This window comes from Pseudomonas sp. NPDC087814, assembly GCF_044742865.1.
Lineage (GTDB): Bacteria > Pseudomonadota > Gammaproteobacteria > Pseudomonadales > Pseudomonadaceae > Aquipseudomonas.
Window position 1 is genome coordinate 1 of record NZ_JBIUVK010000004.1, and the last position, 57,671, is coordinate 57,671.

52 protein-coding genes and 1 pseudogene (1 of these 53 running past the window's edge) are annotated in these 57,671 nt (G+C 54.2%); 33 read left to right on the plus strand and 20 right to left on the minus strand.

Features of this window, described 5'->3' with window-relative positions; genetic code table 11:
* Positions 1 to 628, minus strand: a 628-nt coding sequence (locus ACIOMR_RS04650; protein ID WP_401192509.1) for a ribonuclease E/G, incomplete at its 3' end; no start/stop codon positions are given.
* Between the two features lie 738 nt (positions 629 to 1,366).
* On the opposite strand from ACIOMR_RS04650, the gene rluC reads away from it, so the two are divergent.
* The 3 genes from rluC to ACIOMR_RS04665 are packed head-to-tail and all read left to right on the plus strand — an operon-like array spanning position 1,367 to position 3,989.
* Positions 1,367 to 2,326 (plus strand): 23S rRNA pseudouridine(955/2504/2580) synthase RluC, encoded by a 960-nt coding sequence (rluC, locus tag ACIOMR_RS04655; protein ID WP_004371325.1) that lies wholly within the window; start codon positions 1,367 to 1,369, stop codon positions 2,324 to 2,326.
* Positions 2,313 to 2,975 (plus strand): HAD-IA family hydrolase, encoded by a 663-nt coding sequence (locus tag ACIOMR_RS04660; protein ID WP_004371323.1) that lies wholly within the window; start codon positions 2,313 to 2,315, stop codon positions 2,973 to 2,975. Before rluC ends, ACIOMR_RS04660 begins: the two co-directional genes overlap by 14 nt.
* Before the next feature lie 21 nt (positions 2,976 to 2,996).
* Positions 2,997 to 3,989 (plus strand): S49 family peptidase, encoded by a 993-nt coding sequence (locus ACIOMR_RS04665; protein WP_177008416.1) that lies wholly within the window; start codon positions 2,997 to 2,999, stop codon positions 3,987 to 3,989.
* Positions 3,990 to 4,118: 129 nt separating this feature from the next.
* Here ACIOMR_RS04665 and ACIOMR_RS04670 read toward each other — a convergent pair whose 3' ends face one another.
* Positions 4,119 to 4,697: a nucleoside triphosphate pyrophosphatase gene (locus ACIOMR_RS04670; protein ID WP_177008415.1), complete on the minus strand. Its 579-nt coding sequence runs from the start codon at positions 4,695 to 4,697 to the stop codon at positions 4,119 to 4,121.
* Between the two features lie 105 nt (positions 4,698 to 4,802).
* On the opposite strand from ACIOMR_RS04670, the gene ACIOMR_RS04675 reads away from it, so the two are divergent.
* The 17 genes and pseudogenes from ACIOMR_RS04675 to ACIOMR_RS04755 all read left to right on the plus strand — a co-directional run bounded on the left by ACIOMR_RS04675 (position 4,803) and on the right by ACIOMR_RS04755 (position 20,115).
* Positions 4,803 to 5,330 carry a YceD family protein gene (locus tag ACIOMR_RS04675; RefSeq protein WP_004371317.1) on the plus strand — a complete coding sequence of 176 codons (528 nt, stop codon included), beginning with the start codon at positions 4,803 to 4,805 and terminating at the stop codon, positions 5,328 to 5,330.
* A 13-nt stretch (positions 5,331 to 5,343) separates the two neighbouring features.
* The gene (gene rpmF, locus ACIOMR_RS04680; protein ID WP_004371305.1) at positions 5,344 to 5,526 is read left to right on the plus strand and encodes a 50S ribosomal protein L32; all 183 of its coding nucleotides are present in this window, start codon (positions 5,344 to 5,346) and stop codon (positions 5,524 to 5,526) included.
* Between the two features lie 4 nt (positions 5,527 to 5,530).
* On the plus strand, positions 5,531 to 6,541 hold the full coding sequence (gene plsX / locus ACIOMR_RS04685) for a phosphate acyltransferase PlsX (RefSeq protein WP_080673274.1): 1,011 nt from the start codon (positions 5,531 to 5,533) through the stop codon (positions 6,539 to 6,541).
* 126 nt (positions 6,542 to 6,667) lie between these two features.
* Positions 6,668 to 7,606: an ACP S-malonyltransferase gene (fabD, locus tag ACIOMR_RS04690; RefSeq protein WP_023659248.1), complete on the plus strand. Its 939-nt coding sequence runs from the start codon at positions 6,668 to 6,670 to the stop codon at positions 7,604 to 7,606.
* A gap of 30 nt (positions 7,607 to 7,636) precedes the next feature.
* On the plus strand, positions 7,637 to 8,380 hold the full coding sequence (gene fabG, locus ACIOMR_RS04695; RefSeq protein WP_004371297.1) for a 3-oxoacyl-ACP reductase FabG: 744 nt from the start codon (positions 7,637 to 7,639) through the stop codon (positions 8,378 to 8,380).
* 192 nt (positions 8,381 to 8,572) lie between these two features.
* Positions 8,573 to 8,809 carry an acyl carrier protein gene (acpP, locus tag ACIOMR_RS04700; protein ID WP_004371293.1) on the plus strand — a complete coding sequence of 79 codons (237 nt, stop codon included), beginning with the start codon at positions 8,573 to 8,575 and terminating at the stop codon, positions 8,807 to 8,809.
* A gap of 110 nt (positions 8,810 to 8,919) precedes the next feature.
* Positions 8,920 to 10,164, plus strand: coding sequence for a beta-ketoacyl-ACP synthase II (gene fabF, locus ACIOMR_RS04705; RefSeq protein WP_004371291.1), 1,245 nt, complete (start codon positions 8,920 to 8,922; stop codon positions 10,162 to 10,164).
* Entirely contained in the window at positions 10,164 to 10,979 is an 816-nt protein-coding gene (pabC, locus tag ACIOMR_RS04710; protein WP_401192814.1) for an aminodeoxychorismate lyase, read from the plus strand. Before fabF ends, pabC begins: the two co-directional genes overlap by 1 nt.
* A gap of 1 nt (position 10,980) precedes the next feature.
* Positions 10,981 to 12,099, plus strand: coding sequence for an endolytic transglycosylase MltG (mltG, locus tag ACIOMR_RS04715; RefSeq protein ID WP_401192518.1), 1,119 nt, complete (start codon positions 10,981 to 10,983; stop codon positions 12,097 to 12,099).
* Between the two features lie 19 nt (positions 12,100 to 12,118).
* Positions 12,119 to 12,436 (plus strand): annotated as a pseudogene (gene tmk, locus ACIOMR_RS04720) (dTMP kinase); the annotation flags it as partial.
* A 463-nt stretch (positions 12,437 to 12,899) separates the two neighbouring features.
* On the plus strand, positions 12,900 to 13,208 hold the full coding sequence (locus tag ACIOMR_RS04725; RefSeq protein WP_401192521.1) for a hypothetical protein: 309 nt from the start codon (positions 12,900 to 12,902) through the stop codon (positions 13,206 to 13,208).
* 179 nt (positions 13,209 to 13,387) lie between these two features.
* Positions 13,388 to 14,224 (plus strand): hypothetical protein, encoded by an 837-nt coding sequence (locus tag ACIOMR_RS04730; RefSeq protein WP_181125437.1) that lies wholly within the window; start codon positions 13,388 to 13,390, stop codon positions 14,222 to 14,224.
* Between the two features lie 225 nt (positions 14,225 to 14,449).
* Positions 14,450 to 15,001, plus strand: coding sequence for a hypothetical protein (locus tag ACIOMR_RS04735; protein ID WP_401192524.1), 552 nt, complete (start codon positions 14,450 to 14,452; stop codon positions 14,999 to 15,001).
* Between the two features lie 180 nt (positions 15,002 to 15,181).
* Positions 15,182 to 17,053, plus strand: a complete 1,872-nt coding sequence (locus ACIOMR_RS04740) for a P-loop NTPase fold protein (RefSeq protein ID WP_401192527.1) — start codon at positions 15,182 to 15,184, stop codon at positions 17,051 to 17,053.
* A 277-nt stretch (positions 17,054 to 17,330) separates the two neighbouring features.
* Positions 17,331 to 17,936, plus strand: a complete 606-nt coding sequence (gene qatB, locus ACIOMR_RS04745; protein ID WP_401192530.1) for a Qat anti-phage system associated protein QatB — start codon at positions 17,331 to 17,333, stop codon at positions 17,934 to 17,936.
* Positions 17,933 to 19,201, plus strand: a complete 1,269-nt coding sequence (qatC, locus tag ACIOMR_RS04750; protein ID WP_401192533.1) for a Qat anti-phage system QueC-like protein QatC — start codon at positions 17,933 to 17,935, stop codon at positions 19,199 to 19,201. Before qatB ends, qatC begins: the two co-directional genes overlap by 4 nt.
* A 515-nt stretch (positions 19,202 to 19,716) precedes the next feature.
* Complete coding sequence (locus tag ACIOMR_RS04755) at positions 19,717 to 20,115, plus strand: hypothetical protein (RefSeq protein ID WP_401192536.1); 399 nt, start codon at positions 19,717 to 19,719, stop codon at positions 20,113 to 20,115.
* Between the two features lie 128 nt (positions 20,116 to 20,243).
* On the opposite strand, the gene ACIOMR_RS04760 is transcribed toward ACIOMR_RS04755, so the two are convergent.
* The 3 genes from ACIOMR_RS04760 to ACIOMR_RS04770 all read right to left on the minus strand — a co-directional run bounded on the left by ACIOMR_RS04760 (position 20,244) and on the right by ACIOMR_RS04770 (position 23,032).
* Complete coding sequence (locus ACIOMR_RS04760; protein ID WP_401192539.1) at positions 20,244 to 21,074, minus strand: hypothetical protein; 831 nt, start codon at positions 21,072 to 21,074, stop codon at positions 20,244 to 20,246.
* A gap of 192 nt (positions 21,075 to 21,266) precedes the next feature.
* A complete protein-coding gene (locus ACIOMR_RS04765; protein ID WP_233100582.1) occupies positions 21,267 to 22,421 on the minus strand; it encodes a hypothetical protein in 1,155 nt (384 codons plus the stop codon).
* Positions 22,422 to 22,558: 137 nt separating this feature from the next.
* Positions 22,559 to 23,032, minus strand: a complete 474-nt coding sequence (locus ACIOMR_RS04770) for a hypothetical protein (RefSeq protein ID WP_401192543.1) — start codon at positions 23,030 to 23,032, stop codon at positions 22,559 to 22,561.
* A 603-nt stretch (positions 23,033 to 23,635) separates the two neighbouring features.
* On the opposite strand from ACIOMR_RS04770, the gene ACIOMR_RS04775 reads away from it, so the two are divergent.
* Complete coding sequence (locus tag ACIOMR_RS04775; protein ID WP_401192546.1) at positions 23,636 to 24,352, plus strand: hypothetical protein; 717 nt, start codon at positions 23,636 to 23,638, stop codon at positions 24,350 to 24,352.
* A gap of 90 nt (positions 24,353 to 24,442) precedes the next feature.
* On the opposite strand, the gene ACIOMR_RS04780 is transcribed toward ACIOMR_RS04775, so the two are convergent.
* Positions 24,443 to 25,222, minus strand: coding sequence for a hypothetical protein (locus tag ACIOMR_RS04780; RefSeq protein WP_401192549.1), 780 nt, complete (start codon positions 25,220 to 25,222; stop codon positions 24,443 to 24,445).
* A gap of 235 nt (positions 25,223 to 25,457) precedes the next feature.
* On the opposite strand from ACIOMR_RS04780, the gene ACIOMR_RS04785 reads away from it, so the two are divergent.
* Positions 25,458 to 26,366, plus strand: coding sequence for a restriction endonuclease (locus tag ACIOMR_RS04785; RefSeq protein ID WP_401192552.1), 909 nt, complete (start codon positions 25,458 to 25,460; stop codon positions 26,364 to 26,366).
* 235 nt (positions 26,367 to 26,601) lie between these two features.
* On the opposite strand, the gene ACIOMR_RS04790 is transcribed toward ACIOMR_RS04785, so the two are convergent.
* Positions 26,602 to 26,805, minus strand: coding sequence for a hypothetical protein (locus ACIOMR_RS04790; protein WP_401192555.1), 204 nt, complete (start codon positions 26,803 to 26,805; stop codon positions 26,602 to 26,604).
* An 862-nt stretch (positions 26,806 to 27,667) separates the two neighbouring features.
* On the opposite strand from ACIOMR_RS04790, the gene ACIOMR_RS04795 reads away from it, so the two are divergent.
* On the plus strand, positions 27,668 to 28,771 hold the full coding sequence (locus ACIOMR_RS04795) for a hypothetical protein (RefSeq protein ID WP_401192558.1): 1,104 nt from the start codon (positions 27,668 to 27,670) through the stop codon (positions 28,769 to 28,771).
* A gap of 136 nt (positions 28,772 to 28,907) precedes the next feature.
* Here ACIOMR_RS04795 and ACIOMR_RS04800 read toward each other — a convergent pair whose 3' ends face one another.
* Entirely contained in the window at positions 28,908 to 32,873 is a 3,966-nt protein-coding gene (locus ACIOMR_RS04800; RefSeq protein ID WP_401192561.1) for a DUF4365 domain-containing protein, read from the minus strand.
* A gap of 343 nt (positions 32,874 to 33,216) precedes the next feature.
* A complete protein-coding gene (locus tag ACIOMR_RS04805; protein ID WP_401192564.1) occupies positions 33,217 to 33,735 on the minus strand; it encodes a hypothetical protein in 519 nt (172 codons plus the stop codon).
* 237 nt (positions 33,736 to 33,972) lie between these two features.
* Between ACIOMR_RS04805 and ACIOMR_RS04810 the strand changes: the two genes are divergently transcribed.
* Entirely contained in the window at positions 33,973 to 34,350 is a 378-nt protein-coding gene (locus ACIOMR_RS04810) for a type II toxin-antitoxin system CcdA family antitoxin (protein WP_401192567.1), read from the plus strand.
* A gap of 61 nt (positions 34,351 to 34,411) precedes the next feature.
* On the opposite strand, the gene ACIOMR_RS04815 is transcribed toward ACIOMR_RS04810, so the two are convergent.
* The gene (locus tag ACIOMR_RS04815; RefSeq protein ID WP_181125586.1) at positions 34,412 to 34,870 is read right to left on the minus strand and encodes a helix-turn-helix domain-containing protein; all 459 of its coding nucleotides are present in this window, start codon (positions 34,868 to 34,870) and stop codon (positions 34,412 to 34,414) included.
* 245 nt (positions 34,871 to 35,115) lie between these two features.
* Here ACIOMR_RS04815 and ACIOMR_RS04820 point away from each other — a divergent pair, with 245 nt between their 5' ends.
* The 4 genes from ACIOMR_RS04820 (at position 35,116) to ACIOMR_RS04835 (ending at position 38,916) form a co-directional block, all read left to right on the plus strand.
* Complete coding sequence (locus ACIOMR_RS04820) at positions 35,116 to 35,628, plus strand: hypothetical protein (protein ID WP_401192570.1); 513 nt, start codon at positions 35,116 to 35,118, stop codon at positions 35,626 to 35,628.
* 195 nt (positions 35,629 to 35,823) lie between these two features.
* Positions 35,824 to 36,552 (plus strand): metallophosphoesterase, encoded by a 729-nt coding sequence (locus ACIOMR_RS04825; protein WP_401192573.1) that lies wholly within the window; start codon positions 35,824 to 35,826, stop codon positions 36,550 to 36,552.
* A gap of 806 nt (positions 36,553 to 37,358) precedes the next feature.
* The gene (locus tag ACIOMR_RS04830; protein ID WP_401192576.1) at positions 37,359 to 37,997 is read left to right on the plus strand and encodes an HAD family hydrolase; all 639 of its coding nucleotides are present in this window, start codon (positions 37,359 to 37,361) and stop codon (positions 37,995 to 37,997) included.
* Positions 37,998 to 38,706: 709 nt separating this feature from the next.
* Complete coding sequence (locus tag ACIOMR_RS04835) at positions 38,707 to 38,916, plus strand: hypothetical protein (protein ID WP_401192579.1); 210 nt, start codon at positions 38,707 to 38,709, stop codon at positions 38,914 to 38,916.
* A gap of 153 nt (positions 38,917 to 39,069) precedes the next feature.
* On the opposite strand, the gene ACIOMR_RS04840 is transcribed toward ACIOMR_RS04835, so the two are convergent.
* From ACIOMR_RS04840 to ACIOMR_RS04850, 3 genes are all read right to left on the minus strand, one after another.
* Positions 39,070 to 39,963, minus strand: a complete 894-nt coding sequence (locus ACIOMR_RS04840; protein WP_181125493.1) for a hypothetical protein — start codon at positions 39,961 to 39,963, stop codon at positions 39,070 to 39,072.
* Positions 39,960 to 41,498 (minus strand): AAA family ATPase, encoded by a 1,539-nt coding sequence (locus ACIOMR_RS04845; protein WP_401192582.1) that lies wholly within the window; start codon positions 41,496 to 41,498, stop codon positions 39,960 to 39,962. Before ACIOMR_RS04845 ends, ACIOMR_RS04840 begins: the two co-directional genes overlap by 4 nt.
* A gap of 176 nt (positions 41,499 to 41,674) precedes the next feature.
* Positions 41,675 to 41,896, minus strand: coding sequence for a LysR substrate-binding domain-containing protein (locus tag ACIOMR_RS04850; protein ID WP_401192585.1), 222 nt, complete (start codon positions 41,894 to 41,896; stop codon positions 41,675 to 41,677).
* Between the two features lie 513 nt (positions 41,897 to 42,409).
* On the opposite strand from ACIOMR_RS04850, the gene ACIOMR_RS04855 reads away from it, so the two are divergent.
* From ACIOMR_RS04855 to ACIOMR_RS04870, 4 genes are all read left to right on the plus strand, one after another.
* The gene (locus ACIOMR_RS04855) at positions 42,410 to 44,794 is read left to right on the plus strand and encodes an ABC-three component system protein (RefSeq protein ID WP_401192588.1); all 2,385 of its coding nucleotides are present in this window, start codon (positions 42,410 to 42,412) and stop codon (positions 44,792 to 44,794) included.
* Positions 44,784 to 45,353, plus strand: a complete 570-nt coding sequence (locus ACIOMR_RS04860) for a hypothetical protein (protein ID WP_401192591.1) — start codon at positions 44,784 to 44,786, stop codon at positions 45,351 to 45,353. Before ACIOMR_RS04855 ends, ACIOMR_RS04860 begins: the two co-directional genes overlap by 11 nt.
* The gene (locus ACIOMR_RS04865; protein WP_401192593.1) at positions 45,346 to 48,132 is read left to right on the plus strand and encodes an AAA family ATPase; all 2,787 of its coding nucleotides are present in this window, start codon (positions 45,346 to 45,348) and stop codon (positions 48,130 to 48,132) included. Before ACIOMR_RS04860 ends, ACIOMR_RS04865 begins: the two co-directional genes overlap by 8 nt.
* Positions 48,133 to 48,298: 166 nt before the next feature.
* Positions 48,299 to 49,087, plus strand: a complete 789-nt coding sequence (locus tag ACIOMR_RS04870; protein ID WP_401192596.1) for a hypothetical protein — start codon at positions 48,299 to 48,301, stop codon at positions 49,085 to 49,087.
* Between the two features lie 64 nt (positions 49,088 to 49,151).
* Here ACIOMR_RS04870 and ACIOMR_RS04875 read toward each other — a convergent pair whose 3' ends face one another.
* On the minus strand, positions 49,152 to 50,045 hold the full coding sequence (locus ACIOMR_RS04875; RefSeq protein ID WP_401192599.1) for a viroplasmin family protein: 894 nt from the start codon (positions 50,043 to 50,045) through the stop codon (positions 49,152 to 49,154).
* A gap of 387 nt (positions 50,046 to 50,432) precedes the next feature.
* Between ACIOMR_RS04875 and ACIOMR_RS04880 the strand changes: the two genes are divergently transcribed.
* On the plus strand, positions 50,433 to 51,677 hold the full coding sequence (locus ACIOMR_RS04880) for a Shedu immune nuclease family protein (RefSeq protein WP_401192602.1): 1,245 nt from the start codon (positions 50,433 to 50,435) through the stop codon (positions 51,675 to 51,677).
* Between the two features lie 250 nt (positions 51,678 to 51,927).
* Here the strand turns inward: ACIOMR_RS04880 and ACIOMR_RS04885 are convergent, their stop codons facing one another.
* The 6 genes from ACIOMR_RS04885 to ACIOMR_RS04910 all read right to left on the minus strand — a co-directional run.
* Entirely contained in the window at positions 51,928 to 53,376 is a 1,449-nt protein-coding gene (locus ACIOMR_RS04885) for an alpha/beta hydrolase (RefSeq protein WP_401192605.1), read from the minus strand.
* 321 nt (positions 53,377 to 53,697) lie between these two features.
* A complete protein-coding gene (locus tag ACIOMR_RS04890; RefSeq protein WP_401192608.1) occupies positions 53,698 to 54,294 on the minus strand; it encodes a tetratricopeptide repeat protein in 597 nt (198 codons plus the stop codon).
* 59 nt (positions 54,295 to 54,353) lie between these two features.
* Positions 54,354 to 55,172, minus strand: a complete 819-nt coding sequence (locus ACIOMR_RS04895; RefSeq protein ID WP_401192610.1) for a tetratricopeptide repeat protein — start codon at positions 55,170 to 55,172, stop codon at positions 54,354 to 54,356.
* A complete protein-coding gene (locus ACIOMR_RS04900; RefSeq protein WP_401192613.1) occupies positions 55,169 to 55,510 on the minus strand; it encodes an SMEK domain-containing protein in 342 nt (113 codons plus the stop codon). The genes ACIOMR_RS04895 and ACIOMR_RS04900 overlap by 4 nt, the downstream gene beginning before the upstream one ends.
* Positions 55,511 to 56,045: 535 nt before the next feature.
* Complete coding sequence (locus ACIOMR_RS04905; RefSeq protein WP_401192616.1) at positions 56,046 to 57,419, minus strand: site-specific integrase; 1,374 nt, start codon at positions 57,417 to 57,419, stop codon at positions 56,046 to 56,048.
* A gap of 2 nt (positions 57,420 to 57,421) precedes the next feature.
* Positions 57,422 to 57,671: the 3' end of a hypothetical protein gene (locus ACIOMR_RS04910; RefSeq protein ID WP_401192619.1), read on the minus strand. The gene runs 824 nt beyond the window's last position; 250 of the gene's 1,074 nt are visible here — the last part of the coding sequence; its start codon lies off the right edge, out of view — the gene reads right to left on this strand; the stop codon is at positions 57,422 to 57,424.

Below are 57,671 nucleotides of genomic sequence, written 5' to 3' on the forward strand. Positions count from 1 at the left end.
TGCTATCCTGGTAGATCAGGAATGGCGCGGAACGATCCAGGGACGCTTCCTTGATAGCGGTCCACAGCTGCAGCAGGTAGTCGAGGTCCCACTGCATTTCTTCGCTGCTGCGGCCCAGGCCGGCAGTGCGCACGATCAGGCCCATGTCGGCCGGAGCGATCAAGCCGTTCAGCGCTTCACGCAGTTCGTTGCGCTCTTCGCCTTCGATGCGACGGGAGATACCGCCGGCACGCGGGTTGTTCGGCATCAGGACCAGATAGCGGCCAGCCAGGCTGATGAAGGTGGTCAGGGCGGCGCCCTTGTTGCCACGTTCTTCTTTTTCTACCTGAACAATGACTTCCTGACCTTCGCTCAGGACGTCCTTGATGTTCACGCGGCCTTCAGGGGATTTCTTGAAGTATTCGCGGGAGATTTCTTTGAGGGGCAGGAAGCCATGGCGCTCGGAGCCGAAATCGACAAAGGCAGCCTCAAGGCTTGGTTCGATGCGAGTAATCCGGCCTTTATAGATGTTGGCCTTCTTTTGCTCGCGTGCACCGGACTCGATGTCCAGGTCGTAGAGGCGTTGGCCGTCTACCAGTGCAACACGCAACTCTTCGGGTTGAGTTGCGTTAATCAGCATTCTTTTCATGTTGTACCGTCGGTTTCCGGGCTGCCGGAAACGGCGTTCGGCACACACGACTTCTCACGGTCGGTGTCAGGTGCGTCAAGAGTGGTTGGCCACTCCAGTGTCCAGCAATACCCGCCAAAATGGGCGGTATCGCGACGTACGCTTCCTGCTTGCTGTGGTGACTTAAGCACTCAGTCAGGAGGAGGAATCAACCGGCGACTGTGGACGAGATGAAGCGTCTAAATATAAGCCTAGTGCTACACAGTCCGACGGTTGTGCATCTCCACCCTACACGTATCCCTGATAATTCGGGTGCTGCCGCGCGCAGAATCCGCAGCGGGTTGGCATTTACCGTGTTCTCCAATGGGGAGTCCACGCTCATGGCTAAACAAGACCGGGTGTGGGCGATTGTGCTCTCACTCAGCTCGTAACAGGCGTTGTTTCCGAAGCATTCGCCGTGGTCTGGCTCCAGACTGACTGCACTTTGTGAACTGGCCGTAAATATCGGCGCAAAAGGCGAGTAATCACTCTGCTTTTTGCACTCGCTTCAGGCCTCATGTCACCTGCGCTTGTTACAATCTCGAGCCTTCCAGGGTGGCGAAAGCCCCGTAGGACGGCCTCGCGTCCTGATGAATTGCGATGGTCAGGGCCGGCAGTTTGCCGCTAGTCCTCTGTCCAGGCCGCTTTTGGCGGCGTTCGCGACTATAGCAGCAATCATTAAGTGCTTCTATTAAATAAAAAATTGTTATCATCGCCGCCATGACGACTACCGCCCCCCAGACCCCCAGCGTCCAGCTGCTCGAGGTCTCGCCGGAATATGCCGGCCAACGCATCGACAACTTTCTTCTTGCCAGGCTCAAAGGCGTGCCCAAGACCTTGATTTACCGCATTTTGCGTAAAGGCGAAGTGCGCGTGAACAAAGGCCGGATCAAGCCCGAGTACAAGCTGCAGGCGGGCGATATCGTCCGCGTGCCGCCGGTGCGGGTGCCTGAGCGGGACGAACCGGTTCCACTGGCCCAGGGCTTGTTGCAGCGCCTTGAAGCGTCGATTGTCTTCGAAGACAAGGCACTGATCGTGATCAACAAGCCGTGTGGCATCGCGGTTCACGGTGGCAGTGGCCTCAACTACGGGGTGATCGAAGCCTTTCGTCAGTTGCGCCCGGATGCCAAGGAGCTGGAGCTGGTCCACCGTCTGGACCGTGACACCTCCGGCCTGTTGATGATCGCCAAGAAACGCAGCATGTTGCGCCACCTGCATGCCGCCCTGCGCGGTGATGGCGTGGACAAGCGCTACATGGCGCTGGTGCGTGGCAACTGGGCCACCTCGATCAAGAGCGTGCGCGCGCCGTTGCAGAAGAGCAACCTGCGTTCCGGCGAGCGCATGGTCGAGGTGGACGAGGAGGGCAAGGAGGCGCTGACCCTGTTCAAGGTGCTGCGCCGCTTTGGTGACTTTGCCACCATGGTCGAGGCCAAGCCGGTCACTGGCCGTACCCACCAGATTCGTGTGCACACCCTGCATGCGGGGCACTGCATTGCCGGCGATACCAAATACGGCGATGAAGATTTCTCCAAGGAAATCCGCGACCTGGGTGGCAAACGCCTGTTCCTGCACGCCTACATGCTGACCGTGCCGCTGCCTGATGGTGGCGAATTGAAGCTGCAAGCGCCTGTCGATGAAATGTGGGCCAAGACCGTGGAGCGCCTGAGTGTCGCACCCTGACTACAAGCTGTTGATCTTTGACTGGGATGGCACGCTGTGTAATTCCATTGGTCGGATTGTCGAGTCGATGCACGCGGCGTCGACCCGTTCCGGTTATGCATTGTGCGACGACCTGGCGGTCAAGGGCATTATTGGCCTGGGCCTGCCGGAAGCGATCCGCACCCTGTACCCGGAGATTGGTGATGACGAGCTGATAGCGTTTCGTCAGCACTACGCCGATCACTACATGGCGCTCGACGCCCAGCCTTCGCCGCTGTTTGAAGGCGTGGCGCAGGCCATGGAAGCATTTCGCGCCGACGGTTATCACCTTGCGGTCGCGACCGGCAAGGCCCGTCGCGGCCTGGACCGGGTGCTCAAGGCTCATGGCTGGGAAGATTATTTCGACGCCACCCGTGCGGCGGATGAAACCGCCAGCAAGCCCCACCCTCTGATGCTCGAGCAGATCCTCGCTCAATGTGGCGTGTCGCCTCGGCAGGCGTTGATGGTGGGTGATGCGTCGTTCGACCTGATGATGGCGCGTAATGCTGGCATGGACTCCGTGGCGGTCAGCTACGGCGCCCAATCTGCCCAGGCGTTGCAGGCCTACGAGCCGCGCCTGACAATTGACCGTTTTTCTGAATTGCAGGCCTGGCTCAGCCGGGCCCATTAAGTCTTTGCTGGGGTAGATGGCATGACCGATGAGTGGAAAGCGCCTGAGAAGGCCAATGCCGATAACAATGGCGATGACAGAAGCTGGAAGTTGCTGGAGAAGACCTTGCTGGCCAGTGTTCAGGAGCAGCGCCGCTCCCGGCGTTGGGGGATCTTTTTCAAGCTTCTGACCTTTATTTATCTGTTGGGCATGCTGGTGCTGTTCAGTCCGCTGATGGACATGGAGAAGAGCGCCACCCGAAGCGGTCATTACACGGCGTTGATCGAAGTGCGCGGAGTGATTGCCGACAAGGAGTCTGCCAGTGCAGACAACATCGTCAGCAGTCTGCGGGCGGCCTTCGAGGACTCCAAGGTCAAGGCTGTGATCCTGCGCATCAACAGCCCGGGCGGCAGTCCGGTGCAGTCGGGTTATGTGTATGACGAGATTCGTCGCCTGCGCGCCTTGCACCCGGACATCAAGCTGTATGCAGTGATTTCCGACCTGGGTGCCTCGGGTGCCTATTACATCGCCAGTGCCGCCGACCAGATCTACGCCGACAAGGCCAGTCTGGTGGGTTCGATTGGTGTGACGGCGGCCGGTTATGGCTTTGTCGGCACCATGGAGAAGCTCGGGGTTGAGCGTCGTACCTACACGTCGGGTGAGCACAAGTCGTTCCTGGACCCGTTCCAGCCGCAAAAGGCGGATGAAACCCAGTTCTGGCAGGGTGTGCTGGATACCACTCATCGGCAGTTCATCGCCAGTGTGAAGCAGGGGCGCGGTGACCGGCTCAAGGATAAGGAGCATCCGGAGCTGTTCTCCGGTCTGGTCTGGTCTGGCGAGCAAGCGCTGCCATTGGGCTTGATCGATGGCCTGGGCAGTGCCAGTTCGGTGGCGCGGGACGTGATTGGCGAGAAAGAACTGGTGGACTTCACTGTTCAGGAATCGCCGTTTGATCGTTTCTCCAAGAAGCTGGGTGCCAGTGTGGCTGAGCAGTTGGCGATGTGGATGGGCTTTCAGGGTCCGACCCTGCGCTGAGATCTTGAGCGCGACAAGGCTCAAAGTGTGGGAGCTGGCTTGCCTGCGATAGCATCACCTCGGTGCAACTGATGTACCGAGGTGTCTGCATCGCAGGCAAGCCAGCTCCCACATTTGTTTGTGATGTTCTCAGGGAATCTGTGCGCCTTCGGCCAGTAGCATGTCCACCAGTCGGATCAGCGGCAGTCCGACCAGGCTGGTGGCGTCTGGCCCTTCGGTGCTTTGAAACAGGCTCACCCCCAGGCCTTCGGCCTTGAAGCTGCCAGCGCAGTCGTAGGGCTGCTCGATGCGCAGGTAGCGTTCGATGCGTGCGGCGTCCAGCGTGCGCATGTGTACGGTGAAGGGGATGCAGTCGACCTGGCAATGGCCGGTGGCGCTGTTCAGTACAGCCAGGCCGGTCAGGAAGCTGACGCGCTTGCCGCTGGCCGCCAGCAGTTGCTCACGGGCTTTCTCGAAGGTGTGGGGCTTGCCGATGATCTGGCCGTCGAGCGCGGCGACCTGGTCCGAGCCGATGATCAGGTGGCCCGGATGGCTGTCAGCCAGGGCGCGGGCCTTTTCCTCGGCCAGGCGCTTGACCAGCTCCACGGCGGACTCGTCCGGACGGTGGCTTTCGTCGATATCCGGCGAACTGCAGATGAACGGCAGGTGCAGGCGGTTCAGCAATTCCCGGCGATATACCGAGCTGGAAGCGAGTAATAAAGGCAGCATGGGCGTCTCCTCAAGGCAGTCGCGGATTCTAGCGGGGAGGCCCGGTGACGGACAGGGCTGAATTTCCTTTGACATGGCCGGGTGCATCCCTATAATGCTGCGCCTATGTTGAATGACCCGATTCCACCTCACGTTGACCCGCGCAAATTGGCTGATCGTGGCACCACCCTTCAAGGTGAGCTGCTCCTGGCCGATTTGGAGAGACTCTGCGACCCGCTTTCCGACACTGTCGGTACGGTGCAGGCTAAATTCGTTTTTGAACGAGATGAACGTAAGTCTGTGGTAATCCACAGCTTTATCGACACCGAAGTCAAAATGGTTTGCCAGCGTTGTCTTGAGCTGGTCACCCTGCCGATCCACAGCGAATGCAGTTATGCTGTGGTGAAAGAGGGTGCGAATACCCAGTCGTTGCCGAAAGGTTATGACGTGCTGGAACTGGGCGAAGATCCTTTGGATCTGCAGTCACTGATCGAGGAGGAGCTTTTGCTCGCCTTGCCCATTGTGCCTGCTCATCATCCGGAAGAATGCCAGCAGCCGGCGGGTCTCGATGAGCCCGAACCGAGCGAGGACGAGGTAACGCGGTCCAACCCGTTCAGTGTATTGGCGCAGTTAAAGCGTGACCCAAACGTTTAGGAGTTAATCAATTATGGCTGTTCAGCAGAACAAAAAATCCCGCTCTGCCCGTGACATGCGTCGTTCGCACGACGCCCTGACGGCAAGCACTCTGTCTGTAGAAAAAACCACCGGTGAAGTTCACCTGCGTCACCACGTATCGCCAGAAGGCGTATACCGTGGCCGTAAAGTGATCGACAAGGGCGCTGACGAGTAATCACTTGTCTGCTCAAGTCATCGCGATTGACGCAATGGGCGGGGACTTCGGTCCCCGCAGCATTGTTCAGGCCTGCATTGCTTGCCTGTCTGCCACGCCCTCGCTGCACCTGACCCTCGTCGGTCAACCCTCCTTACTTGAAGAACTGATTGCCAGCCATCCGGCGGTGGATCGCGCGCGCCTGACTATTACACCGGCCAGCGAAACCATCACCATGGATGAAAAGCCTGCGCAGGCCTTGCGCGGCAAGCCTGATTCTTCGATGCGGGTGGCGCTTGAGCTGGTACGCGACGGCAAGGCCCAGGCCTGTGTCAGTGCCGGCAATACCGGGGCGTTGATGGCGTTGTCCCGGCATGTGCTGAAAACCCTGCCGGGCATTGACCGGCCGGCGATGGTTGCGGCTATTCCGACCCAGCAGGGCTATTGCCAGTTGCTGGACCTGGGGGCGAACGTCGATTGCAGTGCCGAGCATCTGCTGCACTTTGCCCTGATGGGCTCGGTGGCGGCCGAAGCGCTGGGCGTGGCCCGGCCTCGGGTGGCGCTGCTGAATATCGGCACCGAAGACATCAAGGGCAACCAGCAGGTCAAGCTGGCGGCGACGCTGTTGCAAAGCGCGCGAGGCCTGAACTACATCGGCTTTGTCGAGGGTGACGGTCTGTACCGCGGCGAAGCCGACGTGGTGGTGTGCGACGGGTTTGTCGGCAATATCCTGCTCAAGTCCAGCGAGGGCCTGGCGACGATGATTGCTGCGCGCATCGAGGCCTTGTTCAAGCGCAACCTGGCGTCACGCCTGGTGGGCGCCCTGGCGCTGCCCTTGATGCGGCGCTTGCAGGCTGACCTGGCTCCGGCGCGGCACAATGGTGCGAGTTTCCTCGGGTTGCAGGGCATCGTGGTGAAAAGTCATGGTTCGGCGGGGGTGCAGGGTTTTCAAAGTGCCATCCAGCGCGCCTTGATCGAGATCCAGGAAAACCTGCCGCAACGCTTGCACGGCCGCCTTGAGGATCTGTTGCCTTAGGCGAATCGGGCCGGAAATGCTTAAATGTGACCGGCCAGTTCAATTGACCATCCAATCTGTCAGTTTCTTGCGCTCCCACGTGTGGGGCGCCAATTTCCGACGACCAGATCATTAGGGGCTTGTTACATGTCTACATCCCTCGCATTCGTCTTTCCAGGGCAGGGTTCGCAGTCCCTCGGCATGTTGGCCGAGCTGGGCGCGGAACATCAGTTGGTCCTGGACACTTTCAAGGAAGCCTCCGATGCCTTGGGTTACGACCTGTGGGCACTGACCCAGCAAGGGCCGGAAGAGCTGCTCAATCAAACCGACAAGACCCAACCCGCCATCCTCACCGCCTCCATCGCCCTGTGGCGCCTGTGGTTGGCTGAAGGTGGTGCACGTCCGGCCTACGTTGCCGGTCATAGCCTGGGCGAATACAGCGCCCTGGTGGCCGCTGGCAGCCTGACCCTCGGTGAAGCAGTCAAGCTGGTGGAGCGTCGTGGCCAGTTGATGCAGGAAGCGGTTCCTGCCGGGCAGGGCGGCATGGCTGCCATTCTCGGCCTGGAAGATGCTGACGTGATTGCCGCCTGCGCCGAAGCGGCCCAGGGCGAAGTGGTCAGCGCGGTGAACTTCAACTCCCCTGGCCAGGTGGTGATCGCCGGCGCCAAGGCGGCGGTAGAGCGCGCCATCGAAGGCTGCAAGGCCCGTGGCGCCAAGCGTGCGTTGCCGTTGCCGGTCAGCGTGCCGTCCCACTGCGAACTGATGCGCCCGGCTGCCGAGCGTTTCGCCGAGTCGATCGCTGCGATCAACTGGCAGGCGCCGCAGATTCCGTTGGTGCAGAACGTCAGTGCCGCCGTGGCCTCTGACCTGGAAACCCTCAAGCGCGATCTGCTGGAACAGCTGTACAAGCCGGTTCGCTGGGTTGAGTCGGTGCAGACCCTGGCCGCCAACGGCGCCACCCAATTGGTAGAGTGCGGCCCGGGCAAAGTCCTCGCCGGCCTGAACAAGCGTTGCGCCGAAGGCGTGTCGACTTCCAACCTCAATACCCCGGATGCCTTCGCTGCCGCTCGCGCAGCCCTGGCCTGACGTTAATTTCCGAACCTAGGAGAAGCCTGCATGAGTCTGCAAGGTAAAGTTGCACTGGTCACCGGCGCAAGCCGTGGCATTGGCCAGGCGATCGCCCTGGAGCTGGGCCGTCTGGGCGCTGTGGTCATCGGTACCGCAACCTCCGCCGCCGGCGCTGAACGTATTGCCGCGACGCTGAAGGAAAACGGCGTCCAGGGCACCGGTCTTGAGCTTAACGTGACCAGCGATGAGTCCGTGGCGGCCGTATTGGCTGAAATCACGGCGCAATTCGGTGCACCGGCTATTCTGGTGAACAATGCCGGTATTACCCGCGATAACCTGATGATGCGTATGAAAGACGACGAGTGGCATGACGTCGTTGATACCAACCTGAACAGTCTGTTTCGCCTGTCCAAGGGTGTTTTGCGCGGCATGACCAAGGCTCGTTGGGGTCGAATTATCAATATTGGCTCTGTTGTGGGTGCCATGGGCAACGCAGGCCAAGTAAACTACGCAGCCGCCAAGGCCGGTCTGGAAGGTTTCAGCCGTGCATTGGCGCGTGAAGTAGGCTCGCGGTCGATTACGGTCAACTCGGTGGCCCCAGGGTTCATCGACACCGATATGACCCGCGAATTGCCTGAAGCGCAGCGTGAAGCGTTGCTGACGCAGATTCCGCTGGGCCGTCTGGGCCAGGCTCAAGAGATCGCGAATGTGGTCGCTTTCCTGGCATCCGACGGTGCGGCATACGTGACTGGGGCTACAATCCCGGTGAACGGCGGGATGTACATGAGTTAAATTGTGACGGATCGCTTCAAAAAAATGTCATACGAGCTGTCTAAAATCCGTTATAAAGCTGCAATCTATTTATAGGCAGATGGCCAATAGGGTACGAGGGTGAAGCTTTCAGTTGAAAAGCTGAAAAGTCTTTCTATACACTTACCCACTGGCCAGCTGCCTGAATTTGTCCATTAGGAGTGAAAACAAGGTATGAGCACCATCGAAGAGCGCGTCAAGAAAATCGTTGCCGAGCAACTGGGCGTTAAAGAAGAAGAAGTGACCAACAGCGCTTCCTTCGTTGAAGACCTGGGTGCCGACTCCCTTGACACCGTTGAGCTGGTGATGGCTCTGGAAGAGGAATTCGAGACCGAAATCCCGGACGAAGAAGCTGAAAAAATCACTACCGTTCAAGCTGCTATCGACTACGTTACTAGCCACCAGGCGTAATAGTTTGTAATCGTCGCTTGCTGTGATGGAAAAACCGCACTGCCCTATGGCGTGCGGTTTTTTCCTTTAAGCCTGATGCAAAGTGTCGTCATTAGAAAAAGGAGAGTGCTGTGTCGCGTAGACGCGTCGTAGTCACCGGTATGGGTATGTTGTCGCCACTGGGTACGGATGTGCCGAGCAGTTGGCAGGGCATTCTGGCTGGCCGCAGTGGTATTGGTCTGATCGAACACACGGACCTTTCTGCCTATTCCACCCGTTTTGGCGGCTCGGTAAAGGACTTCAATGTCGAGGAATATCTCTCGGTCAAAGAGTCCCGCAAACTCGACCTGTTCATTCAATACGGCCTGGCAGCCGGTTTTCAGGCGGTGCGTAATGCCGGCCTGGAAGTCACCGACGCCAACCGTGAGCGCATCGGCGTGGCCATGGGTTCGGGTATTGGCGGTCTGACCAATATCGAAGAAACCAGCCGCACCCTGCATGAGTCCGGCCCTCGCAGAATTTCACCGTTCTTCGTGCCTGGCTCGATCATCAACATGATTTCCGGTTTCCTGTCCATCCACTTGGGTGCCCAGGGGCCTAACTACGCCATTTCCACGGCGTGCACCACGGGCACTCACTGCATCGGCATGGCGGCGCGCAATATCGCCTATGACGAGGCCGACGTGATGATCGCCGGCGGTGCCGAGATGGCCGCCTGCGGTTTGGGCATGGGCGGCTTCGGCGCGTCCCGTGCGTTGTCGACCCGCAATGACGAGCCGACCCGTGCCAGCCGTCCGTGGGACAAGGGCCGCGACGGTTTTGTTCTGGCCGACGGTGCCGGTGCGCTGGTACTCGAAGAGCTGGAGCACGCGAAGGCCCGTGGCGCCACCATCTACGCCGAGCTGATTGGTTTCGGCATGAGCGGTGATGCGTACCACATGACCTCGCCTCCGTCGGACGGCGCGGGTGCTGCACGCTGCATCACCAATGCGTTGCGTGATGCCAAGGTCAACGTTGACCAGGTGCAGTACATCAATGCCCATGGCACTTCGACCCCGACCGGCGACCTGGCGGAAGCCGAGGCCATCAAGTCGGTGTTCGGCGAGCATGCCTACAAGCTGGCGGTCAGTTCCACCAAGTCCATGACCGGGCACCTGTTGGGTGCGGCGGGCGCGGTCGAGGCAATCTTCAGCGTGCTGGCCATCAAGGATCAGGTCGCTCCGCCGACCATCAACCTCGATGAGCCGGATGAGGGCTGCGACCTGAACTTCGTGCCTCACGAGCCGCAGAAGATGCCGATCGACGTGGTGCTGTCCAACTCGTTCGGTTTTGGTGGTACCAACGGTTCCCTGGTGTTCCGCCGGTTCGCCGAGTGATGGAGAGCTGGGTCGACGGTCAGCCGGCGGGCGCAGTGCCCCTGAAAGACCGTGGCCTGGCATACGGTGATGGGCTGTTCGAGACCATTGCCGTCAAGGCCGGGCAGCCCGTGCTGCTTGACCGCCACCTGCAGCGCCTTGAAGAAGGTTGCAGGCGGCTGGCGATTGTTGCGGATCAACCCCTGATCCGCAGCGAATTGCTGGCCTACGCCTCTGCCCTCGGTGACGGTGTACTCAAGTTGATCCTGACCCGTGGCGACAGCCAGCGCGGTTATGGCATCAGTGCTGGCGCTCCGGCGCGGCGCATTCTGCAAGGCAGTCCACCTGCCACTTATCCCCCGGAACATGCAGCGTCAGGCATCCGCCTGTTTGCGTGTACCACGCGTTTGTCCGAGCAACCGTTGCTCGCCGGCCTCAAGCACCTCAATCGACTGGAACAGGTGTTCGCCCGTGCCGAATGGCAGGATGCCGAACACGCCGAAGGTTTGATGCTGGATATGTCCGGTCGAGTCATCGAAGGCGTCTTCAGCAACCTGTTTCTGGTGCGTAACGGCGTGTTGCTGACCGCTGATCTGAAACGCTGCGGCGTCGCCGGCGTCATGCGGGCCGAGGTGTTGGCCCAGGCGCAGGCGTTGGGCATTCCGACGAGCGTGGCCGATATCAGCCTTGAGCAGCTGCAACAGGCCGATGAAGTCTTGGTGTGCAACAGCGTATATGGCATTTGGCCGGTGCGCGGATGTGCTGCGATGAGCTGGCCGGTTGGGCCGCTCACCCGTAAACTGCAGGGCATTGTTCGCGCACTATTGGATATTTGATTTGAGACGTAAATTTGTATTGTTGCTGGAGATCGGTCTGGTCCTGGCGGGTTTGCTGCTGGGCGCTTCGGCCTGGAAGCTGAACTCGGCCCTTGAGCAGCCCTTGAATCTGACCCAGGAGCAATTGCTGGACGTACCGGCTGGCGCGACGCCCACCGGCACCTTCAATCGCCTGGAAAATGACGGCGTGCTCAAGGATGCGTTCTGGTTGCGTCTCTACTGGCGCTTCAACCTCGACGGCCAGCCGCTGCACAGCGGCGAATACCGCATGACCCCGGGCCTCACCGCCGAGGGCCTGATCGGCTTGTGGCAGCGTGGCGAAGTGGTGCAGTACAGCATTACGCTGGTGGAAGGCTGGAACTTCCGCCAGGTGCGCGCGGCCCTGGCCAAGCATGAAAAGATCGAGCAGACCCTGTCCGGCCTGAGTGACAGCGAGGTGATGGAAAAACTCGGCCACCCGGGCGTATTCCCTGAAGGGCGCTTCTTCCCGGACACCTACCGCTTCGTGCGCGGCATGAGCGACGTCGAACTGCTGAAAAAATCCTACAACCGTCTGGACGATGTCCTCGCCCAGGAGTGGAGCAAGCGCGCGGCCGATGCGCCGTACACCGACCCCTATCAAGCGCTGATCATGGCCTCGCTGGTGGAGAAAGAAACCGGCGTGCCGGAAGAGCGCGGCCAGATCGCCGGGGTATTCGTGCGGCGCATGCAGATCGGCATGCTGCTGCAAACCGACCCGACGGTGATCTACGGCCTCGGCGAGCGCTACACCGGCAAGCTGACCCGCGCGCACCTCAAGGAAGCCACGCCCTACAACACCTACGTGATCGCCGGCCTGCCGCCGACGCCGATCGCCATGGTCGGGCGGGAGGCGATTCATGCTGCGCTGAACCCGGTGGCGGGCAGCAGCCTGTATTTCGTTGCCCGAGGCGATGGCAGCCATATTTTCTCGGATAACCTGGATGCGCATAACGCAGCAGTGCGTGAGTTCCAGATGAGGCGTCGCGCCGATTACCGTTCCAGCCCGGCGCCGGCGGCAAAGCCTGCGGACGCGCCGCTGGATACGCCCGCCGAGCCGGCTCCGGCACCCGATGACGCCGCACCGCAAAGCCCGCAATGACTCTGACTAAGGACTGCCTGTGACTGGCTTGTTTATTACCCTGGAAGGCCCGGAAGGCGCCGGCAAGAGCACCAATCGTGAATACCTGGCCGAGCGCCTGCGCGCCGAAGGTATCGAGGTGCTGCTGACCCGTGAGCCTGGCGGCACGCCACTGGCCGAGCGTATCCGTGAAGTGCTGCTGACCCCGGGCGACGAACAGATGAACCCCGACACCGAGCTGTTGCTGGTGTTCGCCGCCCGCGCCCAGCACCTGGCCGAAGTCATTCGCCCGGCACTGGCCCGGGGCGCCGTGGTGATTTGTGACCGGTTTACCGATTCCTTATTTTCTGTTGGAGGAGAACGTCAACCCAAAATGGTTTGCCATCTCGACCTCCTCGAAAATACATTTCTTGCCTAGAAGCCCCGCTATGAAAGGGCTTCTGAATTCGGAAGGTTGCTGCTTAATTCCATTATAGCACTGGTGATTTCGAAAAAGTAAACCCCCTATGCCTTTGATAGTGCAAAAAAATCAAAGGTAAACCCAAAAGCCTCATTTTTCCCGCTTGCCGCGCGTTCATCCATCCTATGCTCCCCCGAAACCCAGCAAATTCAAGCCTTTTAGGGTTTACGTTTCCCTTCGCCTACGTAATTCCGATTCCTCACCTACAGCTGGACTTCACTGCTTGTGGCGCCTTTTGCTCCATCGCCATAATGAACAAAAGATCAGTTTGGTCACCAATGCCCGGCGCCGAAGCCGCATCGCCAAATGTCAGATTCATTTATCACATGCGAGCACGCCGGGAAGCGAGGATAGAAAGAACATGAACAGATCAGAGCTGAAAGCCCTGAACGACTTGCTGGAGGAGGAGTGCGGCTGGCTGGTCGAGGTCGGCGTTTCTCCAGCCAGCGGCGAGAAATTTTTCCGCGTCTATGAAACTCGACCCGACACCAATGCCAATGCCGAACGCACGCAAGCAAGCGCTAATAGGCTTCATTCGGAATCGACAAGGAGTGCCTTTGTGGGGGTGATGCCCATCTGTACAACGCTTGGAGCACTAGTCAGTAGCGGGGCCCTTTGCCAGTACTATTACCAGAAGGGCTTGAACGCGCGTTGCGACACACCTTCTTGACTCCACTCAATCCAACCCAACCTAGCACCTCAGAGCAGCCCTGCGTCCCCAGACGCCCAACTAAGCCCATAACCATCACTGCTTGATTTCCGACTGTCGCCATATGAAACTCAAAGCAACGCGTCTGGAATAAGGGTTTGAGAGTGAAGGTAGCGAGACATCCTGTAACACGTAGGCCTGTGACCATTCCCGAATACCGACGGGAATACGGCCCCTCATATCGTGGGGAGTCCAAACTGGATTTGCCTGCTACTACGTGCCCTGCTTGCCATCAGGAATTGCTCATTCGGGGGGCGCATGGCCCACAGGATCGCCAGACCTTCGCGCATTTCCCCGTTAGCCCGGATAGGCCGGACGTCTTCTGCACTATCAAGCTAGCGGGGAGGCACAAGTATTCAGTACTTTGCCCGGTTGACCATGACCCGGCCCTCGCCAAGAAGTTGAGGACGAGTTTCTTCAAGAACTGGAAGGTGCACTGGAGCCGCTTCAAGCAATACATCGGACATGTGGATGTTGATGATTTCATTGCTGTCTTGAAGGTTGCCGACAAGGCAAATGTGTGGGGCTATCGAGCGATGAAGGAGCACGAGGTGATCATTGCGCTCATGCTCATCAGTGACTTCAAGCCAGTGCTGGCACTAAGGCCGGCGCGCGTTCAATCGCAGCAGGTCGCAATATCTGAGAGCGTTGCCACCCCCACCACTGAAGCGGAGGCACGACCACAACCAAAACCGGAGCCATGGAGAAAGAACTGGATCAGGTTCTGGTTTGAATCGCGGGCCAGGAGCTTCGACGACTTTTGGAACCTTTCGCTTGAGAACAAGGTGATCATTCGGGTCGAGTACGCTGTTCCAGAGGGCGAGACCAAATTGGATCCGGACTATTTGGACTCTTTCAAGGTTATCGACGTGTCTTATGATTATTTGGCTCATCGCAAGCCCGGCGACGACACGGTCGCTAGCGTGGTAGAGAGTAGGATGAAGCGGGCCTTCAAGAAAGACATCGAAGATAAGTAGTCGCAGCGCCCGAAAGAAAAGTATGGAGGAGAGCGACTGTTTTTGCCGCGCCCTGCTGGGCCGGCTGTCGTGAACCAAGCCCGGCCCGTTGGTTGGTCTTGGCCCTTCGGGCTTTCATCTTCGTGGCTGTCCGTGCCGCACCTCGCCCTTTCAGTAAATCGCCAGACAGGCACAGGATATAACTTGGCCCTTGGCTTCTGCTGCTCGCAAATTTAAGGCCTCTATATGCTCCACACCGATGAAGTACAGCAAGCCCGGGACAATCGCGAGAACGAAGCGTCCCCTGAAGCCCTTCAACCGCTCAGTGCCTGGCAGCCCGGTCAACCGATCCCCATACCTGAGAGCGTGGTGTGCGACCAGTATGAGAATTATCTGGAGACGCCGCCCGAAGGCTTGGAGCTTGATGACGCAGAGGTGATCTGGTGGACGGTGGCCTCCAACTTCAACCGCGAGGAGCTACGGGACAAGCTCCTGCCGGTCATCGAAAAGCGACAAGACTGGGCCTGCTTCTTCTTTTCTCCAATTGCTGACCTGGATGGCAATGGTCGCTATCCATCCGGCCTTATCCAGCTTCTTCGGGACATTCTGCCTAAGGGGGCGCTCATCGCTGTTGAGCCCGCAGCAGCAGGGGAGGAGGTGTCCGAGCTCGCTGGTACCTTGGCCATCCAAAACCAGATTTGGCATGATCTTACCTGGGCTGCTTTTCGGCTCGCTCTGAATCAGAAGCTACCTGACTATCTTCGGGACATGTACTTTGCTGGTGACTTGGGGATCTAGCATGGCGCCCCCTTTCCTGACTAGCCGCCACGTAACGAAATATTTCATCATCCAAGCGCACCCGTAGGTGGTGGCCACTGGCCCAGCGCAAAGGCTACTATGGCGCGTCGTTGCCATTGCTTCACGCTGACAACTTTCATTCGGAAAGCTTTCATGCGGAAGATGTCCAGGGAGGGTGTCATGTGGGTAGATAACGAGACAGGAACAGACTTCCTCAATTTTTCTGGGGTCGCTGACACGGTCGCCGAGATCGTTTACCAGGCTGATGGTCGCCCGATTTCCATTGGTGTCTCTGGTGCGTGGGGCGCGGGCAAGTCGTCCATGATCAAGTTGATCCAGGCGTCCCTCAAAGATCCGCCCCAAGGCGAGGAGAAGCCAGCGAAGGACTTTGTGTTCGTCGAGTTTAACGCTTGGCTCTACCAAGGCTACGATGACGCCCGTGCCGCCCTGATGGACGTGATCGCCACGCGCCTGGAGACCGAGGCCAAGAAGCGCGCGAAAGGCCTAGATAAGGCGTCTGAGCTGCTTTCACGGGTGAATTGGCTCCGGGCTGCGAAGCTCGCTGGCAGCACCGCCTTATCTTTTGCGACGGGAGTACCCGCGCCGGGCCTGCTAGGCGAGATCATCGGCCTTGTTGACCGAGTTCGATCGGGGCAGGTTGATCAGGATGCCATCGAGGCATTGCACGACACCGCCGAAAAAGCCAAGGATGAGGCCGGTAAGCTATGGAATAGCGCACCTGCCAAAAAGTCTCCGCCGAAGGAAATTCAGGCACTCAGGGATAACTTCGAGGCCATCCTGGAAGAGCTGGGGGTCACCCTGGTCGTGTTGATCGACGACCTGGATCGCTGCCTGCCGGAGACCACGATCTCTACCTTGGAAGCCATTCGCCTATTCCTGTTCCTGCGCAACACGGCGTTCGTGATCGCTGCGGACAACGAGATGATCAAGCACGCGGTTCGCAAGCACTTTAGCGGCGTGCCCGATGATGTCTTGGTGACCAGCTATTTCGACAAACTGATTCAGGTGCCGATTCGTGTCCCTCCTCTGGGTACCCAGGAAGTCCGGGCGTACATGATGATGCTGTTCCTAGAGAACAGTAAGCTGCCCAAAGAGGTCGTCGAAGAAATTCGAGTCAAGGTGCGCGGACAGCTTCGGACAACCTGGCAGGGCAACCGGGTGGATCGCGCGTTCATGCAGACCTTGTACGACGACTACCCCACTGATCTGATCGGCAAGTTTGATACCGCTGAGCGCCTGGCTGCAGTCATGACGTCGGCTTCTGGTATCCAGGGAAACCCGCGACTCATCAAGCGATTTCTCAACGCCCTGTCGATCCGGATGAGCATCTCTCGGGCTCAAGGGGTGGGTGTCGACGAAGCGGTGCTACTCAAACTTATGCTGTTCGAGCGTAGCGGTAACCCCAAAGCATACGAAGAGCTGATGAAGGCTGTGGCCTCCCACAAGGACGGCAAGCCCGTGCTGCTTGGCGAGTGGGAAGCGGATGTGAAGTTGGGTAAGACCCTGACACTTCAGCAGCCCTGGGATCTTCCTTTCGTCAAAGAGTGGCTTGCCCTGCCTCCAGCATTGGCAGACAAAGATTTGCGGGGTGCCATCTACGTCAGTCGTGAACACGCACCAATCATTACAGACGAAGACCGCCTGTCTTCAGAGGCTGCTGAGCTGCTCACGGCACTGCTTGCTACCCCCGACATGGCTGGGCAGCTCAAGGATCGGCTGGCTCTCATAGCGCCCGCCGATATCAACGTCGTGATGGATCGTTTGCTGGATAAAGCGGGTGCTGAGCAGGAGTGGGGCGTACCGGACATCCTGGAGGCGTTGCTCATGGTCGGACGGCTAGATGCACAGCAGGGGCTCCGACTGGCGGCGTTCCTGAAGGCACGTCCGCCTGCGCAAATCCAAGCGGGCATTGTGCCGAAGCTGACCGACGAGGTTTGGGCGAAGTCAGTCTACGAATTCTGGATGACGGCTGAAGTCAGTGGGCCGGTGAAGGCTGCGATAAGGAAGTTCGATGGGAACCTCACAAAATAACGATCCGCCTGGCAAGGGCCTACCGTACGTACCACCTTGGACTCCTCCGCTGCCGCCGCTGCCGCCTGTGCCGTCAAAGCCGTCCGAGCCACCGGAGTCAGATCCACAGGATGACGGGCCTTCTGAGCCAGACAAGGGCGAGACCGATGATGGTAATGACCAAGCCAATGACCCAAAGCAGGTGCCCCAGGCACCCTCACCCTTAGCGCCTCCTGCACGATTCAAGGGGGCGCGGCGGGGGTTGGGTGACTTCGCAACCAGCGGTAATCGCAATAGCTTGCGCAAGAGCCTGCGGGAATATGTGCGCCATGGGTATGGTGGATCAAAAACCACCACGGCGCGCTTTGGAGGCACCGCATCGATCGCCGGGGTTTTTGGCAGTGCGCTTGAGTCGGTCGCTGATGGCAGTCAACAAGCTGGCCCCGGCGTACTTGACCGAGTCCTTCTGCAAGGTCGCTCTGCGTCCGAAGTCATGGATGCCCTGGTTGAAGCCGTCCGCCCGGTAGACGGTACTCAGGATGCAGAAGCCGAGCGTGCTTCGATCCGTGGGTCGCTGTCCGATGTTTTGGTGCGCTATCCAGATGCTGACCTGCTCAACCTGTCAGCTGAGCAGCGGGCTTTTGCGATTGAGCGTTTCACCGCAATGGACGTGTTCCATCGGTACGAGCTCGATATGTGCAAAACCATCCAGGAAAAGGCGCCTTCAGCATCGGTCGCGATGCGTCGCTTGAAGGAGATCAAGGATTACATCAAGGAGTGCGTGAGCGCCTCGTTCCGCAAGATCGCAACCGCCAGAACGCCTTTGACTACTGGAAGGATTTCTCAGGTGGTCACCCAGGCGTTGCAGGACACCTTTGAAGTGTTTGAGGGGTACGTAGAATGAGGTTTGTGTGCGGCCCAGCTGGATTTACGGTGCCGGGTATGGATGGCGCCATGCAAGTGGTGATCTACGGCAAAGCTGAAGATGGACAGGTCAGCGTCGGAGGCTATGCCCGTGAACTGCTGGACAAGGCCCATTTGGAGATCAGCCCTCAAGCCTGGGATTTCCTGAGTATTGCGCTTTCAGTGGTGGCTGCTGACTTCACTGATTTGAGAGCAAAGAGTGCTGACGCCTGGACTCGGCAGATCAGCCTTGAGATTGCGGTGCAAGATCCGATGTTTTGGAACACCCAGTCTCGTGCCTTGGAGGCAGCGCTGCGATTTCTTACAACGGATCAGTGGGCGCTGGCTTTCCATCCCGGTGGTTTTGGGCCGCCGGCACAGATGCAAGCGCTGCATCCAGTAGAAGATTCGGTGGTGCTGCTTTCTGGCGGTCTAGACAGCTTGATTGGTGCGATTGACCTGGTGGAGCAGGGAATAAAGCCTTATGCAGTGAGCCAGATTGTCAGAGGCGATGGTGAGAAGCAGGATCTGTTTGCTCGAAGCCTGCGTTTGAACCGGATCGGTCTCAATCATGTGGCCAGATCGCCCGGGCAGCAGGAGCCATCCCAGCGCGCACGCTCGATCGTATTTTTGGCATTTGGCCTGGCCGTAGCGACCTCGCTCGATCGCTACCATCGTGGCGAGACCGTGCCGTTATACATCTGCGAGAACGGGTTCATCGCCATCAATCCGCCGCTGACCATGTCCCGAGTGGGTAGCCTGAGCACTCGCACTGCGCATCCTGAGTATTTGGGACGGCTTCAGCAGGTCTTTGATGCTGCCGACATCAACGTTGAGGTTCGCAACCCCTATGCCTTGGTCACGAAAGGGGAAATGATGGTGGGCTGCAGAAATCAGGATTTGCTCAAGCAGCATGCCGTGGCATCAACCAGTTGTGGGCGCTTCCAGCGGTTCGGCTACAAGCACTGTGGTCGCTGCGTGCCGTGCCAAGTTAGGCGCGCTTCGTTTAAACGCTGGTCGTCGCTTCGTGATCAAACCGAATACGTCCACGATAACCTGAACAAAGATGACCTGCAGCATGGGCGATTCGAAGACGTGCGCTCGGTGGGCATGGCGTTGGCAAACGTGGCTCAAAATGGCTTCGAAGAGTGGCTAGGCCACAGCCTCTTTTCTCCGTTCATCCATGATCGCCAAGGGTACAGTCAGATGCTTGCGCGAGGGCTTGATGAACTGGGCGTTTTGCATCGTGACTATCGGCTGATCTAGTCATGGGACGCGTGCGTCGAATGGCTACGCGAGGTGGCCTGATGCATAGCCATAGTCTGTGTATGGTTATAGGCATGGGCCGAGCGAGGCCGATCCAGGCGCTTTTCGCAGATCTGTGGCATTCAGAATTAGGAAGCCACGCGGTGAGTGGAGGGGCCTTGATCGAGGTCTCATCTGGCCAATTCTGAATTGACGGTCGCGATCAGTCCATGTCATCTATAAGGTCTAGTGACTTTGCCTTCCTGATCAACCTTTCGATGACTCAGTAATCCAGCCACACCATCGATTTTACGATACTTAGTTGAAGGTTTTAATCAGGGTGATCCTGCTACCACTGAAAGTTCGGTTTAGCCTTATATTGTTGCGGCGAAATCCTGGTTCGAACATAATCCGCGTCCCGTCAATCTAACGCCATCGACGGAATGTTGGCCGGCTCACAAAAATGGTGAGTACCTCACATTTTGTTTTGGGATAGCGGTAGAGTTAACCCATCTGTTAATTGAATAGAGGCTGATATGGGCTGTCTTCAAGAGTTCGCTCGTCTGACTGAGTTAGTGCATACGCTGGAAAAGCAGAAAGAGCATATGCTTCAGGATGGAGAGCTCGCTAGGGAGTTGGAATTCGAAAGGAAATTGAACGGGCTTTTGGACGAATATGGCGTTCCTAGGAAGCGCTTGTTGGAGATTTTACTGGGCCGTCCCGATGCGCCCCGCCCAATTCGAAAGGAGCTAGCTGATGTGGGGAGTTTGAAAAGCGAAACCCCGGCTCCAACCCCTGCTAAGCAGGCTGCTGCGAGCACAGCACCTGAACCTGGCCTGCGACCTGCCAGCTCAAATGCTGCCGCATGGAGGGAAAAATTTGGACATCGAAGCTTTGAGTCTTGGTTCAATCAAGCGAAGCCTGAGCGCAGCTGAGTTAAGTAGCATTTTTTAGAACATTAACTTAGCGGCTGATTTTGAATTTCCCAGATTTTGAATGGTTAGTGTCGGCGAGCTAGTGAAGTTCGATGCTAACTCAATTCTGAATTGAGATACCGCTATGATCAGATTGCTCCCTGTATGGCTAGAAGTTGTTTCATTTCCGAATAGGCTCTTGCGACCGGTGTGTCTTTGGTCAAGAGCTTGCCAAAGAATGAAGCTGTAATTACATAATCCTGATCGATCAAGTCGTTTGTTATGCGAGCGGCGGGGCGACTGTCGATCCCACCCTTGCTGACCCATTCCATATTGTGCCAAAAGCAAGATATGAAATACCTCAGAATTAGTGGCTTAGTTTTCAGAAACCCTTTGATGCGGACGTCTGAAAATCCTTTTTTCCTGAGAAATACTATCGCACACTCAAAGGCCATTGAATAAATGGCCCCAAGCCGATGCTCATCCGGTGGGGTTTGCCGTAGTTCTTTGGATGCGGTCGGCCCCAGAACAGTTTTCAGCAGGCCGTCTCTTTTCAAGAACTTTTCTTGGTTTTGGACATGATTTAGCTCGTGCTTTTCAATATCTGGCTGAATTTCCTCGATATGTGCAGCGATGAGGCCTAGCCCGGCAGGTGAATCAGATCCTGCTTTCAAATCGTTCATCGCCCTTCGAACGACCTTGGTGAAAGCTTTGTCGACCAAGCGACCTTCCATGCTTTTCAGCTCGGCGCACTCCATTTGAAACGCGACGCCGACAGAAAGCGAAACCGACACGCGACCGGGAATAGACGACAGGGTGGCCAGTGATCCGCGCATGGTTTCGCGCCATTGGGGGCCTTTGCACATTTCGAGGAGTGCAGCGTCCGGAATTAGAAACTTGGCCTTGGGCCTGTCTTCAATTAATTGCTTCAGCTCCTCCGAGCGGAAGTAATTCTGATCCAAGGTGTAAATTTCTGTCATGGGGGAGACCTGAGTTACGCAATCGCTTGTGGAGCAGCCGGAATGGTTCAGGGTGGTTATTACATACAGACCATCAACACGGTTTTTGGATCACGGACGTAGGCGATCCTGGTCGTTTGTCTCAGATGTATCAGCCATCTCATCCTGAATGGCTGAGTCTGCCGTCGTCACGCGGCGTAGATACCATTCCCATCATTCTTGAGCTATTGGCGCAGGCTCCTCGCTACCCTCTGCCCGACTACCGCTCTCATTAGTCTCAACCATGCGCAGCATCTGCTCCCTTACCAGGGGCTCACATTTGTGGCAGGCGAAGTATTTGATTCTCTCCATATCCCCAGTGACGAATTCATCGCATCGCTCACACGTGACAGCACCCCAGCCCCGGTCGAAGCACGATACACAGCTCCACATCCCGTCGATAAAGAATACTGAAGGCTCAGGGTGCTCGCACTTGTGGCAGGACGCGATATGCTCCTGTCCTTCCTCACACCACTCATCTCCCTGGGGATAATGCTTGGCGCAGAGGTTGGTCAGGACGTCGATGGTGATGCCGTGGCCGCAGTTTGGACAAGCGTTTAAACCCTTTTGGAAGAATTTAAATGGAGCGTTGCAGGCGGGGCAGGGCAGCTCTGCGTTGCACTCTTCCACAGCGGTGTCATCGACGCCACACACCATGCAGGTGTAGTCAGTACCCCATGAGTGGGTCTCGCCAACAATAGCGGCGGGCATGTGGCAATGGCCGCAGGGAGTGATTTTTTTACCTTTCCTCTCTTGGATCTCGATTTGAGGCTTCAGAATTTCGAATCGGGTTTTGATGAACTCGCCCTGGCGCATCATGCGCTGGTTGAGCACTTGTAGCTCCACTGCATAGGGTTGAAACACGCCTTCCCATAGCCCGGTCAGGAGCGCATGCAGGTAGTGCCAAGATGCCCATGCTTCGGCAATCACCCCGGCCTGTGTCTTGCTCGGATTATCCATACCTGAATGTGCGAAATGGACAATCTGATTACGGTGCTCGCCCAGTGCCTTGAAGTTGTCAGAGGCGTTCTTGTCGATTTTTTCGCCAAGAATGGACGGGATTCGGTTAAGGGCGTCATCAAGGTAAACGGAGAGGAAATCTCCAACGGCTAGGTTTTGTAGATCTCCGGTCTCAGGCTTTGAAAGCATGAGTGTCCAGTGCTCTTTCATGAGCCGGGCTTTCAGGAACAACTCAACCGCCGTGTACAGATCGACGATGGCATTCTTGGGTTTGGTTTGGAGATGGTCGATAGAGCTATTCACGAAGCCCAGGGCGTTTCGCACCAAGGCGTCGAAGAGCTCTTCTTTCGTCCGGCGTTCCTGCTTCAACCATCTGCGTGCCATAACGCTTTACCGCCTCTTTGTTGATTACTTGCTGCGATTGTAGAAGCGAATGCACCTCGACGGTTGGTTCCCCTTCCGTAACGCTCGCTACGGCCCAGGCGGGAGCCTAGGCCAAGTAATGGCTATTCCTGGAGGGTGACTGTGATGGCAGTAGAATCTATGCCATAAAACCGGGCCATGGCGTCTTTGGCTCCTTTGATCGCTAGGTAGGGCTCGCCCTTCGTCTCTGCTACAAAGCCTTCGACCTCAATAGGAGTACCCTTGCTGAATAGCTCTCTCACTCCGCGAGCTAAGCCTACATTCTCATTGTGATTGAACAAACCGCTGACGGATCCAGAGACCTCGATCGCTTTTCTGAATTTCACATCCCATTGCTTCTCGCCGTCAGGGGATAAGACCTTGCGCCACTCACAGATTTCGAAAATCAAACCACCTGGATCATGCGCAGATCCATCGGATCGGCCCTTAGGCCAGTATACGAACGATACTGCCAACGCCTCTGCGTCATCTACCACGGACAAGCGTAAAGAGGCGCCATCGGTTTTGCTCCACGGAGCGGCGGGCTGATGTCGATAAATGAATTCTCTGTCATTCATGGCAATTCCTTAAAAGATTGCGTTGACTCTTAGACGGCTCGTTGTCGAGACCTTGCCCCGCGATGGCTCGGGAGAGCATCTCACTGGTAGTGAAGGGGGGCTGGACTACGGGTCAGGTGTTGAACAAATGGGGCAAAACTGAGGCGATCGAGTCACACCTTGGCGATCTGCTTTTACACGGCCAGCGTCAGAGTTAACCGCCGATTGGTATACGTTTTGAAGAAACCTCTCCTTCGTGGCTGAGCCGGTGCTCAGGTAAACGGCGATCGAGGCAAACAGTCTACTGGCCTGAGCGCTGTTGCGACAGGACGCTTTTTGGGTGTCTGGAAGAGAGCAAGCTTGAGGGCATTTTCGGGTTGATTAGGACGGCGGGCCTGTACCTTCGCAATGAACGTTGCGCTATGGGAAGCGTGCGTACCTATCGTGAGCTGGAAAAGTTTTGAATAGGTACCGACTCTGCAGGTGCCGAACGCTAGCCTATGCAGACATAAATCAGACAGGTATCACTGAGTGCCTCACGAATCTACCGAAGCGGTACAAAAATGCGAAATCCTACTGCGCACTATGATGGAGGATCTTCAGGCCAAGCGAATCTGGCCGAACATGTCCAGCATCATCGACGGCATGCTCAAACGCCGCATAGAGCTTCCGGAGGTGTACCAAGAGGTTCATGCCTCCCTGGCGCACGCACCCAGAGCCCTCTTCATTTTCTGGGATGTCTTCCTCCATACTGCTGATGGTTGGAACCTCCAGAAGAATCGAGCTGCGCGGCAAGCCCGTGAGGAATTGGTTAGTGTAAACCGCCGGATTAGCGAGCTTGCTGACCAATTGGCAGCATTGCTGGATCGGCGTGATGCCATTCATAACTACTCCGGTTTTCATTCGAATACTCACTATCACATCTTGGATATCGTGCACGAAGCGTCTGAGCACAATGGTCTGTATGAGAGCTATGTGAAAGAAGATCTGGATCGTCTTCAGTACCAATTCGACCTGAAATATTGGCCGCCGTTGAGTGATGTGCTTCAGGCAATCGGCACCGACGCCGAGCGCGCAGAGGTGACTGCCACCGACCCAGCTACTGCAGCTGCCACCGCAAGTAGGAAATCAGGGCGTTCAGATTTCGTGAGGGCGTTTATGACGCGGATCGACGGCGGCAGAATTAAAAATTGTGGCTTCATCCCTGATGAATTCACGCTGTCTGATAGCGGCATGGCCTCGCTCGTCAACTGTGGCCTGGATTTGGCTGTCGATGAACTGGTAAATGCCGAATTCATCAAGCGATTTCGGCAGCGACAGCGTCAAGCGAGCAAGGCCTGAACGCACCTGGGCCAGCGTAGCGCAACAGTGGGTGGCACGATCCTACGAAACCTCGATGCTGACCCTGTCAGCTGTGGGCCAAGAGGGGAGCTAGGACTTCGCCGCGTCCATCCAGCGCTGATAGCTCTGCTCGGCGTGAACCGGGTTATCCAGCCTCGGTTTTGAACGCAAAGCGAACGTCTTTTCAGCCAAGGCCTCCAGCCGCTCTGCTGCTTTAGGCAGCCAGCCATTCTTGATCGCCCAAAGCTTGATGTTCTCTGCCGGCTCTTGGTGGTTACGCGAGCGCAGGATTCTAAGGGTGCGTTTGGCGTGGTCATCATCGGAGGCGTTTAGGACGGCGGTGCCCAAGTTGATCACTGAGGTCAGGGACTTCATTGCTTGCTCAACGATTGGATCGGCGATGAGCTTGATCGCCGGGGCAGCAGACTTCCCAGATTTTTTGGGCTTACCCAGCACTTGGGGTGACCAGGTTCTATTCCAATTTTCAATTGCATCGGGCGTCCATGGGACAGCCACGACAGCGACCAGATTTTGCAGCGAATCGATTTTGTCCATCATCTCCTGGCCTGCAAAGATGGCGATCAGCACGGATGGTTTGGATACCCATTTCAAGGTCTTCATCGTCTCGCAGCGCATCTGGGCGCCGCTAGGCAATGTCACAGGCACTCCTTTGACTAGCTTCGTGTGAATCGTCGCCCCTAGCGCCTCATGGAGAGCGCCAGAGGTGAGTGATGCTTTGGCAGGTACCAAGAAAATGACTTCGAGCGTGCCGGAGGTTTCGCAGAGACGGTCTGCAACTTTGACACCTGCCAAGATGTGCACAGGGCTCTGATTGGTGTCGGGTAGGAGTATCCGTTGTACGTTGGGCATGCAGTCGTCCTTGTCAAAAATGGTCGTCACGGGTGTGGGCCGGATCAGGGTTTCGGAGCTTGTCTCGCTTCCTCTGATAGATCAAGTGATGGGGTTGAATGCCCCTCGGTTGTCGCTAGCTCAATTAACACGCTCCTGCGCAAGAGCGAGGTGTGAGCCGTCAATTGAAAGGTGGTAGTGGCAAGCAGCGTCTGACCTTACACTGGGCTTCCCTTTGACGCGCTTGGACTGTTCAATGAGTTTTCCATCCGACATCAAGCTGGCCATGCGGCAGTGTATTCTCAACGTGCTTTGGCCAAAGGACGACATCCTGAGTTTTTTTGGCAGCAACAGCTGTACCAAGGCAGATATTAACGCCTTGGGTGATTACAAGGCGCTCTCCCGCTCAGCGATCGTTGACGCGATGTTTACTCACTTAAGCCAGAAGCCAGATGAGGGACTGGGTCAGTTTAGGGCGATGTTACAGACGCTTGTCACGTGGACGCATTTTGACGAGTACTACTTTGATCGGCTGCAAAAGTTGGATCGTGTGCATGCTCAGAATGCGATCACGCACCTTAAGCAATTGCAGGAAATTCGTGACCATAAACTCCAGGAACTCAGAAAAGAGCGGGAGCGGCGTGAGTCGGAAAATCGAACAGCCAAATCTACCCTGCCAGACCTCCAGAAGCAGTTCATTTCGCTGCTTCAGGGCGAGCAAACTGGAAGTAAGCGCGGGTATGCTTTGGAGCGAATACTTCATGAGCTCGCTCGCGTCTCTTCGTTGGAGGTGACCGAGGCATTTCGAGAAAGGGGTGAGCAGATTGACGGAGCCATCAAATACGACGGGGAGCACTACCTCATCGAGGCGAAGTGGCAAGAAAAGGCGGCTGCAAACGAGTCGGTGTATCAGTTTGCGGGCAAGGTTGAAGGCAAGATGTATGGCCGAGGTCTCTTCATCTCGATCCACGGTTTCAGTGAGCAGGTTGTGAACTCGCTGATCGCCGGAAAAGCTATCAAGACGGTGTTCATCGACGGGGCCGATCTCATACTCGTATTAGAAGGATTGCTGACGTTCACACAGATGCTGGATTGCAAGATCAAGGCTGCTCAAACACGAGGCTTGATCTACGTTGACGCCATGTCCGGAAGGGCAAAGCTATAGAGCCCCAGTTCACTGGCCTAAACGGCTCTCACGGCATGGGCTCTGCCCAATGCGAGTCGTAAACCTATCGCCCAAAAAAGGTTCTCTCCGGTGCTGCTCCGTGCATGGAGTAGGGTGCCGTCTGGACGATGGTAGTGAATTACCAATAAAGTGCGGCGAAAGTCTCCAGCCAGCGGCTTTCCAGTTCCCCCAGTTCTCTTTGACTAGATTGCTAACGAAGCTAAGTCGTGGGCAATCAAGCTTCAGACGGCCTTACAAGGATAAGCGACTCGTCACCCTGCTCGTAAACCTCTGGTATAGCCTCCTCACTAGGGAACTCCATGGCAACCAAAGCTTTTGCTTGTTGAAAAGCACGGTAGATGGAATGGCCGAATCCAATAGCTGAGTAGAACTGCGCGGCGAAGATACGAGCGGGCAGATCGCCCACATCGCGATTCATGCCTATCGCTGCTGGTACGTGGCGGATGAGTCGCTGAAAGTCACCGTAGCTGAGACGACCAAACCACTGGATCTGGCGTATCAGGAAATCATAATCGGAGCAGGGGCCTTTGCGGCGCTTGCTGTTCTAGTCACTTTAAAGGAGCTAATTTCGTGACCGACAACCAGAAACCAAGCAATAACGAACAAACACGCGTTCCGCCACCGCCGCCGACCACTGAGTATCAACGAAGATCCGAGGAGCCTCCTGTTAATCGTCAGGCCCCTGTAGATCGGCGTCGCTGAGGAAGCTCCGCAGCCAAGTAAGCACTGTACGTGCGTATATTGATCGTTCTCCGAACCTAGGAGAACGGTCGCTTGACTGTGAAACGAGGTTTATCAGGCTGTCACCTGGCAGTTCAGCGGATGGTACTGGTAATACGAGTCTTGGGTGCAGTGAGTACGTGTTATGCGATCCAGCGCTCGGCAGGCTAGGTATCTGAGGTGGGAGCCATGTCCCGGCCCAATATGTTTACACCAGCCCTGGACTTCCAATAGCTTAACTCTGCCGAGATACGCTGGGTGGAGGTTTTGCAGCGGTGCCGACGGTTGAAATATTCTTTATGCTGGTCTCAGGCTTGATGAGCCCGCTATTGGAGTTCTCCAACCTCAGCAACGCTACCAGTGACTCTGCCGAATGACCTTAGTGCCGTTGACCTCGTGGCAACCGACAAGAACATTTCTTCGCGGATATAACTCCTCTCTAGGCATTTCGTGCCTTCGCAACCTATCTCCATTGTGCGCCGCAATTGTCGGTAATGATTTCATTACGCTATCATGAGGCGGGACTGAGCGTACGACGCTTGGCATTTGATTAATGAATCATGGATGAGAAGCCAGTGACTTCAGCAGAGCCGAATTTTTTGTTGGCAAAAGCAAAGCATACCGTCGAGCGCAAACGGCGGGCACGCATAGTAAAGATGATTCTTCCTGGGCTGTTGGGCGTATTATTGTTTGTAATACATTCAGTCCTCTCTCCAATGCTTAACTACAATTTAACTGTGCCGTTTGGGTTGCTGTCTATCGTTTTAATTGGAGTGTCGGCAGGCTTTGTTGTCGTGACGTATCTTCAGACTGGCTTCGCTCTCTCAAAGGAAATCGAAGTAGAGGCTGAGCTGGCTGTTCTAAGAGAGCCGAGCTCTTTGGGTGGCATTGAATCAATTCTTGGTTCGGTGAGGAAAGTCGTTAAAAGTGATAGTCAAGAGTCTTTGTCTGACGATTTGAGAGCGTTACGAGAGGAAATTCAGCGGCTCAAAGTTGAGGTCGATAAAAATTCCTATTTACGCGTGGGTGAGCCTGACCATGAATCTATGCGCCAATTTCTGGACGACTCTGCGGCAGAGGTTGCTGTAAAGGCACACTCTCTTTTGGCAGCTGAAGTGACCCGACAGGTAAAGTCTGATTATATGAATCTACGTTTCGATGAATGTCGGGCGCGGTTACTCCAAGAGATTCGCGATCTCAACCGCAAAGGCAACACCAATCTGGCAATTGGGGCGGGGATTTCTACTATCGGCATACTTCTTTTAGGTGTGACTCTTGTATATGAAGTGACCGAGAGCAGAGATATGCTAACGTTGGCGTCTCATTATTTGCCAAGGTTGTCGCTGATTATATTGATTGAGGTTTTCGCGTATTTCTTCCTGCGCCTATATAAGTCAGGGCTTGTGGAGGTTAAATATTTTCAAAATGAGCTGACGAACATTGAAGCTAGGCAGATTTCTATGGAGGCTGCCCGAGAAGCAGGAGACAACGCTTTGATCGGAGTGGTAGTGACGAAACTTGCGAATACGGAGCGCAACCATATTCTCACAAAAGATCAAACGACAGTTGAGCTTGAAAAGGCTAAGCTTGAGAGCGAATCTAAAGTGGCTTTTGGTAAGTTTGTCACCGATTTTTTCCAGAAAGTGAAACCATCAAAGGAATGATCGGAAGGTATTGAGTAACTGACCTAGCGATGCAACTGAACTCGTCTGATTTACACGACGTCGACAATTGAACCGCCCCCAACCGAGACTGCAGATTAGCCACATAGTGAAGCGTCCATCGCTTGCGGCCTCGCACTCAGCGTTCAAATTTGGGGCTTTGTACCGCTATTCGTGCTGTCGTGTAGGCGTTAGCGAACTCGTACTGGTCAATCGTGCCCCTCGTTAGGCTCTCATTGAGCTCAGTAAAGATTCGTAAACCTTCGCCAGCCTCTACGGATTCCAACTGAGCACATTTTGAACCTAGCAGCTGGATGGCGACCATCTCTAGACGTTCGTCCATGTAGTCACCATGGTGGGACTCGACCAACAGCCTGTAAACCGCCCAAAGTCGTTTGGCGCAAGCCTTCGACAAATGGCCCATGAGTGCCGAGGTGATGATCAGAAGGACTATGGTCTCAAGGGCCTGATCAGGAGCATCCTTTTTCATGGCTGCTTTGATATGCCAGTGCCGCATCAGCGAAGCTAGTCCAATCTCAGGAAGCTGAGCATGCTCCACCAGTACATGCAACGCCGATGCTGCATGCCCCAGCGATTTTTCAAAGGGTACGCGGTAATCCCAGAGCGCCGAGATCATTGAAATGAACCCAGGTTCTGCATCAAGGATTGCTACGCCTTGACGTACGGTTCGTGCAGTAAAGACAGCCGGAGGAAGTAACTGCACAATTTCGGATAGCTGTACGATTATCCCGACCCGCCATTCGCACAGCTGGGCAATTTTGCCCGCTTTTTCAAGTGGTGAAAGCTGCCCAACTTCTGTCAGGGCGTAAAGGACGTCAAGTGTGCAGAAGCCATCCACCTTGGAACCTGCGGCGCAAAAAATGCGCAGCGCTTCGTCATCAGAATAGAGCCGGTACCGTTCTGGCTCTTTGGCGCATATCTCCGCCATTTCGCTGTTGCTTCGCCCAATGACTTTTGAAGGCAGTGCTTCGTTTGCTTCTTCTGACGAGGAGGGCTGGAGGATGGAAGCGAGATGGGCTTTCAAGGCGTTCTGTAGTGCCAAGCACTTGCTTCGCATCGGGCTTCCGAATACAGGATTCGTGAACTCGGCAAGCTCCTCCATTGCGGCTCTGGCCACTGCAATTTGACCGAAGAAAGTGATGACGGCGTCGATGAGCCCCAAATCATTGAGGACTAGCAGCGCTGTCCAATCCAGCAGAGGCACACGCTTGCGCAGGGAATCGGCACCGGCGGGTTGCCAGCCAATATCGTTGACCATCGCCAAGTGATACTGGCGATCATCGCGGCTGGACACTTTGGCAACTTCCCACAGATGCACGATATCGCAAATGCAGGACAGCACCAGTCGCGGGCGCCATGAGAAAGGGATGGTGGATAATCCCTGCCGGAGGGAGCGCTCCAACCGTTTCTGGAACGCTTCTCTGTCGGGCGTCAGCCCAGTCAGTGCTTTTAGGCTTTCAACCAACTCCCTGCCAGAGGCGCCATCTCGAACCTCGCCTCTCCAGAGCATCCGGGAATTCGGAAAATTTCTGAAGAATGCATCAGCGCGTGTTCGGAATTGCTCCCTATCCTTAGCAAGGTCGATGTCACTGCGTCCACCCAGGGTACCGATCAGGTGCATCATCAAATAGGTGCCTTCCTGGCTCTCTACGCTCTGATCCACCAGTTCGCCTGCTCGCAGGGCCAGCTCCAATAGTCTGTCGCTCGTTGGGTCGGAAAACTGAATGAGAAAGAACAGTAACTTCACGAACTCCAGCTGTTCTCCTTTGGACTTTGCAGTTTCGAGAGCCCTCTCCGCCGCCTCTACGGCGTCATCGAGGTAGCCGCAGCGAGTGGCGATCGTGGCATAGGTGTTCAGAGCCAGTGGGTCGTCGGATCCTGTAGCAACAATTTTCAACAACCGATCGCGCGCTTTTTCCGTTTCGCCTAGATGATCAAGTGCCAATGCCTCGAAGGCCCCCATTCGATCACCCGACTCAACGCGGACTTTATTGCTTTGACACAGTTCTACGATGCCCTGCCAATCTTTCAAAGCTACCAACGCCATCCCGAGGCGCGCCGCCATCGCAGGCGAGAGTACGTAGTGCTCTGTTATTCTTTCGGCGAGTCGAACACACTCCATCGCACTGTCTGAATCGGTGGGATCAAGCTCGTGGATGAGTGTGAGTGCAATGCTCACGGGCTGATCCAATTCCTCATACCGTGCCTGCAGCGTCTTCAAAGCTTCATCTTTGGCCAACCTGCTCATCTCCAACTGGAGATAAAAATGTGCGAGGGCGGCTTGGGGAGCTAAATCAGGATCTGATTCGAGCAGACTCATCCACTGTTTCACTAGGCCAGGCTGAACTGATTTGTGAGCAGAAATCGAGGCGGCGGTGACAGCCGAGCCAAAAAGGGGATGGCTGCGTTCCACGGTGCCGACGTATGTGCCAAAGCTTTGGTAGCATGCCCGGAATTTACGGGTCTCATATAGCAAGAGCGTGTTCCAGAGATGCTTGTCAGGTGAGTCGGGCAACTGATCATTTGCCGACAATGCGAGGGTGAAGTCCGATAACTGACCCGCAATGCTCCGTAAGACCTCATGGATATGAGGCAAGTCCGGGCGCTTCTGCACAGCATCCTTCAGGTCTGCAAGTATCGACTCTGCCTTTCCGAGTGCCGACGCTGTAGCCCCCCATATGTCGACAAGCTGCTCTATGTTGGAATCCCACCCTGACGCCTTTATAGATAACACCGCGTCGTTAATCGCAGCCCAAGCCTCCTCAAGCTTCTGAAGGTTTACACCCGGAAGACCTGCGGGTGGGATAGATTCACGTCGCTGCGTACTGGCGGTGGCCAAAGCTAGGGAAAATTTGGCTCGGGCCCTAAGCAAAAGTAACAGTTCACGTATGTCATCGGATGCCTCGCAGGCTGCAAGGCCCGCTTCGCAGTCAGTCAGGGCATCTGCAGGCTGCTCAGACAACCAATGTGCAAACGCTCTAGCGAAAGACCGTTGAGGTTCTGGCAGCAAATCAGCCAGCTCAATGGCCAGCTCATAATGCCCTTGCACAGCATGGAGTCGGGAACGAACAGCGATGACTATTGGGTCTTCACCCTCCAGCAGATCATGCAGCTCAGCAAGCGATTCGTTATCGTGTTCGAATCTGATGCGGATCTCTGCTTCCACCAAAGCGGCTCGGTACTTGGGCAAAGGCGTTGCCTCATACGCGTTCTGGTATGAAGAGGCTGCCGCTTCGTTATCCCCGGTTTGAACCTGCCAGTTGCCACGTAGACGCCAATATTCTGCGCGCTCCAGCGTGGTCGAGTTTTCGAGCTTTGGCTCTGCCTCGTCGAGCTGTATCTTCGCTCGATCCAGCGCAGTTACTTGGAGATCCGCTTTGGCCTGAGTCAAATTCCAGGCAAGCGTGCCCCGAGCTGGGTTAACCCAGTAGTCTTCCGTTGAGCCTGCCAAGGCGTTCATCAGCGCAGGCCCTCTTGCAGCCACACCTTCTACCACCCCCTGAACCAAGGTTAAGCGGTCATCTGCTTGCATCCCAGGGTGGGTTTGCTGAGCGCGCTGGCTAAGGACGTGCCCTACGCGAGACAGTTCGTTCTGGTGACGAATGCCCTCAGAGAGATCCGTAGTCCTTTTCAGAATGTTTTTTGTTGGCGCGCGAAGGGTGACGTATTTCTGTTCGGCAGATAGATCATCGACGGTGATGCGGATCAGCTCATCCCTAAGCCAAACGTAGTAAAGAGGGCAGTCAACAGGATCTTCATTTACCGAAAGGTCGCAGATCACTAGGAGCACCGGTTCAACGGCTCTGGCGTAATAGCGGACAGTGGTGGCTTTCAGAGTCACCGAAATGTATTCGCCATCCGCCGTCAGGCTAGGAGAGCGGGTGCCTTTAAGTTGGATACGAAAAATATCCGTCGCGCGTTGATTCGGCGTGGTCTGCACCTGGAAGTCATAGCCATAGTCGTCAGTCCCTTCTAGGCTTTGCACCCGCCAATCCTTGGGATGACGAGCCATCAGACAACGTGTTGCATCTGCATTGATGTCGTGCTGATCACCCGTCCCTGGTAAAGGCCCATCAACTGGCATGGTGCTTCCTCGGCATAATCAAAAGGGCGCAGATGGCGTAAAAAAGGCGTTCTCGGTGCATTTTGTTTAGGAGTATACAGCCCTCTAAACGGGGCTTGGGGTCACCTACGTGATCAATATCTCTGTGTCTGGACTGATAGGCAGGTTGGGCGCATACCTGTCTCGCACAAGACTGCCCAAGGTTATCCGAGTTCCGGCCTTTCCAAAGCGCCTCGTAATGGCTTCTGATGCTAGCCCGGTTAATGCATGCCGGCGGAACGATACCCTACCTAAAGCATCCGGCTAGGTGGGCTCTCACTGGGCCCATCCGCCCCTGTCACTCCCAATTGTCCCCCGGGCCTATCTACGCCTTCGATGTGCCAAGCTCCTCAAAAGGCCGGATAGCCCGTGCGTTATCGAGCCAGTCCTCAGGGTCTTCAAGTTTCTCTCTGATGTAGTCGCCGTCGCGATTGCGGTAGCCGAAGGCCAAGTACCGAAGATTTTCACGGTGGATCATGTAAGCCGCCGTGACCCTAGCCTCGGAGGCATACTCTGCTCCATCGAAGACGGGGGCGAGCAGGCCCATTCTGGCCAGCGTGAGCTCAGTCTGCTCTCGCACAAACTCGACGAAAAGTTGCTGTGGGTCTGCCACCTCTGCTTTGAGCTCCTTAGGCCTGCCATCTTCATGTTCGAGGCCGTATAGGTAAGCCGTCCCCTGAGATTCCACAAACAACACATTCTTGAAAACCCGACATGCCCCTCCAGGCTCGCAAGCCTTAATGTCAGCGAGCCAAAGCTCGTCATGCTGCGAGTCTGGGAAACGCCCAGCGAAACGCGGGTTTGAGGCTGAGTAGATGGTGGCTGGTGTGATGCTGTCCTGCATGGCTGCGCTCCCAAAAATGCCGTCGAGTGTCGTCCGTCATCGAGTGTAGTCGCTCACGGTGACGATTAATGACGACTATTCTGGCCATGGACTTGGGCGTTGAGGTGTAGGCTAGAATCTGCCCCGTCACGAACGAGGAGTGTCGATGGCATGCTAGGCGTTCACTTCTAGGGTTTGCTGGCTTGGAGCTTTCGAGCAGGACAGCCCATTCGCGCAGCACAATATAGGAGATAAGCCATGCCGCTCGGCTACGATCCAAATGCCCCCAAACAGGCTGTCAGTGTTCTCGTGAACGGTGACCTTCTGGAGAGGGCAGCGCTCATCGACCTGAACCTCTCCGCCGTTTTAGAAAGCGCCATAGCTGAAGCTGTCGATCGGTTTCATGAAGCTGAGCAGGGCCTTGGAGAAAACCGAGACGTCATACTTGACGAATCAGTAGGTCAGATTGACCCCAATGTGCTGGGGGCAGCTATTGGTGTTTTCGGTAACGCGACTCTCGCGAAAAAATGGCTGATCACTCCAGCGAGAGCGCTGGGCAACAAGCGCCCAGTAGAGGCGGATATTGAACAGGTCATGGATCTGATAGCGCGAATAGAAAACGGCTTTGGTGCCTAGTAAATCGCGTCAGTTTGCCGCCTGGAACCATGCCCGAAATCACCTCAAGCCCACTCCTTGATCAAAGCTCATGCCAATGCCGCTGAACGGTGGATCTTGGAAGCCCCAGTTCTTTCGCTACCTCGACCTGCGTCAGCCCCTGGCTTTTGAGCTTCTGGACGTCCGCGCGCGTAGCCGCAGCGCGGATGCTTGTTGGGTGAGTGCTATCCACGGCCAGTGCCGATGCTGGTGGAGTTTGATCCGCCAGCCCGAGGGCCTCCAATTCGCCGAGTGCCTGGAGCAGCACCGCTCTTGGTGAGTCACGTGAATCAGAGGCAGTAGCAACGGCTATTAGAGCAGAGGGTGAGAGGCCCAGCGTATGGGCTAGGTCTGCTGCTACTTTGAGTGTCGGTGTGGTCTTCCCGCTTTCTAGCTGGCTGACGTGCGACGCGGCCACCGTGCCGCTGAGGTCTTTTTGCGTAAAACCTTTGGCCAGGCGAATGACGCGCAGCGCGGCGGCGAAGCCAGTTTGAATCGACATTAGGCCTTCTCAAAAGGAGACGGTATGCCTCGTTTGCCTGCGCCCGAACAAATCTATATATTGATCCGAATGGGTTTTGCTCGTCTCCATGGCTAGCTCCTGGCATGCCGCACGGCGCGGCATTTCAGCAACATGCCTGCGATGGATTCCATGGTGAGGGGTGGCGCGCCCTCCTGGGCTCGTGCCCAGGCGCAATTAAGACTCAAATCGCTTTATGTACAGGGTAGGTACTAAGGAACGCTAGGATGTCAGATCTGAAGAAAGTAACTGTCACTGTTAAGAATTTTGAGTCCAGCTCTTCCGACGACTATGCGCGTCTTTACAAAAAGGTTCGTCTTTTAGATTCGTCTGGGAAAAATGTTTATTTTAAAAATCTAATTGTTCCAAAGTACCTTGAGCGTCGAGGTGCATTTGCACAGGACGTGTTGAGAACTTGGTATATAAAAAGCGTTCATAAATCCGCAGTGGTATTGGTAGCGTTTGAAACCCAGAACGGTACGGTTGAATATGACCTTGATGAAGTTCGAAACTTGTCCCGCAGGGGCCTCTGGTGGGGAGTCCTGATTGGTATCGCCGCAATTCCTGCTGGATGCATTGTGGCAATTGCGACTTATGGGGTCGGCCTAGCGTTAATCCCTTTTGCTTTTTATCAAGCATATATGCAGGTTTTCAAAATTCCGGCTCGGTTGAGTCGTGAGCAATTGCTTCGAGACTTTTCTCTGCACGGCATTCGCGTAGATGAGGGTTGGTCTCGTTAAGTCTTTGGGGCGAAGGTGCTCAAACGGCCTAAAGTTATGAGCAGGTGCTCGTATCGCTGCTCAAAGTCAATCTGCTCCGAGCTTCAATATACCGATAAAGCGTCAATTAGAAGACCCATACACCGCCAAGCGGCTGTTCTAAGGTTGGCCAAAAATGCCGTCCCGGCTCGTTATCTGGGAGGCAAGGGTTCCCTGATGAAGATTTTGATTTACTCGGATCTGCATAACGAATTCGACTGCTTTGCCCCACCCGATATCGATGTTGACCTGGTCGTCCTGGCTGGGGATATCGATCTCCTGCACCGAGGGGTGAGGTGGGCAAATGACGCGTTCACGAGTGATGTGATTTATTGCAGCGGTAACCACGAGTTCTACAAAGGTCATCTCACTCGTACTCGTGAAAAAATGGAGGCAGCAGCGGCCTCCCATGTGCATGTCCTGGACAACCAGGTCTGGACGTCGGGCAGTGTCCGATTTCTTGTCGCGACCGGTTGGACAGATTTCTCCGGAACTGGTGATGTGATGGCTGCTTCCAGCGCGTGCGTGCGGGAAATGAATGACTTTCGAATGATCCGTACGGGTAGCGAATACCGTCGCATTCGTCCTACGGATCTCATTGAGAAAAATCGAACAACTTACGAGTTTCTGCGCGAGCAGCTCGCGATTCGCTATGTCGGCAAGACGGTAGTCATCACTCATCATTGCCCTATCCAAGAGGCCTCTGGGTCAGAGCATTCAGGACATTTGAGCGCCGGCTATTTCAATCGTTGGCACCAGTTAGTTGACCAAGCCGACGTCTGGATCTTCGGGCATACCCACCATTCGCTCGATCAGTTTTTTGGGCAGTGCCGGCTGATCTCGAACCCTCGGGGATACCCGTCCGAAGAAACGGGCTTTGACCCTAGCAAGATTCTGGAGATTTAAAGTGTCGAAAGTAGTGAGGAGCTCGGCGGGTGACGTGACTCCCATCCCTCTACAAGTCTTAGCTGCGAAGCGTATCAAGTGGGGCGTTGTCATCGATGCATACCTTACCGATGTTGCGAGGGTAGGATCACGATACTCAGCCATGGTCTTCTCGGATCGTGCGGGTCTGATAGAGGACGGAGAGACCGTCGCCACTCCCCCCGCCAAGCCTGTCGCTGAGCAGCAGGGCTTCGTATTGCTCCGGAGCATTAGTGGTCGTGATCATTACGTCGTTGTGAATTGGCTCGAAGCCGATGAGGCCAGCACTCCTGCCAGTCCATGAAATGATCCGGATCATGAGTCTTGGGGCGGTTTATGGCGGGGATGTATGCCCCCGTATGAGGCAATCGCTTTCGCGCAGGCGATGTCCGGATCACTGCCTATGAACTGTCGATACCCAGTTCAGGATGCTTTTGAAGCTTTCCTAGGTGGTCGCTGAGGTGTTAACAGGGTAGTGCACGCGGTCACTTATGCTGCTTGCCAGCAACGTTGGCTTTCCATTTTTGGACAAAATATCACGCTCATGATCGCAGCTATCCTTTGGCAGAAGCGGCTTGGAAAACACGCATCTCAGAAAGTTGTAAACCTCTTTTTTCACGTGTTAACCACCTCGGTTTACAAGTCGGAAAACCGGTTTACAGTCCTATGATTCCTAGGGGCACGTCCTGATTGAAGTCATTGGCGGAACAGACTCGGGTGGCCTCCAGCGGCTTTTCGCGCCGAGCACTCATGGCGTTTGAATCAGGTTGGTCAGGAGAAAGAGTATTATGATTTCAGCCGCCGTATTCGATGCATTTGGTACCGTTGTTCGTATTCGCCGACGCACCAACCCTTACGGTGCTTTGTTCAGAGAAGGCCGTCGACAGGGGGTGATGCTCGCACCCAACAGCGCTCATTTTGCGATGACGACAAACCTCACTTTTGATCAGATGGCTGATCATCTGAGTATTGAGCTTTCTCCCTACAAGCGAGCCGAGCTGAATGATGCGTTGGGGAAGGAGCTGGCATCCATAGAGCCATACCCAGATGCACTCGAAGCGATTTCCAGGCTCCAGGAAGCCGGGGTCATGATTGGCATCTGTTCGAATCTGGCCCAGCCCTTCGGCCCTGTGATCAGGAAGGCCCTTCCGCATGTGCAGTGTCACGCGTTCAGTTACGAGCTTGGAGTTATGAAGCCCAATCCTGAGATCTATCTGGCCGTATGCCGAGAGATGGGCGTGGAGGCGGGTTATCGCTACGACGGAAAAGGGAGGGTGGTGATGATTGGTGATTCGAGAAAGTGTGACAGAGATGGCCCTGGCGGTGTGGGGATAATGGGGTACCACTTGGATCGGTCAGGTTTGGGACAGATCAGCGACCTCATGCAGTTCGCTAAACGGGTCATCGGGCACGACTGTGCTGGGTGAGTGGTAAGCATCCTAAATGGCGGCCAGGCGACTCATTCAAGGGATGGCTCAGGCAGCCGTTGAGCTCACCTAAATACCGGGAAGACCGTCCTTGGCACGTTGCTAATGAACCCCAAATTAGGGGGGGGGTAGTGACCTTTTTAGAGTGCACCGAAATTCTATTTATTGGGGACAACGTCAGACAAATTTACGTTTCTGCGACATTTAATGTCACTTTAAGTTTTTTTTGCACCCCCCCCCCTCTTGAAAATTTTAAAGCGAGACGGAGCTCTTATATTTGAGAGCAAGGAAAAAGCTCGGTGGTGATGCTGCCGACGATTTCTGTTCAGGCGTGGTGACATGGCCACGCTTGATGCTTTTGATCTTCAAGGCTTTGGAGGTCTCTGGTGCCTTGCCTTGCCGATAGGCAAAGGCTGGCGGGGGAGGTCGGTATTTCGGCCAAAGGCCGCTGCTTTTGCTTTTGACTCCAAACAAGGAATCTGACTCACACAAAAATCCTGAGTAGGGTAGCTGCATCTGAAATGTCACCCATGTCGTACAACACGGTTTGGATGAGCTCGTCCCGCATTTTGCGCTAGCGATGCTCAAAAACCTTAAGTGGCTTCGGGCCCAGGCCTACTTCGATCCTTTCTAGGTTTGCGCCCGGAAAGAAGGGCCAACAATTCGAAGGCGGTATTACTGGGTGGGGTGATTGCGATGAGGAGGTTGGTTGGACGGCAATGTTGAGAAGCTTTTGTGGGAAAGGGCCGTGCAGGCTTATGGCGATTCAGTGGTGGACACGCTGAACCAAGACATCAATCAGATTAGCGATCTGAACGGCAAGAACATCGAGAATGCGAAGTCATCGTTGGCAGCTTGCGTAGCGCTGGATGAAGAGGCTATCCGGCTTCAGCGCCGTGTAGGTGGATTCAGGATTTAGGGAGGAACAATTGCCAATGTATCCGTACGGCATGAAATTTGAGGGAAGTGGTACTTATCACGCCTGACTGACTACGTTTTGACAGCTGCCCATGTAAGGTGCAATTGTGCATCCTGCATGGGCAGTGAGCGGGTACTCTCGTATAGCGATATCTCAAAATGAATCATAGATATCGGCAAACATCTTCCCTAGCAGATATTTGTTGTGGTTGGCTCGATCAAATCTTAATAGTTCAGATTCATTAAATGAGAGTCCGAGCTGGGTGTTTATTTTGGCTTCTTCGAGATTTCTTTTCGCAATAAAGAAATCAATGGCTTCCATTAATAGGATGTCATAGCGCTCATTTACTATGAATGTCTTAAGAGAGTTCTGGGATTTTTCACACTCATCCGGGGCGCGCGCGACGATTTTTACACCATTGTCATCACCAGTTATTGCATCAGAAAGGCCAGCAGGGTTTCCGGAACTGACGAGTTGGAACTTGATTTGTTCGTCGTCAAATAGCGGATTCAGATGAGGATTTTTGAAGAAGTCTTTCTTCCCTTTCAAGCTGGAGTTGCAACTTGAGCAGCTCGGAACGAGATTGTATAAGGTTAATGCAAGGTGCGGGTATTCATCTTTATAGAAAAAATGATCCAGCGTAGGTCGGAATGATCCTCCCTTGGTTTTTATGGTGAACGCATAAGCATGATTGCAATACGGACAGATTCTTGTCTTGGATTTCTTGCATAGCGCGTAGGCATTCCATTGTCCGTATTTGCTGATAAATTTTTCGTAATTAAATATTTGCTCAAGATCTTTTATGAGAAGTGCTTTTTGATCACCTAGTTCTTCAGAGTAGGATTCCAGGATTTCCATGCTTTTTAGAAGGTCTGAAAGCTTGGAAGAAGTTATGAGTTCTCTCGTGTTGCATACAAAGTAAAATGCCGGTTTTCTTGGGCCGCACTCTTCATGTTGAGCATCAATAAAGTCTTGAATGATTTTATTGAGGTATTTCTCGTGGTCTTTTTCTGCTGCTTTCCAGTTGTCACGTATGGCAGCTATCAATTTTCACCTCGGTGGCGATTTGCAATATGGTCTACTTCAGCCTTGATGATGGGGTTATCAATGCTTTCAATTACGAATTTGTCAATTTCGCTCGCGTGACCTGATTTTATCGATTCGACTGCCGACTTGATTTTTGCAGATGCAAACTCTCCAATGGTCTTGGCTCCGAATGACTGAGTAAGCAATGTGTGTAATGGGGCTGCAAATGCGCTGGGTGCATCAGTCTCACCAAGAGATTCCATTCGGCAAACGAATTGCTTAGGTATATCAGTTGCGAGTAGTGGCGAGTGGGTGGCAATGATCAATTGGAGAGATGAAATTCCTTCTCGGCATTTTAAGTTTGATAACATTCGATTTAGTTGCTCTATGTACTTGCGCTGCCATTCTAAATGCAAGAAGGCATCTCCTTCATCAATCAAGAGTAGAATTTTCTTCAACCCTTTTTTTGAATATGATGAAATTGTCTCTGAAATGAGTGCGAGTTGTGCGATTACAGCAAATTGCCCGGAGCTCATATTTTGGAAGCCGACATCGAAGAAACGCTCAAGATTTGACTGTTTCAGAATAGATGAGTCTTCATAAGGCTCTAGGGCGATTTCCGAATACGCCTGACTGCCAAGTTTGGTATCGGCAGAGCGTTGTTTCATGAAGAATTCAAGGGATTCTATGTCGCTCAAAAACTCTGCTGTCCATTGGGTTTGAGCACCCAGGAACCACTGGTCACGTAATTCAAGGGCATCAAAAATTATAAAACGTATGTCCTTTTTATTTCTCCGGATGTCTTTGAGCAAATGGTTGATTACCGCAAGTAGGGCAAATAGATTGTGTTCGCTTGTAGCTCGCGACTTAAGTTGGCGGTAAAGCAAGCTTGCGGAATCTTCAATAACCTTCTTTTTTAATTTTTCTTTTTCTAGCTGGCGTTGCTCCTCAGCTTCCATTGACTCGATTGGGCTGACGGACTCTAATGTAGCGACCAATTTAACTGAGCGACTTTCGTCGAGAAGGTTAAATAAGTCGGGAAACATATCCATAAGTGCAAAAGGGATATTCTCTTCATTCGGGTAATTTTGCACCATTAGAACGTCCACGAGGGATTTGCATACATCCCTCACATTGATTCTGCTTACAGCATATAATTTGGGGGAGATATCGAATTCTGCGAGAATATCTGTGTGATGGCGTAAGTCAAATGCCGAGAGTGATTCGCCCCATTTTGGTGATATGTCTACGAAATTTCTAGTTGCATGAGGGCGGCGGCCTGACTGTACTGGGGCGTAATAAATTACTCCCCACTTGCTGCGCATTTCTGCAAACGACAAGCTTTTTCCGTTGTCGAGGTGGATTTCGCTGGAGTAATGGTCTCTCTTTGCTGAGGGTAGGAACTTTCTGATTATTTTCCTGAATATAGATGTTTTGCCCGAGCCATTGTTGCCGATAATTAGCGATATTGAGTCGACGTCAAAAATATTAGGTGTGCCTTCAGTGGCAAGATTTAGGCTGATCACGTGGTCATCTACTTCGATCTTACTTATCATTTCCATGGGCTCATGTGTTATCGAAATCTATTGAGGACGGCTCGCGTAATTCACTCGTTTGTTACTAAAGCCTTGCTCTGTTTCCACTGGCGAAGGATTACTGGGATGACGATCAGATACAGGTGCATACACCTGTTAGTCGAAAGCACCTGGCTGGTCGACCTCATACCAAGGAATTAACCGATATCGGCCAGCAAATGGTCGAGCATCTTCTGCACTGAAACCGGTAGCTCCTCATCCCGGCAGGAGACGTACATCCGCCGGATGGCCCAGGCATTGCCGAGCGGCACAAGCCGAAGGTTCAGCTCCTGAGCGAAGGCTTCGGCGGCAATCTTGGGGAGGATGCCGATGCCCAGACCTGCCTCGATCATCTTGCAGATCGCCTCGAAGCTCTTCACCTACACGCGTAATCGAAGCTTCTTGCCCTCGGCCTCCGCCGCCCCCTCCAGAAGCTTGAGCATCGCGGTGTTGCTCTCCAAAACCACAAGATCTGAGTCAACCAGGTCAGAGAGGCTCAACCGACGCAGGCCCAGGGCAGCATGTTGCGGCATGATGCAGGATTCAAATGCCTTGTTACAGCTCTTATCCGAATTGCTGGGGATCGAGGGTAGGCACTGCCCTTCTTGGCTATCCCTGATTTAAAGCCCTGTTGTTGGCATCTTATGGGCGCTGGTTCTAATATGATGACGTTTTGCCATTGAGTCGGCGGAGGCGGAGTAGTGGCCTCCACCGTCACGGATGAAGCTCCTATAAGCTCAGCATGCCGACATCAGGATATCCCTGGGCGGGCGGTCAGGCTTCGGAGTGAATTAAGTCCCCACTGACATCGCGCTTGCAAAGGTACTGCGAGCATCGCTGCGGCGCCGGTCAATGCCAGTAAGCATGGTCGGGTCAAGTCAAGGAGCAAGAGTTTGACGACTGTTAATGTCCAATTTCGCACCGAGGAGGAAGACCGCCAGCTGCGAGAAGAGAACCCCGATACCCCTGAACTCTTCGCGTTTGACTGCGGCCAGCTACCTTTCGAGCGAATGGGAGACGCTCATTTTGAGCTGCTCCTGGCAGACCTCTACGCTGCGCGTGCGGACGATGGTTCGGAAGACTGGTATGACGAAGCCCGCCGGCTAAACGACGGTGCCGATCAAGGGCGTGATGTCATCTTGCTCGATGATTCAGCGCCGGTCGGCGTGATCCAGTGCAAGCGATACAACGGCATCGTTACCCTCGCCATGATCATTCAGGAGATCTGTAAATTCTTCCTCTACGCGACGATCAAGCCCGGCATCGCATCTGCGCCAGGTGAGCCATTCCGCTATTACGTTGCAGTATCTGACCGGGCGGCGGGTAAGCTTTTCGAGTTCATGACAGGAAAGGGGCGCAAACGCTTCGAAGATCTGCGATCAGAATTTGAAGTGAAGGCATTGGCTGCCCGCAAAGGATCCGCGACCTTGAGGAAGCATGCAGCCCTGAAAAATCTCACACAGGCACAGCTGTGTGATTTGGTCTGGGCCAGGATCGACAATCTTCATACCGATCTTCACAAAAAAGACGACCTCTCCCGGCTGGTGGGCGCCTATCCGCACATCAAGTCGACCTACTTCAAGCTTGAGTCCGATTCGGCACAGATCGTAGGTGAGCTGAAAGCGTTCCTCCAATCACGAAATCTGATGGTGAGTCAGGAGGACGAGGAGCTCATTTCCGGAATCCGGACTGAATACATCAAGTTAAAGCTGGGTCAGAATCAGCGTTTCAATCTGGGGCTGTTGCAAGGCGCAGAGCTTCTGCCTTTCATGCGAACCATGCTCCTGCCCAAGGTAGGCACGCTGTTCAATAACTTTGGCTCGCTTCCCGTGATTTTTACCGGCGGAGCCGAGGCGGCAGATCCGGGCGATTGGGCAGAACTTCACCAGCTTGTCGAAACATACGATAGCCAAGCGGTGGTATTCGTAGGTTGTGGTGGGGTGACTGGGGCTCAGCTTGCTGCCTGGAAAAATTCAGATGACATGATTTGGATTGATCCAGACTGGGATCCGGCTCCGCTCCAGAACTACAGGGCCGGATGGTGTTGGGTCAAAGATCCAACGCAGGGTATTTTCAACTGCTATGTGCTCGTGGAAAACGAGACAGGCCAGGCTGAGTACGGGCACGGTAAGGTGTCGCTGCGTCTAGCATTTGAAGACGTTGTCGTCTGGCCAACCTTGGGTAACGATTTTACGAACCCGATATCAAATGCCAGGTCTCAGTTGCGTCGAATAATGGCTAGCCAAAAAGAGGACAATTCGAAGCGGCCCAATCTTGTCCTTGCATCCATTAGTGTCACCAGCCTCGAAAAAGTATTGACCTCGGCATCAGATCACTATGGTCAGCGCATACACTCGACGATTGCCACGGCGATTGCCAACAGTAACCGTGTCGGAGCGTGTCCTACCGAGCTGTACAGTGCCACCGGCATCTTTCCAGCGATCGACGTCGAGTGCGCGACCCGACCAACCCCAGCAACCGTTAATCCCTCTGGACGTGTTATGCGTCGGAGCACCAGTGGTGCTCTTACTTTCACCCTCGACTGGAATGCAGATCTGACCCTGACTGCTGTGAAGGCGCATCGCTTGGTTGCGGGGGCCGTTACAGACGATATGCATCCGATGTCGCTTGAATTTCATGAGCTCTTCAATCGGTATCCTCCGTACCCAGGCTACCTGCCTGCTGTGAAAGCAGAGCTGGATCTGCTCGATACGTTGGTGCAAGGCGCGGGCCTGCCTGACTACTCGGGCTTCACCTACAGAACGTGGTTTGGTGTCAAAGCGGGGGAGGATTTTCCACTGGAGACACTCTGCGCATCTGGAGAGTGCGTCATGAGAACTGTCCAGGCGCTGAGCTACCTCAAAGTACCGCACGCCAGCCAGTGGGTCTGCTCGCCCGACCTGCAGGGACATATCCGGCATGACGACCCTGTGCATGGCGAGGTCAACCTCATGGCTTGGGCAAACAGGAACTATCCCGTCAGACAAATGGAAGGCGACCTGTTCGACTGGGCTCGACAGCCGATTGTGCATCCGAGCCTCATCGTCTTCGCACAGGGTAGGGGAAACGTCGCGGACAAAAAGCCCAGCGATGGGCGTTACGATTACACCAGCCCGCCTACCCCCAAGGGATCAATCACTGAACCCGCGATTGCAAGAAACGTTTATATGTTCAGTTTGGGCGACATTGAATCGGTGTATGACGACCCGTCAGCTCCTTCACCCAATCAGTTCATGCAAGATATTTTTGTTCGGAAGGGGAAGTTAGATGCTCAATGAATTGACTGAAATCATAGGGCGTCGAGCTGAGGATGCCGGCTTCTCCAGAGCCTCCACTCAGCAGTACTTATCGGGCACCAATCAGAACTGGCAGGATGGTGCGATAGGGAATGAACTCGGGTATTGGGAGTCGTCCTTCGCCTCTATTTTATTGGTCAACATCACCACTGAGACCGGTGTCGATGCGATGCGCCAGGCCAAGATTGCAGAGACGTTCTTGGATGCCGCGATTGTCCAGCGCGAGCGCTCAGGTCTCGTTATTGACGGCTACCTGGTGATCGCCGCTACCCAGGTCAATGATCAGTTCAAGGCGTTCATCCTGGATATCGAGAGAGATATCAGATTTGTCAGAAAGCATGTTGTTACCCGGGGTGATGAAGGTTGGGAACGCTATGAGCGAATTACCCCGTTAGGGCTGGAGCGTATTGAAGACAAAGGGGAGGCGGTAGTCTTTTCCTCCGAGAATACCGACTACCTCCAGCTGGTAGAGTTACTGGCGGAAATGGACAGTCAAGAGCTAGCCCAAATTCATGGTAAAGAATGGAATCTCAATGAATAACCTGCCCATCAAATTCCTTGCCGTTACCATCCAGAATTTTCGGGGCATTCCAGATGAGTTGGTGGTGCCGCTGGATGCACCTTTAACCGTTATCCATGCGGCCAACGGCACAGGTAAAAGCACCATTTGTTATGCCTTGGAGTGGTTGATTACCGGCAAGGTCGATGATCTGAACGGGGCGGCACTAGAATGCCAATGGGGTAAGGGTGCTACTACAGTCTCGGCAAAGTGTTTGATCGACGGAAAGCTTCACGTACTTACCCGAACCAATACCTCGCTGTGGATAACCCCCGACGGCGAGAAAAAGAAAAAAATTAACGATGAGTTTCTTCTGGGGATGCTCACGCCCACGTCGGTTTCGGGAAAAAGTACCATCGCATTGCGAAAGGCCAAGCGCGGATGGTTGCGCAATAGTCGGTGGCTCTATTCAAACTCGCTAGCCTTGTTGATTGATAATAATAAGGCCGACGAGCGTCAGCAAATCTTCGCTGACATACTTGGTTTTGGTCATCTCACCAGTACCTTGCGAGATCTGCGCGATTACAGGAAAGCGCTTCCCAATACAAAAGGGCTGGCGGACAAAGTTTCTGGCGTGAATGCTGAAATTGAAACCCTTAAAGCATCCCTGGCTACCAGTTCCCCTGCCAAGGAGGCCGCGCTAGGTAGCCTAGGTGCTATTTTCAAGGCGTTTCCACCAGCAGTCGAGGGAACCATTAATGAGCGGCTAGAGGCAGCTCAGCTGCGTGTTAACTCGTTCAGCCAGAAGCAACAACGAGAGATGGCAGTGCTGAACACCGTGTATCAGCAGTGGACGCCGTACCACGGTTCTTTGAAGCAAATTGCAACTCTTCGTCAGTCAGTTGATGCCCTGACGCAGGAGCAAAAAAAGGCGAGCGAAGATCACAGTGTTCGAGCATCAGAGTTGTCCGACGCCCAACAGAAAGTGTCTGACGCTCAGCGGTCGTTAAAATGGGCTGATGACAGCCTGCTAACCTTCCAGGGGTGGCAATCAGCTACTGGCGCTCAGGGTGTGGCAGGGTATTTCGAGCAGGTTGACCGAAGCCAAGCGGAACTTGAGGCGGCGGGTTTTGTAGAGCTGGGGTGGAGTTCTGATCGGCAAGCGAAGTGGCAAGAGGCAATTACTCTGCTATCCGCTAACTTCCAAAAAATCATGGAGCTTGAGCGTCAGAAAAATGCCCTGGCGGCGAATCCTGTAGCGCCTGCTACCGACTACGATGAAAAGGCACGCCTGGCTGATGCGGCAAAGAATATCCGCATCCGAGCGGAAGCAGACTTCGACGCTTATACGAACGTTTTGGGTAAAATAAAAGTTATGGGTAATGAATTTGCCCATACTCATGATGACCCTCACTGTCCGCTCTGTAACTATAATTGGCCCACCACAGCTATACTCCGGGAAGTAATATCCTCGAATATGGAAGTGCTTGCGCCGGCTCTTCAGGCTGCTTCAAGTGCACTGACGTTAGCTCGTCAAAATGAGCAGAATGCCATTAAAGCTCTGGCATTAGCTACGTCGCAGAAATCCGCGTATGACACTTATTTGGCTCGATCTAATTCTGTGAATCAAGAGCTGCAGTCGTTTGCAACCAGGAGTACGTACTTCGAAACGATGGGCGTTCAAGACTTCTCCGGAATGCAGATGGATGGCCTTGCCAATATGAATCGCAGGGTGACCTCTGCAATTCAAATCATCGGGGTTTTGGCAACGCTTGCGGAGGTAGAGAAGTTTTTCGGTATTACTCCGGTGAACGGTGCGACAACACGGGTTGCGACCGCCGTCGATCGTTTGGGAAACTACAAGAAACATTTTCAGGATCAATTCGACCAATACGAGCCGGCCAGAGCTCGCCTCGTTCTGGCTGTACAAGGGCTTTTACAAGCCGTGCAGTCCAAGGCGGGCGAGATCGCTGGTCTCAACGCGAACATCGCAGCGGCGGTAGAGATCAGCAGCAGCTTCGATTCCCATTGGCGTGAGCTTTTTGGTGATCAAACCGTGTCAGTAGAGTCCTACGACATCATGCGTCAGCGGCTGGGTCAGCGAGGAATTGATGTAACGACATACACCAGCATGCTTGATCAATGCAAAGCTGTGGTGAGTGTTGATACCGACTCGGCAAAGCTGAAAGAGCTTGAGCAGGAACTGCTTGAGTTGACAAGCAAGCTGAGAATCGGCACAGGCTACATCGCTGATGCAGACCTGGCGATTGAGCAGTATGCGTTGCATGTGAAGGACTTCACCGCCTCTAGTCTCAAGCCCCTGCTGAGTCCTGCAGCTGAGCTGTTTTCCAGGATGCATGCCAACGAGGTCTACAAAGGCCTGGGCGTTTCAGAAGGCGAAGACGCATTGAAATGGACAGTCTTTGCCGAGGGCCATGAGCCTGCATTGGACGCAGAAGGGAAGCTTAGCCAAGGCCAGCGTCAGGATCTGGCATTGTCGCTATACCTTGCCAGGGCTCGGAATACCGGGGGAAGCTTCTTCCTCGATGAGCCAATCGCGCATTTGGATGACCTGAATCGCGTGGCAATGCTGGACATTTTCCGGCTGGTGGCCACCTCGATGCCGGACATGAACTTGATTTTGACCACTGCCAGTGATTCGCTGGCCCGGCACATGGCTCAGAAGTTTTCGAGCATCACCGACCGGCACCTGTTGAACATGATTCATTTGGAGGGGAACCCCCGAACGGGAGTCAAGATGACTGTTCAGCGCAATGCAGCCTCATCCGGCCAGCCCGGCCAGCCCGGCCAGCCCGGTTAAGCTCACGTGAGGTGATGGGCTACTTGTTGCGCCCATTCCCTCACAGTGTCGCGTCCATGCCATTGAACAACCGATCCGCTTCCACCTGGGGCAGTGCCTGTGCGGTCTCTGTGATGACTCTAGGCGATGTCCCAAGAATAAATCTCGTCCCAAAAAGGATTTCAGTATGTGGGAAAAGCATCCGGATACTTGTGCATTAGTTCTCGATTCCCTGAATGAGCGGATCCTTGAGTTTCGTAAGTCAATGCTCATCAATCAGATTAGTCGTGATGCGGATAAAATAGCTAAAAGTTTTGATGCATTGCATTCAGATGTTCTTGGAAAGTTAAGTGTACAGTTTTCCCACTGTTCAGCCATTATCGCGACTGGGCTGATTAAGATCGAGCAGGAGGAAGATGATCTGAGAATGGCGTGCGCTGAGCTACTTTACAACGCGCTGAACTCCATGGCTGCCGCAGCCTATCTGCTTCGAGGCGGATTCGTTCTACAGCCAGGGCCGGTCATCCGCTCCGCCATTGAGTCCATGGCGATGGCACTGCACCTGATGCAATTTCAGGAAGATCTCCAGAAGCACAGAGAGCACAAGTTTGATTCCACGCGGGCCATCTCCAGCGCAAAGCGTGTATTTCCACCTTTCGGCCAATTGTACGGACTTTTAAGCCGAGAATTTACCCATGTAGGCTCTTTGCATAAGCAGCTCACACCGATTCGTGAATACACTGGCACCGAAGAATCCTTAACGCTGAACGTTCAGTTCCTAACCTCGGGAATATGGATGTGCTATGTCTCGTGCGAGCTTGTTTTTCTGGATCTAGTCGGTCAGCCAAGATACTGGCGTGAGATACCTGTAGAGGATGAAAGACACAGGGCCTATTCTTTCGAGCCAAGTGAGGAGGAGATGACTTGGATGGCTGATTTCTTGGGGCTGGACAATCCCTACTTTGTTGAAAAATAAACTGTGATAGATGCATGTCCACGCCGGCTGGAATCTGCTGCGCTCGGCGGGGCGGGGCAGGTTGTCATGGGAGCCGATCAATAGCGGAGTTGTATTCAAAGTCAACGGTATCACCTGACACAAGCACCGCTTCGAGCTTTGCCTTCGAGGCACCACCCACGATTCGAAACTCGCTGACCTCCCCAGAGTGCCCTGTGATTTTCCAAATCAACGTCAGCTTTTCGATGGCCAGCCGCGGCTTGATTGCACCTGCCGAGCACTTGGCCAGAAAGGCCTTTAGTTTGCTCTTGAGCTCGAACCTGGACTCGTAATGGTACGACCCCAAGGTGATTGGGCCATCGCCGATGATTCTGTCAAATTCGATCTTCGACTTCATGTGCAATGCCTGGATGTCGCGGTGTTCCTTCCAGCGGTTCCAGACCGTTATTCCCCGAGCGGTGCAGTGCTCGATCCATTTCTTCTCAGCGTCCAGTGAGGCCTGTTCGGAATCACACGTGTCTACGACTTTGAACGCAGGGGTCATTCCAGCATCGAGTATCTTCGCAATCTTGGCTGCGGCACGCTTACAGTCATGATTGGCTCTCCCCAAGTGCTGTCGTTGCCGGCGTTCGAGATTGCTCGTCTGTCCAACATAAAACGGCTCATCAGTCACAGGATCGATGATCAGATAGACGACGTATTGCCTCACACCCATGTCGTCTAGCGTCGCTTGTGCAGGTTCAGCAATCTGCTGTTCTGTGGCGCCTTGCGTGCTGAAATGAACGACGGGGGAGTGAACGGAATCTGGAGTCGGATTGTTCTGGCGGTACCACTCCTCCGCCAGTTCGAGGGTCGCAAAAGACTCGTGCTTAGCATCAGGATACCGCTCCACCGACAAGCGGGCGCCGCCCTCCCAGGTATTGAAGATCCCGAGCTTCCGTCCCCGGGTGACAGCGTAGAATCTGGGTTTCTTTGCCATCCTGTGCAACCTTACCGAAGCTGAATGTAATCCTTACGCACTGTGCCGTTTTTTATGGTCAAGTGCTATGGCAGAGCGCATAGGATGGCGCGGATTGTGGGGGGCGTGTCCAAGGTACGAATTCAGATTCGATTGAGTCTGAGGTCACGTCCGCGTCACGTAAAGCTGGCCGTCAGGGGTTGGGAATAGTAGGACTAACCTCTATCGACCCATGGCTGTCCTTCGTGAAGAGGGCTCACACCAGAGAAGCCCATTCGCTTGGCTACATCCTACGTCGACTGTGTATAACACTGTCCTGGATAAACTTGCGGTACTGACGGGCTATCAACATAACCCTGGGAAATTTGACCGGTAGACTTCGCGCGGCCAAAGGAGGGCGCATCAGCTATGACCACGACGGCAGTAGAATTCGAAGATGATGGAGATCAACTGATCCTGGTGTACCGCCCCCGTGACGGAGCAGACTGGGTGCTGAGAAAGCTTGAGGAAAAGGGCGAGCTTGTGATCAAGGGCACCTTCCATCTCTCTGATGAACACCTCGTCGCGCACGATCAGCAACCATTCGAAGAAGGTGCTTTCCTTGATGCAGGCTTAGGTGAACTGGACGATTTCGACGACCCATGGCTGGCATTCAAGATTGGCAGCAGCGATGGTGGCTATTTCCGTCTCGATCCCGCAGTTTTAGGTATCGAAATACCGGTTCTTCTCTCGAAAGATGCCCCTTTGACATGGCGTTGGTTCAGCACTGATCGTCCGGTCTCTATATTGGCAGTGATTGCTGAGCTTAAACCCAGCCGCATTGTCATCGGTGGTAGCGAGCCAGACGCTATCCCTTTTTCTGAGTACAAGAAGCTCATAGACCAATTTCCCACCCCTTACGAGGTTCGACGGTATGTGCAGGCGAGAGTTAGCGCGGTCGTTAGAGAGTATTCGGACGCCAAGGTAGACGCGGAAGCCAAGCTCAATGCTTACGTAAATAAGCGTGTGCGTGCCAAGGGGAAGGATCTGCTTAAGCCAGTGCGCCAGGCGGAGATCGCAAAATATGAGTTCCTTCTAGAGCAACTACAAAAGATGCTCGATAGTGAAGATGGATATTCTGAAGCAGCATGGCAAGAAGAAATCCTTCAGATTGTATGCCTACTGAACCCGAAGTATATCGCGGCCTTTCCAGAAGTTCAGATTCCAGATACCGATAGTGACACCAAACGATTTCTAGATTTTCTGCTGGTCGACGCATCTGGAAACATCGATGTAATTGAAATCAAGCGTCCGTTGGCCCAGGGGCTCGTAACCTCGACGACCTACCGGGACAACCACATTGCCACGCGAGAACTCTCTGGCACGGTGATGCAGATTGAGAAGTATCTTCGCCATCTCAACCGTTGGGGCGTGAAGGGCGAGGCTGTATTACGCAAGCAATTGGGTGACATGCTGCCGCCAAATTTTCAGATCAAGATCACGAACCCTTGTGGTGTGATCATCATGGGGCGGGAGAAAGGTCTTACGAACGCGCAACTGCGTGATCTCGAAGTAACTCGCCGTCACTACAAGAACATTGCAGACATCGTGACCTATGACGAACTGCTGCGAAGGCTGAGATTCATCCTGGAACACCTTAAAGCAGAAGCTTAAGCATAGAAAATTTCGCCTGGCCTATGCGGAACCCTGGCTAAAAATCACAGCCAGCCACGGGATACCCTCGAAGTCGTATCAACCGCTGACCAAGGCACGACCTTTTGAGAGGTATCTCAAGACAACTCAAAGTAAAGCCTACCGATTGAGCCTGCGGAAGCTTGCCTCAGGTAGCCGAGAGCTCAGGGCTCTCGTGACCCAAGGTTGGTTGACACCTGCCCGGGGCGTCTTCATCGGCCCGTCGCTCGGGCTATGTGAGCTCCCAGTAACCTTCGTCTCGCTTCGTGATGCCCGCACGCTGGTCAGGTTTGTGCCGGTGCCTGACGACGTAGAACAAGTCACGGAATACCTTGGACACATCGGCGATGTAGCTGTGGCCTAAGCCGAACATGTCTTTACCCGCTACAGATACATCCACGGTGGACAGAGAGCTCATGACCAGTGGCGGATTGGCGTCCCCTGCCCGGGGATAACTGTGAACGAATCTGGACACTGCAATCGCTCTATCATGCCGCGAGGCGTAGAGCGTTACTTGTTCAAAGGTATCGAAGACCTGTCCAATTTGTTTGAACCGGCTGGTGTCCACGTCTGGCGCCGCCAAGATGATTTGATGGATAGGGGTCGTGCCAGGCTTGTGCTTCCAGTTTTCCAGAACCGACAGGAGCGCTCTATTGCCCATGCTATGTGCCACGATGTGCAGCGCTGACAACCCCAGCTGCTCTGTCACATGAGTCAAATACTGCCTGAGATTGGCTGCTGACCAATCTACAGTCGCTTCATCGGCGGGATAGCCCCCCGGCGTACCCAGTGACGCCCAGGAGAAGCACAGCATCAGGCCTGGGAACTTCAGGTCGTGGCAGAGCTGTGCTGCACGCCACAGCGCAGCATCGAAGCCGACGTTATAGCCGTGGATGAAGAGCAGGCCCTCTTTCTTCGAGGGATCCTGACCTATTCCTTGATGGCTCAGATACTCCTTGGCGCTTGTGAACCACGCATCCAAGGCCAGCAGCGCATTTCTGTGGACGACGATGTGCTTGTTGGGATTGCCCTTTGTCTGGGTAGGCCACAGCCAGGGTCGTTCAAGCTTACCCTCCCGATGAATATGAGGGATAGAGACCTCAGCGACTCCGTAGGCGATCGTGCCTTCGCTTCTGAACCCTCCAAATTTCACCGTGCGGCCAGGCTCCTGCAGACGATCCGTCCCGTAAAAGATTGGATAGGTCGTGTAAATCTGTTCTACAGGTTTCCGGCTATAGCAAACTTCGGAGCTGTAGTCATACAGCAAGTCGTCAGAGGTCTCTCTAGAGAGTATCCCGTATTCTTGGGGCGGGTGAAGCTCCTGTGGAATATCGACCGCTTTCTCTAAAGCTCTCTTGTAATCAGTATTTCTGACTACCGACAAAATGCTAGCTCCGCTGGGCACCCGGGCGCTCAGAAATGCCTCTACATCAACGGCCCTTTGTCCCAGGCTGATGTCATCAACCCGTTTCAGAAGATCTTCAAAGGTGTCGATTGCGTATCGCCCCGTGATACGGGCCTGAAGCACCTCAATCAAGGTATCAGGTGGACTGTTTCTCCAGCAGAAAAACATCGTACTTGAGCTGATCACCCGATGGCTGGAAGACCCCGCTATAGCGTTCATACGAAGGATCGCGAGTGCAATTTTGAGCTCGTGCAAAGTCCGTTTTGGCTGTTCCATGATCCAGGCCCTAGTGAGCGAAACGAGCACTGTAAAGTGCAGTTCTTGCGGTTGGCAACCCAGCTCCGGGCAGGCCTAGATAGATCAGGCGAACTGGGCCTCCCTGGCGCAGCGCCAAGGCGTTCTGCAGCACTCCAGCCTCCCTATACCCGCGTCCGCAACATCTGGCTGACGGGTTCCCGATTTCCCTCTCTCAGAGAAGCCATCCTCATAGATCCCTTTTTTGCTGGCTAGGATACTAAGAGAATGGCTTGTCTAAAATGTGCTCAGATGTGTGGGTCTCTGATCTATGAGGGCAGGTACTCCATAGAGCAGAACTAGCTAGTGCACTGTTCTATCAAGTTGTGCGAATTTAATTTTTAATGATTTTAGGGATTCCTGCATGCCCCATTCGTTATACAATTTTTCAGCCTGCTCATAGTACTGTTGAGCAAGCAGGTCATCGCCCAGTTCTTTACAGACAAGCGCGGAGCTAGCTAGGACATTCGCTCGAAGCTTCGGATATACGTTGTTCTCCCGCTCAAGAGCTAGCTCAAAGTTGGCTTTGGCGGAAGCGAGATCGCCTTCGTCTTTGTCTACGAGGCCGATATTTAAAAGTGCTGCAGCTTGTGACCGTCTATCGTCTTCCTGGATGGATAGGTCATAGGCTTTTTTATTGTACTCGCGTGATTTTGGCAGGTTTTTGAGCCTCTGGTAGATGTTTGCACTATTGCCATAGTGCTTCAGCAAACTTTTTGAATCTTCCATCATTTCTGCTAGGTCGATGGCCTGGCCCAAGATGTCCAATGCCTGACTAAGTAGGCTCTCGTCATTGGAGATTTCGGCCATATGCTTCAGGCGAATAGCAAGATTTGTCAACAAATTGGATTTTATGTAGCGCAGCTCTTTCTTTTCAATGTGGCTGTTTGAGTTGTTCAACATCTCGTCCAATAACGACTTGGCCTCGTAGAAATATTTTCCAGATAGCTCCGTGTTTTCTAGTTTTGATAGCAGCTGCCAAGTCCATTTAAGTGTTTGATTCTACCGATCTTGTGATCAATGCTGTCGGATATCACAAGTGCTTCTTTAAAGGCTTTAATACATTCGGGGAATCGCGCATTGTTCTTGTAAAGAAACCCAAGGTTGCCAAGTACCGCCTCTCGCTCTTTAGGTGTAATGTTTTTTTTGCTCAGACAGTCTTTGAATACCTTCTCGGCCTCTGGCAGTCTTCCTCGGTGCATTAGGCCAATTGCATAAAGGTTAGCCTCTTTGACGCTGTCAGGATCTAGGGTGGCCGCATGGGCGTAATAGATGTCGGCTTGGTCGGAGTTTAACAGAGTGTAGAGATTTGCAATATCAACGAAATCCTGCGCTGCCATGCTCTTACTGGCTTTGGCCAAGTTGTCCAGCAGCTCCTTGGCCTGGCTTATTTCGTTTTTTTCGATCAAAAGAATGACTTGGGCTTTGATTGTCTCGCCTGTTTCAAAAGAACGACCTAGGAGTTTCTCTAGCGTCTCCCCAATGACGGAGTTGTCAAATTTTGACAGCCAACTACTCATTGTTGTAGCGGCTTTGATAATGCGTTTAGGTATTTCGGAGAAATGCTTGACTACAATGTCGCGCATCAATCTCAGGTCATCAGTTCCTGTAGACAAAGCTTGTGTCTTGCGTAGCACTGAGTTGAAGTCCAAGATGTTTTGGGTCGTAAACTTTACGCCTGGGCATTCGACTTTAATATTGCCGGGTCTGGCCTGGTTTAGCTTTAAGGAGAAAAAGAATAGCTCGTCAATTTTTTCGCGATTTTCGCTTTCGATCAAGCCACTATCGTAGATTTGATTTTGCTCGAATCTATTCGGGAGCTAACTTGTACGCCTATTCGGTTGTCCGTGTCCAATAAATCAATGCATTTGGTGTTTGGGGATATGTGGTTGATATTTGCCAGATTCCATTTGTGAGATGCATTCAGAATGCTAGCAACAAAGTCTTCGCTTATGATGTTCACGTCAACTAGCCCAGAAGTTGAGCTGGTTTCTATAAAGAGTTGGAGGAATGAAAAATGAGAGGTAATCTCTTCAATCAAAGCTTTTCTTTCCAGCATTTTCGATCCTTGAGTATTGGTGTCGTTGAAAAGCGAGAATAGCGATCCTACAAGCATTTGCCATCAAAAGGCCACTGCTTCTCCCCAGCACATTTGCTCGATTCATTCGCACTCAAAAGCAGAGCTACACCTGCTGCCCGGGAGGATGGCTTCGCTCAAGGGGGGGGGCTGAGCGTCTTGGGTTTGAACGCTCGCACATCGAACCGCTGGTTTGTGGTTGGGGCACGGGTGGAAGATGGCAGCTCGCGTCTGACCGATATCGGGACTGGAAGTGGTCAGTCGTAGAAGGCCGTGGTTGCCGATGAGAACCTCACTCTGCCTAGTAGAAGGATGCTAGGAGGTCAAGGGAACCAAGAGTCCGGGGAGCTTAGGCCTGGAGTGAAGGCCATCACCGCCTCGAAATATCAACGAGCTTGAACTGGTCGAGCTCATCGCGACGATACCGACGGCTGAAGCATTTGGACGTAGATGCATTCCACCTGGCCGCACACATCCTTGACCTCAATGTTCAAGCAACCATCAGCGTGGTTTAGCTGGAAGCAGGGGGCTGTCGCGAATGGCCAGGTGTCGGTTCACAAGGCCCCTATTTACGCTACGCAGCCCTGCCTCCTTGCTCGTCTCCATCCTCAACCAACTTGTTCCGGTCAATCGGGCGCAGATTTTTTATGAAGCTGGATACAGAATGTTCAGGCGCACGGATTAGATCCAGCGCGTGGCCTTTGTGAGCGAACATGAGGACGCGGGCCATGCTCACGTAGAATTTGTACGTGGTGGCGACATCTTCATGACCCATCTGCCTGGTTAGCGCTTGGGCGGCAGCCAGGTAGAGCACCTCCAGGTTTTCCGTCAGCAATCGGTCGCCAAAGAAAGCTATGAGGTACTGAGTTGGCCACCAGTGCCTGGTCTGGTAGAAATTGATGTGAGACCTGAAATTGCTGTCGATCTTCGCGGCGTTGTTCTTCGCATCGTAAGTTCGAGACGCAATCTTGTCGACATCGACCGGTATCCCCCGGGAGGTCAGAAATAATACATCGGGCGGACAGTTTTGTTTGAACCGCTTCTTATAGAGCTGTTTACGAACGGCATAGTGGGGAATGATGTAGTTTTCTTCGAGAGCTTTGAGATCATCCATGTGTATGGTGATTTCACGATCCTTGCCCCCTTTGCTGTTGTAAACCGTGTACTGTGTGGTCACAGTTCCCTTGGTCATGTTCGAGTACGGCATGATGTGCTTGTTCTCGGCATTGCCTAAGTATGGAAATCTGACCAAGTCCATCGGGCGCATCGCGGTACCCAGCGCGAGAAGAAAAATAGACGCGTACACTGGGTCTGAGTAGGACTGCAATAGCAGCTTTATCTCATCGTCAGTAATCAGAAAATCGTACTGTTTCTGCCGACTTTGCTTGTCCAAAACCCGAATGTTCGCCGAGCTGATCCTCGACGGAGCAATCCGATTGATATAGTTGAGCATGCGCCCACTGCGGAAATTCGCCCGCCAGGTTCTGGTCTGCACATTGACGTTAGTCACATAACCATGTTCGTTCAGCCACCTGAAGAAAATCAGCAGTACTTTCGCGTCTTCGAAGATGGTCTCTGACGACGGCTTCGGGGAATTCCTTTTGAGCCGCTCAAGCTGCCGTTGTACTTGCCATCGGCAGATGTCTTTGTTGTCCGCCAAAGCATGGTAATAACCCAGATCCACGTTCTTCATTTTCGGCTGTGTCGACAGAAACCGGTAGAACATGGAAATAAGGGTGGCATGGCGTGTTGATGACGCCATCGACGAGCGAGTGTGCTTGTACAGGAACAGGTTAGGGTGGCTCAAAAGAACCTGTTTCTTGTTCTGCTGGGCGATGAGGATACAATGGCTGACCTGCATTCCCAGCTCCAGGCTGTTGTAGGAGACCTGCTGTGTCGTGATGCGCAGGCCAGCAGAAGCTTTAGTCGGATTCGTTTTATCACTCACGATCAGTCTCCTACCTGTACTTTGAAAGAGACGATTTCGTCTAAGCCCCAAGTCATGCTGGGTGTGTCAGCACTATCGGCAGCCCGGATCTCCTGCTCGGGCAAAGCGTTGCGCTGATAAATGAACACTCTTTGCGCTTTACGCTCAGTGTCCAGCGGCATGTAGGGGACATGCAGCGATTTCTTGAAGGCGGGAGGTATGTGCTTGATGAAGTTGTTGATCTCCGCTCGGGAGAATAAGGGCAGGCGGATG

Bases quoted from the DNA above. Each gene is read 5' to 3' on its own strand.
- rluC (WP_004371325.1), top strand. From the start codon at position 1,367: ATGACGACTACCGCCCCCCAGACCCCCAGCGTCCAGCTGCTCGAGGTC.
- ACIOMR_RS04665 (WP_177008416.1), top strand. From the start codon at position 2,997: ATGACCGATGAGTGGAAAGCGCCTGAGAAGGCCAATGCCGATAACAAT.
- ACIOMR_RS04670 (WP_177008415.1), bottom strand. From the start codon at position 4,697: ATGCTGCCTTTATTACTCGCTTCCAGCTCGGTATATCGCCGGGAATTG.
- ACIOMR_RS04675 (WP_004371317.1), top strand. From the start codon at position 4,803: ATGTTGAATGACCCGATTCCACCTCACGTTGACCCGCGCAAATTGGCT.
- rpmF (WP_004371305.1), top strand. From the start codon at position 5,344: ATGGCTGTTCAGCAGAACAAAAAATCCCGCTCTGCCCGTGACATGCGT.
- fabD (WP_023659248.1), top strand. From the start codon at position 6,668: ATGTCTACATCCCTCGCATTCGTCTTTCCAGGGCAGGGTTCGCAGTCC.
- fabG (WP_004371297.1), top strand. From the start codon at position 7,637: ATGAGTCTGCAAGGTAAAGTTGCACTGGTCACCGGCGCAAGCCGTGGC.
- acpP (WP_004371293.1), top strand. From the start codon at position 8,573: ATGAGCACCATCGAAGAGCGCGTCAAGAAAATCGTTGCCGAGCAACTG.
- pabC (WP_401192814.1), top strand. From the start codon at position 10,164: ATGGAGAGCTGGGTCGACGGTCAGCCGGCGGGCGCAGTGCCCCTGAAA.
- ACIOMR_RS04725 (WP_401192521.1), top strand. From the start codon at position 12,900: ATGAACAGATCAGAGCTGAAAGCCCTGAACGACTTGCTGGAGGAGGAG.
- ACIOMR_RS04735 (WP_401192524.1), top strand. From the start codon at position 14,450: ATGCTCCACACCGATGAAGTACAGCAAGCCCGGGACAATCGCGAGAAC.
- ACIOMR_RS04740 (WP_401192527.1), top strand. From the start codon at position 15,182: ATGTGGGTAGATAACGAGACAGGAACAGACTTCCTCAATTTTTCTGGG.
- qatC (WP_401192533.1), top strand. From the start codon at position 17,933: ATGAGGTTTGTGTGCGGCCCAGCTGGATTTACGGTGCCGGGTATGGAT.
- ACIOMR_RS04755 (WP_401192536.1), top strand. From the start codon at position 19,717: ATGGGCTGTCTTCAAGAGTTCGCTCGTCTGACTGAGTTAGTGCATACG.
- ACIOMR_RS04760 (WP_401192539.1), bottom strand. From the start codon at position 21,074: ATGACAGAAATTTACACCTTGGATCAGAATTACTTCCGCTCGGAGGAG.
- ACIOMR_RS04770 (WP_401192543.1), bottom strand. From the start codon at position 23,032: ATGAATGACAGAGAATTCATTTATCGACATCAGCCCGCCGCTCCGTGG.
- ACIOMR_RS04775 (WP_401192546.1), top strand. From the start codon at position 23,636: ATGTCCAGCATCATCGACGGCATGCTCAAACGCCGCATAGAGCTTCCG.
- ACIOMR_RS04780 (WP_401192549.1), bottom strand. From the start codon at position 25,222: ATGCCCAACGTACAACGGATACTCCTACCCGACACCAATCAGAGCCCT.
- ACIOMR_RS04785 (WP_401192552.1), top strand. From the start codon at position 25,458: ATGAGTTTTCCATCCGACATCAAGCTGGCCATGCGGCAGTGTATTCTC.
- ACIOMR_RS04790 (WP_401192555.1), bottom strand. From the start codon at position 26,805: ATGAATCGCGATGTGGGCGATCTGCCCGCTCGTATCTTCGCCGCGCAG.
- ACIOMR_RS04795 (WP_401192558.1), top strand. From the start codon at position 27,668: ATGGATGAGAAGCCAGTGACTTCAGCAGAGCCGAATTTTTTGTTGGCA.
- ACIOMR_RS04800 (WP_401192561.1), bottom strand. From the start codon at position 32,873: ATGCCAGTTGATGGGCCTTTACCAGGGACGGGTGATCAGCACGACATC.
- ACIOMR_RS04805 (WP_401192564.1), bottom strand. From the start codon at position 33,735: ATGCAGGACAGCATCACACCAGCCACCATCTACTCAGCCTCAAACCCG.
- ACIOMR_RS04810 (WP_401192567.1), top strand. From the start codon at position 33,973: ATGCCGCTCGGCTACGATCCAAATGCCCCCAAACAGGCTGTCAGTGTT.
- ACIOMR_RS04815 (WP_181125586.1), bottom strand. From the start codon at position 34,870: ATGTCGATTCAAACTGGCTTCGCCGCCGCGCTGCGCGTCATTCGCCTG.
- ACIOMR_RS04820 (WP_401192570.1), top strand. From the start codon at position 35,116: ATGTCAGATCTGAAGAAAGTAACTGTCACTGTTAAGAATTTTGAGTCC.
- ACIOMR_RS04825 (WP_401192573.1), top strand. From the start codon at position 35,824: ATGAAGATTTTGATTTACTCGGATCTGCATAACGAATTCGACTGCTTT.
- ACIOMR_RS04830 (WP_401192576.1), top strand. From the start codon at position 37,359: ATGATTTCAGCCGCCGTATTCGATGCATTTGGTACCGTTGTTCGTATT.
- ACIOMR_RS04845 (WP_401192582.1), bottom strand. From the start codon at position 41,498: ATGATAAGTAAGATCGAAGTAGATGACCACGTGATCAGCCTAAATCTT.
- ACIOMR_RS04860 (WP_401192591.1), top strand. From the start codon at position 44,784: ATGCTCAATGAATTGACTGAAATCATAGGGCGTCGAGCTGAGGATGCC.
- ACIOMR_RS04865 (WP_401192593.1), top strand. From the start codon at position 45,346: ATGAATAACCTGCCCATCAAATTCCTTGCCGTTACCATCCAGAATTTT.
- ACIOMR_RS04870 (WP_401192596.1), top strand. From the start codon at position 48,299: ATGTGGGAAAAGCATCCGGATACTTGTGCATTAGTTCTCGATTCCCTG.
- ACIOMR_RS04875 (WP_401192599.1), bottom strand. From the start codon at position 50,045: ATGGCAAAGAAACCCAGATTCTACGCTGTCACCCGGGGACGGAAGCTC.
- ACIOMR_RS04880 (WP_401192602.1), top strand. From the start codon at position 50,433: ATGACCACGACGGCAGTAGAATTCGAAGATGATGGAGATCAACTGATC.
- ACIOMR_RS04885 (WP_401192605.1), bottom strand. From the start codon at position 53,376: ATGGAACAGCCAAAACGGACTTTGCACGAGCTCAAAATTGCACTCGCG.
- ACIOMR_RS04900 (WP_401192613.1), bottom strand. From the start codon at position 55,510: ATGCTTGTAGGATCGCTATTCTCGCTTTTCAACGACACCAATACTCAA.